General features: G+C 68.1%; 54 protein-coding genes and 1 pseudogene. 38 read left to right on the top strand and 17 right to left on the bottom strand.

The genetic code is table 11. The features are described 5' to 3' along the window. Positions 1-139: 139 nt before the first annotated feature. From OG300_RS36050 to OG300_RS36030, 5 genes are read left to right on the top strand one after another with little or no spacing between them, the layout of a single operon-like run. Positions 140-1,027 carry a TauD/TfdA dioxygenase family protein gene (locus OG300_RS36050; RefSeq protein ID WP_405488846.1) on the top strand — a complete coding sequence of 296 codons (888 nt, stop codon included), beginning with the start codon at positions 140-142 and terminating at the stop codon, positions 1,025-1,027. After that, a complete protein-coding gene (locus OG300_RS36045) occupies positions 1,024-1,575 on the top strand; it encodes an FcoT family thioesterase (RefSeq protein WP_405488844.1) in 552 nt (183 codons plus the stop codon). The genes OG300_RS36050 and OG300_RS36045 overlap by 4 nt, the downstream gene beginning before the upstream one ends. After that, positions 1,572-3,086, top strand: coding sequence for an AMP-binding protein (locus tag OG300_RS36040; RefSeq protein WP_405488842.1), 1,515 nt, complete (start codon positions 1,572-1,574; stop codon positions 3,084-3,086). The genes OG300_RS36045 and OG300_RS36040 overlap by 4 nt, the downstream gene beginning before the upstream one ends. 31 nt (positions 3,087-3,117) lie before the next feature. Continuing rightward, positions 3,118-3,336 carry a phosphopantetheine-binding protein gene (locus tag OG300_RS36035; RefSeq protein ID WP_405488840.1) on the top strand — a complete coding sequence of 73 codons (219 nt, stop codon included), beginning with the start codon at positions 3,118-3,120 and terminating at the stop codon, positions 3,334-3,336. After that, on the top strand, positions 3,315-7,529 hold the full coding sequence (locus OG300_RS36030) for an AMP-binding protein (RefSeq protein WP_405488838.1): 4,215 nt from the start codon (positions 3,315-3,317) through the stop codon (positions 7,527-7,529). Before OG300_RS36035 ends, OG300_RS36030 begins: the two co-directional genes overlap by 22 nt. On the opposite strand, the gene OG300_RS36025 is transcribed toward OG300_RS36030, so the two are convergent. Then, on the bottom strand, positions 7,473-7,727 hold the full coding sequence (locus OG300_RS36025; protein ID WP_405488836.1) for a zf-HC2 domain-containing protein: 255 nt from the start codon (positions 7,725-7,727) through the stop codon (positions 7,473-7,475). The genes OG300_RS36030 and OG300_RS36025 overlap by 57 nt on opposite strands. 162 nt (positions 7,728-7,889) lie before the next feature. Between OG300_RS36025 and OG300_RS36020 the strand changes: the two genes are divergently transcribed. Then, entirely contained in the window at positions 7,890-10,148 is a 2,259-nt protein-coding gene (locus tag OG300_RS36020; RefSeq protein WP_405488834.1) for a heavy metal translocating P-type ATPase, read from the top strand. Between the two features lie 5 nt (positions 10,149-10,153). Here the strand turns inward: OG300_RS36020 and OG300_RS36015 are convergent, their stop codons facing one another. From OG300_RS36015 to OG300_RS36005, 3 genes are all read right to left on the bottom strand, one after another. After that, positions 10,154-12,121, bottom strand: a complete 1,968-nt coding sequence (locus tag OG300_RS36015) for a cytochrome c oxidase assembly protein (RefSeq protein ID WP_405488832.1) — start codon at positions 12,119-12,121, stop codon at positions 10,154-10,156. 161 nt (positions 12,122-12,282) lie between these two features. Continuing rightward, positions 12,283-13,716, bottom strand: coding sequence for an ATP-binding protein (locus OG300_RS36010; RefSeq protein WP_405488830.1), 1,434 nt, complete (start codon positions 13,714-13,716; stop codon positions 12,283-12,285). Between the two features lie 101 nt (positions 13,717-13,817). Then, positions 13,818-14,423 (bottom strand): DNA-binding response regulator, encoded by a 606-nt coding sequence (locus OG300_RS36005; protein WP_405488828.1) that lies wholly within the window; start codon positions 14,421-14,423, stop codon positions 13,818-13,820. A gap of 77 nt (positions 14,424-14,500) precedes the next feature. On the opposite strand from OG300_RS36005, the gene OG300_RS36000 reads away from it, so the two are divergent. From OG300_RS36000 to OG300_RS35990, 3 genes are read left to right on the top strand one after another with little or no spacing between them, the layout of a single operon-like run. Continuing rightward, positions 14,501-16,324: a sensor histidine kinase gene (locus OG300_RS36000; protein WP_405488826.1), complete on the top strand. Its 1,824-nt coding sequence runs from the start codon at positions 14,501-14,503 to the stop codon at positions 16,322-16,324. 38 nt (positions 16,325-16,362) lie between these two features. Continuing rightward, complete coding sequence (locus OG300_RS35995; RefSeq protein ID WP_405488824.1) at positions 16,363-16,653, top strand: hypothetical protein; 291 nt, start codon at positions 16,363-16,365, stop codon at positions 16,651-16,653. An 8-nt stretch (positions 16,654-16,661) separates the two neighbouring features. After that, on the top strand, positions 16,662-17,390 hold the full coding sequence (locus tag OG300_RS35990) for a sigma-70 family RNA polymerase sigma factor (RefSeq protein WP_405488822.1): 729 nt from the start codon (positions 16,662-16,664) through the stop codon (positions 17,388-17,390). On the opposite strand, the gene OG300_RS35985 is transcribed toward OG300_RS35990, so the two are convergent. Beyond that, positions 17,336-17,860 carry a hypothetical protein gene (locus OG300_RS35985; RefSeq protein WP_405488820.1) on the bottom strand — a complete coding sequence of 175 codons (525 nt, stop codon included), beginning with the start codon at positions 17,858-17,860 and terminating at the stop codon, positions 17,336-17,338. The two genes, OG300_RS35990 and OG300_RS35985, sit on opposite strands and share 55 nt — an antisense overlap. 91 nt (positions 17,861-17,951) lie before the next feature. On the opposite strand from OG300_RS35985, the gene OG300_RS35980 reads away from it, so the two are divergent. Continuing rightward, a complete protein-coding gene (locus OG300_RS35980; protein ID WP_405488819.1) occupies positions 17,952-18,572 on the top strand; it encodes a TetR/AcrR family transcriptional regulator in 621 nt (206 codons plus the stop codon). Positions 18,573-18,598: 26 nt separating this feature from the next. On the opposite strand, the gene OG300_RS35975 is transcribed toward OG300_RS35980, so the two are convergent. After that, complete coding sequence (locus tag OG300_RS35975; RefSeq protein WP_405488817.1) at positions 18,599-19,351, bottom strand: SDR family oxidoreductase; 753 nt, start codon at positions 19,349-19,351, stop codon at positions 18,599-18,601. Positions 19,352-19,521: 170 nt separating this feature from the next. Between OG300_RS35975 and OG300_RS35970 the strand changes: the two genes are divergently transcribed. The 5 genes and pseudogenes from OG300_RS35970 (at position 19,522) to OG300_RS35950 (ending at position 23,378) form a co-directional block, all read left to right on the top strand. Further along, positions 19,522-20,439, top strand: a complete 918-nt coding sequence (locus OG300_RS35970) for a dienelactone hydrolase family protein (protein ID WP_405488815.1) — start codon at positions 19,522-19,524, stop codon at positions 20,437-20,439. Positions 20,440-20,471: 32 nt separating this feature from the next. Then, complete coding sequence (locus OG300_RS35965; RefSeq protein WP_405488812.1) at positions 20,472-21,356, top strand: LysR substrate-binding domain-containing protein; 885 nt, start codon at positions 20,472-20,474, stop codon at positions 21,354-21,356. 161 nt (positions 21,357-21,517) lie between these two features. Further along, a pseudogene (dmpI, locus tag OG300_RS35960) lies at positions 21,518-21,706 on the top strand (4-oxalocrotonate tautomerase DmpI); the annotation flags it as partial. Between the two features lie 83 nt (positions 21,707-21,789). After that, positions 21,790-22,596 (top strand): alpha/beta fold hydrolase, encoded by an 807-nt coding sequence (locus OG300_RS35955; RefSeq protein WP_405488810.1) that lies wholly within the window; start codon positions 21,790-21,792, stop codon positions 22,594-22,596. A 125-nt stretch (positions 22,597-22,721) separates the two neighbouring features. Continuing rightward, positions 22,722-23,378, top strand: coding sequence for a hypothetical protein (locus OG300_RS35950; RefSeq protein WP_405488808.1), 657 nt, complete (start codon positions 22,722-22,724; stop codon positions 23,376-23,378). A 144-nt stretch (positions 23,379-23,522) separates the two neighbouring features. Here the strand turns inward: OG300_RS35950 and OG300_RS35945 are convergent, their stop codons facing one another. Continuing rightward, positions 23,523-24,119 (bottom strand): helix-turn-helix domain-containing protein, encoded by a 597-nt coding sequence (locus OG300_RS35945; protein WP_405488806.1) that lies wholly within the window; start codon positions 24,117-24,119, stop codon positions 23,523-23,525. A gap of 157 nt (positions 24,120-24,276) precedes the next feature. Between OG300_RS35945 and OG300_RS35940 the strand changes: the two genes are divergently transcribed. The 3 genes from OG300_RS35940 (at position 24,277) to OG300_RS35930 (ending at position 26,658) form a co-directional block, all read left to right on the top strand. Continuing rightward, positions 24,277-25,380, top strand: coding sequence for an aryl-sulfate sulfotransferase (locus OG300_RS35940; RefSeq protein ID WP_405488804.1), 1,104 nt, complete (start codon positions 24,277-24,279; stop codon positions 25,378-25,380). A gap of 41 nt (positions 25,381-25,421) precedes the next feature. Further along, complete coding sequence (locus OG300_RS35935; RefSeq protein WP_405488802.1) at positions 25,422-25,598, top strand: hypothetical protein; 177 nt, start codon at positions 25,422-25,424, stop codon at positions 25,596-25,598. A gap of 76 nt (positions 25,599-25,674) precedes the next feature. Then, a complete protein-coding gene (locus OG300_RS35930) occupies positions 25,675-26,658 on the top strand; it encodes a cation diffusion facilitator family transporter (protein ID WP_405488800.1) in 984 nt (327 codons plus the stop codon). A gap of 28 nt (positions 26,659-26,686) precedes the next feature. Here the strand turns inward: OG300_RS35930 and OG300_RS35925 are convergent, their stop codons facing one another. Beyond that, positions 26,687-27,538: a helix-turn-helix transcriptional regulator gene (locus tag OG300_RS35925; protein ID WP_405488798.1), complete on the bottom strand. Its 852-nt coding sequence runs from the start codon at positions 27,536-27,538 to the stop codon at positions 26,687-26,689. An 850-nt stretch (positions 27,539-28,388) separates the two neighbouring features. Here OG300_RS35925 and OG300_RS35920 point away from each other — a divergent pair. From OG300_RS35920 to OG300_RS35895, 6 genes are all read left to right on the top strand, one after another. Further along, entirely contained in the window at positions 28,389-28,940 is a 552-nt protein-coding gene (locus OG300_RS35920) for a hypothetical protein (RefSeq protein ID WP_405488796.1), read from the top strand. Then, positions 28,941-29,264, top strand: coding sequence for a hypothetical protein (locus OG300_RS35915; protein WP_405488794.1), 324 nt, complete (start codon positions 28,941-28,943; stop codon positions 29,262-29,264). 62 nt (positions 29,265-29,326) lie between these two features. Further along, on the top strand, positions 29,327-30,187 hold the full coding sequence (locus OG300_RS35910) for a hypothetical protein (RefSeq protein ID WP_405488793.1): 861 nt from the start codon (positions 29,327-29,329) through the stop codon (positions 30,185-30,187). Positions 30,188-30,225: 38 nt separating this feature from the next. Then, a complete protein-coding gene (locus OG300_RS35905) occupies positions 30,226-30,732 on the top strand; it encodes a hypothetical protein (protein WP_405488791.1) in 507 nt (168 codons plus the stop codon). Between the two features lie 304 nt (positions 30,733-31,036). Beyond that, positions 31,037-31,420, top strand: coding sequence for a hypothetical protein (locus OG300_RS35900; protein ID WP_405488789.1), 384 nt, complete (start codon positions 31,037-31,039; stop codon positions 31,418-31,420). Between the two features lie 12 nt (positions 31,421-31,432). Next, positions 31,433-32,194 (top strand): SDR family oxidoreductase, encoded by a 762-nt coding sequence (locus OG300_RS35895; protein WP_405488787.1) that lies wholly within the window; start codon positions 31,433-31,435, stop codon positions 32,192-32,194. A 68-nt stretch (positions 32,195-32,262) separates the two neighbouring features. Here the strand turns inward: OG300_RS35895 and OG300_RS35890 are convergent, their stop codons facing one another. Together OG300_RS35890 and ctaD are read right to left on the bottom strand one after the other, a co-directional pair. Next, positions 32,263-33,768 carry an AMP-binding protein gene (locus tag OG300_RS35890; protein WP_405488785.1) on the bottom strand — a complete coding sequence of 502 codons (1,506 nt, stop codon included), beginning with the start codon at positions 33,766-33,768 and terminating at the stop codon, positions 32,263-32,265. Between the two features lie 233 nt (positions 33,769-34,001). Next, on the bottom strand, positions 34,002-35,741 hold the full coding sequence (gene ctaD / locus OG300_RS35885) for a cytochrome c oxidase subunit I (protein ID WP_405488783.1): 1,740 nt from the start codon (positions 35,739-35,741) through the stop codon (positions 34,002-34,004). A gap of 200 nt (positions 35,742-35,941) precedes the next feature. Here ctaD and OG300_RS35880 point away from each other — a divergent pair, with 200 nt between their 5' ends. The 3 genes from OG300_RS35880 to crcB all read left to right on the top strand — a co-directional run bounded on the left by OG300_RS35880 (position 35,942) and on the right by crcB (position 37,404). Then, entirely contained in the window at positions 35,942-36,346 is a 405-nt protein-coding gene (locus tag OG300_RS35880; RefSeq protein WP_405488781.1) for a hypothetical protein, read from the top strand. Positions 36,347-36,544: 198 nt separating this feature from the next. Further along, complete coding sequence (locus OG300_RS35875; protein ID WP_405488779.1) at positions 36,545-37,045, top strand: fluoride efflux transporter FluC; 501 nt, start codon at positions 36,545-36,547, stop codon at positions 37,043-37,045. Next, positions 37,042-37,404, top strand: a complete 363-nt coding sequence (crcB, locus tag OG300_RS35870) for a fluoride efflux transporter CrcB (protein WP_405488777.1) — start codon at positions 37,042-37,044, stop codon at positions 37,402-37,404. The genes OG300_RS35875 and crcB overlap by 4 nt, the downstream gene beginning before the upstream one ends. A 64-nt stretch (positions 37,405-37,468) precedes the next feature. Here the strand turns inward: crcB and OG300_RS35865 are convergent, their stop codons facing one another. After that, a complete protein-coding gene (locus tag OG300_RS35865; protein ID WP_405488776.1) occupies positions 37,469-38,320 on the bottom strand; it encodes an LLM class flavin-dependent oxidoreductase in 852 nt (283 codons plus the stop codon). Between the two features lie 225 nt (positions 38,321-38,545). Here OG300_RS35865 and OG300_RS35860 point away from each other — a divergent pair, with 225 nt between their 5' ends. From OG300_RS35860 to OG300_RS35845, 4 genes are all read left to right on the top strand, one after another. Beyond that, entirely contained in the window at positions 38,546-39,253 is a 708-nt protein-coding gene (locus OG300_RS35860) for a hypothetical protein (RefSeq protein ID WP_405488774.1), read from the top strand. Positions 39,254-39,388: 135 nt separating this feature from the next. Continuing rightward, complete coding sequence (locus OG300_RS35855; protein WP_405488772.1) at positions 39,389-40,747, top strand: WS/DGAT/MGAT family O-acyltransferase; 1,359 nt, start codon at positions 39,389-39,391, stop codon at positions 40,745-40,747. A gap of 21 nt (positions 40,748-40,768) precedes the next feature. Then, complete coding sequence (locus tag OG300_RS35850) at positions 40,769-41,557, top strand: RluA family pseudouridine synthase (protein WP_405488770.1); 789 nt, start codon at positions 40,769-40,771, stop codon at positions 41,555-41,557. 134 nt (positions 41,558-41,691) lie between these two features. Beyond that, complete coding sequence (locus tag OG300_RS35845; RefSeq protein ID WP_405488768.1) at positions 41,692-42,471, top strand: metallophosphoesterase; 780 nt, start codon at positions 41,692-41,694, stop codon at positions 42,469-42,471. 3 nt (positions 42,472-42,474) lie between these two features. On the opposite strand, the gene OG300_RS35840 is transcribed toward OG300_RS35845, so the two are convergent. Then, positions 42,475-43,545, bottom strand: coding sequence for an AraC family transcriptional regulator (locus OG300_RS35840; RefSeq protein ID WP_405488766.1), 1,071 nt, complete (start codon positions 43,543-43,545; stop codon positions 42,475-42,477). A gap of 95 nt (positions 43,546-43,640) precedes the next feature. Between OG300_RS35840 and OG300_RS35835 the strand changes: the two genes are divergently transcribed. From OG300_RS35835 to OG300_RS35820, 4 genes are all read left to right on the top strand, one after another. After that, entirely contained in the window at positions 43,641-45,098 is a 1,458-nt protein-coding gene (locus OG300_RS35835; protein WP_405488764.1) for a flavin-containing monooxygenase, read from the top strand. 107 nt (positions 45,099-45,205) lie between these two features. Then, positions 45,206-47,323 (top strand): ATP-binding cassette domain-containing protein, encoded by a 2,118-nt coding sequence (locus OG300_RS35830; RefSeq protein ID WP_405488762.1) that lies wholly within the window; start codon positions 45,206-45,208, stop codon positions 47,321-47,323. Beyond that, the gene (locus OG300_RS35825; RefSeq protein WP_405488760.1) at positions 47,320-48,084 is read left to right on the top strand and encodes an energy-coupling factor transporter transmembrane component T family protein; all 765 of its coding nucleotides are present in this window, start codon (positions 47,320-47,322) and stop codon (positions 48,082-48,084) included. The genes OG300_RS35830 and OG300_RS35825 overlap by 4 nt, the downstream gene beginning before the upstream one ends. 142 nt (positions 48,085-48,226) lie before the next feature. Next, positions 48,227-48,883, top strand: a complete 657-nt coding sequence (locus OG300_RS35820) for an ammonium transporter (RefSeq protein ID WP_405488758.1) — start codon at positions 48,227-48,229, stop codon at positions 48,881-48,883. A gap of 45 nt (positions 48,884-48,928) precedes the next feature. Here OG300_RS35820 and OG300_RS35815 read toward each other — a convergent pair whose 3' ends face one another. Then, positions 48,929-50,227 (bottom strand): lipase family protein, encoded by a 1,299-nt coding sequence (locus OG300_RS35815; RefSeq protein WP_405498816.1) that lies wholly within the window; start codon positions 50,225-50,227, stop codon positions 48,929-48,931. A 278-nt stretch (positions 50,228-50,505) separates the two neighbouring features. Between OG300_RS35815 and OG300_RS35810 the strand changes: the two genes are divergently transcribed. The 3 genes from OG300_RS35810 (at position 50,506) to OG300_RS35800 (ending at position 52,197) form a co-directional block, all read left to right on the top strand. After that, a complete protein-coding gene (locus tag OG300_RS35810) occupies positions 50,506-51,183 on the top strand; it encodes a YitT family protein (RefSeq protein ID WP_405488756.1) in 678 nt (225 codons plus the stop codon). A 71-nt stretch (positions 51,184-51,254) separates the two neighbouring features. Continuing rightward, a complete protein-coding gene (locus tag OG300_RS35805; RefSeq protein WP_405488754.1) occupies positions 51,255-51,671 on the top strand; it encodes a DUF4260 family protein in 417 nt (138 codons plus the stop codon). Further along, on the top strand, positions 51,664-52,197 hold the full coding sequence (locus tag OG300_RS35800) for a TetR/AcrR family transcriptional regulator (RefSeq protein WP_405488752.1): 534 nt from the start codon (positions 51,664-51,666) through the stop codon (positions 52,195-52,197). Before OG300_RS35805 ends, OG300_RS35800 begins: the two co-directional genes overlap by 8 nt. Positions 52,198-52,223: 26 nt before the next feature. Here OG300_RS35800 and OG300_RS35795 read toward each other — a convergent pair whose 3' ends face one another. The 4 genes from OG300_RS35795 to OG300_RS35780 all read right to left on the bottom strand — a co-directional run bounded on the left by OG300_RS35795 (position 52,224) and on the right by OG300_RS35780 (position 56,834). After that, positions 52,224-54,500 carry an ATP-dependent DNA ligase gene (locus tag OG300_RS35795; RefSeq protein WP_405488750.1) on the bottom strand — a complete coding sequence of 759 codons (2,277 nt, stop codon included), beginning with the start codon at positions 54,498-54,500 and terminating at the stop codon, positions 52,224-52,226. Between the two features lie 88 nt (positions 54,501-54,588). Further along, positions 54,589-54,897 (bottom strand): antitoxin, encoded by a 309-nt coding sequence (locus tag OG300_RS35790; RefSeq protein WP_405498815.1) that lies wholly within the window; start codon positions 54,895-54,897, stop codon positions 54,589-54,591. A 48-nt stretch (positions 54,898-54,945) separates the two neighbouring features. Beyond that, positions 54,946-56,097 carry an MBL fold metallo-hydrolase gene (locus OG300_RS35785; RefSeq protein WP_405488748.1) on the bottom strand — a complete coding sequence of 384 codons (1,152 nt, stop codon included), beginning with the start codon at positions 56,095-56,097 and terminating at the stop codon, positions 54,946-54,948. A gap of 11 nt (positions 56,098-56,108) precedes the next feature. Further along, a complete protein-coding gene (locus OG300_RS35780) occupies positions 56,109-56,834 on the bottom strand; it encodes an enoyl-CoA hydratase (RefSeq protein WP_405498814.1) in 726 nt (241 codons plus the stop codon). Between the last annotated feature and the right edge of the window lie 81 nt (positions 56,835-56,915).

Below are 56,915 nucleotides of genomic sequence, written 5' to 3'. Positions count from 1 at the left end.
GGAACCGATCGCGGTCCGGCCGCGACTACCTGGAGGACATCGGCAGCTCGGAGCGAGCGAACGGGACGTCAGCTCGAGGAACGCGGCGATCCGGCCGGGGCGCAAAACCGCCGGATCGCACCCACAGCAGAGGAACAGCATGCAGATCGCCACCCGGACCGCGACCCGCCACGGGGTGGAGGTGAACGGATTCGACCCGGCCGCCGCCACCGCCGCCGACCTGGCGGCCCTGCGCGAACACCTCTACCGGGACAAGATCGTGGTGCTCAAACAGCAGACGCTGACACCGGATCGGTTCATCGAACTCGGCCGGGCCTTCGGCACCCCGGTGGCCTACTACGAGCCCATGTACCACCACCCCGACCACGAACTGATCTTCGTGTCCTCCAACCTGCGGCACGACACCGGGCCGATCGGCGTGCCGAAGACCGGCGCGTTCTGGCACTCCGACTACCAGTTCATGCCGGAACCGTTCGCGGTCACGCTGTTCTATCCACAGCGGCTGCCCACCGTCAGCCGGGGCACCTACTTCATCGACATGTCCGTGGCCTACCGGCGGCTGAGCCCGGGGTTGCGCGCGGCGATCGAGGGCACCCGCTGCCGCCACAGCGCGCGGCGCTACGTGAAGATCCGGCCGTCGGACGTGTACCGGCCGCTGGGCGAGGTCATCGCCGAAGTGGAGCGGAAGACGCCCGCGCAGACCTGGCCGACCGTCCTCACCCATCCCGTCACGGGTGAACGGATCCTCTACGTCACCGAGGCGTTCACCTATGAGATCGAGGATGCCGACGGAAACCCGCTGCCGCGTCGGCTGATCGACGACCTGCTCGCCGAGTCCGGGCAGCTGGACACGACTTTCGAGCATCCCAATATCTTCCTGCGGGGTTACGAGCCCGGCGATCTGGTGCTGTGGGACAACCGGACGCTCATCCATCGCGCGCTGCACAATCCCGGTGGCGAACCCACCGAATCCTTCCGGGTCACCGTCACCGACGAGTACCCGCTGAGCGCCGGGGTGATCGCGTGAGCTCCCTCGCCCTGCCGGAATCCAGTGTGGTGCTGTCCGATACGCGACTGCTGGCCCGCACCATGACCCCCTACGCGGGCAAGGACACCGTATATCTGAAGCAGGCCAGCGTATTTCGGCGCGGCACCGAGGTCGTCGGCGTCGGACGGTTCGAGATCGCGGAATCCTGCTACATCGAGGAGACCGGACATTTCAATGCCGTCGAATTCAATATCTCCTACAACCAGCTGATCTACTACACGCTGGCGGCCGCCGTGCGCGACCGGCTGATTCCGGAGCTGGCGAACTGGTCGATGGACGACTATTGGGAGCGTCAGCTGCCCGCGGTGCTCATCAGCGAGATGCGCAGCCGCTACCGGCGACCCATCAACTCCCGGGCGTACCGGGCCGAACTCACCATCACCGATGTCGAGTTCCGGCATCGGTCCCGGCCGCTGATCGCCTTGCAGACCCGGGTGGACTTCACCGACGACGGCGTGGGCAGCGCCGTCGGCGAGGTCGAGATCGTGCTGGTCGATCCGCCGACGGCCGCCGAGAGGGCACGATGAACGCGAATCTTGCTGCGGCGCTGGACCACAACGCAGCGCACCACGGCGACCGCGCCGCCCTGATCGTCGGCGCCGAGCGGATCAGCTACCGCGAACTGGCCGAGCGGGCCGACGCGGTCGCCGCCGCCCTGCATGCGAGTGGCATCGGGCCCGGAGATCGGGTGGTCCATCTCGGCAAGGACGGCGCGGCGGTCTATGAGCTGCTCTTCGGCTGCGCCCGGGTGGGCGCGGTGCTGGTGCCGGTCAACTGGCGACTGGCGGGCGACGAGATCGAGTACATCGTCGCGCACTGCCGGGCGCGACTGATCGTCACCGATGCGCCCGAGCGGGTGGGTGCCGACGGGCTCGTCCTCGGCATCCCGGAGTTCGAGCAGTGGCGCGACAGCCATGCGGGACAGGCGATTCCGGAGTTCACGGCTGGGGCCGACACCCCCGTGACGCAGATCTACACCAGCGGCACCACCGGGCAGCCGAAGGGGGTGGTGCTGGCGCACCGGACCTTCTTCGCGGTGCGTGAGCTACTCGATTCGGCCGAACTGGACTGGATCGACTGGCAGCCCGGCGATGTCAGCCTGATCGCGTTGCCGTCTTTTCACATCGGTGGAATGTGGTGGGCCACACAGGGTCTCAACAGCGGTGTCACCAATGTCGTGCTGCCGCACTTCACCGGCTCGGCCGCCGTCACAGCCGTACGCGACCATCGGGTCACCGTCACCTGCTTCGTGCCCGCCATGATCCTGCTGACCCTGTCCGAACCCGGCGTCGGCGCAGCGGATTTCGCGTCACTGCGCAAGGTCGTCTACGGCGGGTCGCCCATCGGGCCGGACCTGCTCGGGCGCGCCCTCACCACGATGGACTGCGAGTTCGCGCAGATCTACGGGCTCACCGAAACCGGGAACACCGCCGTGTGCCTGCCCCCGGATCAGCACCGGCCCGGCACCGCCCGGTTGCAGGCGGCCGGGCGCCCGTATCCCGGTGTCCGCCTGGAGATTCGACGGCCGGACGGCTCTCCGGCCGCGCCGGGTGAGTCGGGCGAGGTGTATCTCGCGAGTCCGGCGGGCATGCTCGAGTACTTCGGTGACCCGCAGGCCACCGCCGCGACGGTCGTCGACGGCTGGGTGCGCACCGGCGACGCGGGCTACCTCGACGAGGACGGCTACCTGGTCATTCGGGATCGGGTGAAGGACCTCATCATCGTGGCGGGTGAGAACGTGTACCCGGCCGAGGTGGAGAAGGTCGTCAACGGGCATCCCGCCGTGCATGATTCGGCAGTGGTCGGTGCTCCCGACGAACGCTGGGGTGAACGGGTGCACGCCTTCGTGGTCGTCGTGCCGGGGGCCGAGCTCACGGCGCGGGAGCTGGTGCGCTTCCTGGCCGGACGGCTGGCCGGATACAAGGTGCCGTCGAAATACGACTTCGTGACCACGATTCCACGCAATCCCAGCGGCAAGATCCTCAGGCGCGAGCTGCGCGAACAGTTCTGGGTGGGCCGTGAGCGCCGAGTCAACTGAATCGCTTGTCGCGCACGGAGAGGAGTCCCGGGTGGGTCTCGACCGCGATCGGGTGATCGCCGATATCGCCGAGGTGCTGTTCGCGGAGCCGACGGAGCTGACCGACGAGACCGAGCTGATCGACCTCGGCCTGGACTCGCTGCGACTGGCCACCCTCGTGCAGCGCTGGCGCGAAAGCGGTTGCGCCGTGCGGTTCGCCGAACTGGCCGAGCAGCCGACCCTCGGCGCGTGGCTGGCACACCTGACATGACCGAACTTCCGCTGACCGCCGCGCAGCGGGGCATTCTCGACGCCCAGCTGCTGTGGCCCGGCAATCCCGCCTTCGTGCTCGGCGAGTATCTGCAACTGCGTGGAGTCGACGCCGAGCGCTGGGCGGCGGCGGTTCGACTGATGGTCGCGGACACCGAGGCGCAGCGGATTCGGCTGATCGGCAGCGGTGCCGAGGTCCGGCAGCGGGTCGAAGAGCCGGGGACGGTGCCGGTCGAGACGGTCGATCTGACCGGCGCCGCCGATGCGCTGGCAGCGGCGCATGCGTTGATGCGCGCTGACCACGACACTCCGGTCGACCCCTTCGACGGACCCACGACACAGCATCTCGTGGTGAAACTCGCACCGGGGCAGGTGTTCTGGTATCACCGCGCCCATCATGTGGCGCTGGACGGGTACGGCTTCGCGCTGTGCGCACGACGTGTCGCCGAGCACTATCTACGGCTCGACGCGATGGCGTTCGAATGTGACGCCTTGCCCGACAAGTGGGTTCGGAACGGCAGCGCGATTCGAACACTGTCCGACGTCGTCGCCGAGGACACCGCGTATCGCGGCAGTGCGCGGCGGGACACCGATCGGCAGTTCTGGCATGCACTGCTCACGGACGGCACCGCACCGGTGCTGACCGATCGGCCCCGGATGCCCGCCGTCCACCGGCTGCGCACCCGTCGCTCGCTCACTCAGTGGCAGCCGGGAGCCGGAAAACGCTACGGGGCAGCGGAACTGATCCTGGCATCTGTGGCCGGGTATCTGTCCCGGCGCACCGGCGTGGAGGACGTGGTGCTGGGGGTTCCCATGATGAACCGGATGGGATCCGTCGCCGCGACCGTCCCCGCCATGGTGCTCAATGCGATTGCGCTGCCGGTCCGGGTCGCACCCGATCGGACTCTCGACGAACTGGCGGGGGATATCGGTGCGACACTGCGTTCGACCCGTTCGCATGCCCGCTACCGGCACGAGGATCTGCGCCGGGAGCTGGGCCGGATCGGCGGGCACCGCAGGCTTTTCGGGCCGGTGGTCAACATCATGCCGTTCGACTACGACCTCGGTCTGCCGGGCGTCGAGGTGCGGGCGCACAATCTCACCGCCGGTCCCGTCGAGGATCTCGCCGTCAACGTCTACCTGCGCTCCGGAGCGGCGGAGCTGTGCCTGGACGCCAATCCGGGGTCCTACAGCGCGGACGAATTGAAGAGGCACGCCGACGCGCTGGTGACGCTGATCGACCGGGCCGCAACAGCACCGGAGTCGACTGCCGGGCAGATCGGTCGGCGGGTCGAACCGGTACAGGCACCGACACTCGGGTCCGCGCCGAACCCGCTGCGGCTCATGGAGGCTCATGCGCACGCCGACTCCAGTGCCCCCGCCCTTGTGGATGCGGAGACCGGAGTGACGCTCGATCGTGGCGAACTGCTGCGCCGAGCGCTGGATCGGGCTCGCCAACTGCGCGAATCAGGTGTCCGCGCCGGGGATCTGGTCGCGCTGGCGCCGGGAGCCCGGGCGGCGGACGTGATCACGATCCTCGGCATTCAGCTCGCCGGGGCCGGACATGTCGCACTCGATGCCGATCTCCCGGCGGCCGATCGCCGGGAGCTTCTCAGCGCGCTCGCGCCGTCCGTCGTTGTCCACGGTGATGGCGCGACCGACTTCACGAACGAGATCAGCGCCGCCACTCCCACCCTGCGGTTCGCGGGGAATCCGGTACTGCCACAGAGCAATCACGACTTCGTATCCGGGGAACGCACGAGGGTGGCCTACGTCGTATTCACCTCCGGGTCGAGCGGGCGACCCAAAGGTGTCGTGGTCGAGCACGGTGCGCTGTGCGCGTTCGTCGACGACGCCGTGCACCAGTACGGCTGGGACAGCTCCGACCGGGTGCTGCAATTCGGGCCGCTGCACGCCGACACCAGTATCGAAGAGATCTTCGTCGCGCTGGCCGCCGGGGCGAGTGTGGTGACGCTGGCCGCCGGACAGCGGCGTTCGATCGCCGAAATCGTCACGGCTGCAAGCGAGTACGCCGTCACGGTCCTGGATCTGCCTACCGCGCTGTGGCACGAACTCGCCATCGCCGTGTGTGCGGGGAGCGTGGTGCTGCCGGAGACGCTGCGGCAGATCGTCATCGGCGGCGAGGAGGTGTCGGCCGAGCTGGTGGCGCGCTGGCAGCGACATAGTCCGGTGACGCTGGTCAACAGCTATGGTCCCAGCGAGGCGACGGTCGTCTGCGCTGCCGGGCGGATCGGCTCGGAAACAGCTCCGGGACAACTGGTTCCACTGGGTGCTCTTTTTCCGAGCGTTGGTGCGGCATTGCTGATCGACGAGGTCGATCCCGACGAGGGACTCGAACCGGATGGCGGGCGGGTCGGACAACTGTGCCTCTACGGTCCGACGCTCGCACGCGGCTACCTCCCTGATCCACACGGCCCCAAGGGATTTCGGCCCGTTCCGCTGGCAGGTACCGTGGTCAACGCGTTCCACACCGGGGATCGGGTGCGGGTGCGGACCGACGGCCAGCTCGAATTCCTCGGCCGCATCGACGATCTGATCAAACTCGGCGGGCGGCGGGTCCACACCGGGACCATCGAGGACGCTCTGCGTCAGGTCCCCGGGATCAGTGATGCGTTGGTGGCGCGGTCCGGACCACTATCACTGGCGGCTTGGGTCCACCTCGGCACGGATGCAGCATCGGACTGGGAGATGGCCGCACGCGCACATCTCGCGCGCGCCCTGCCCCGCGAATGGATTCCGGCGCGTTTCACCACCGTCGACGAGCTGCCGCGTAATCGGAACTTCAAGGTGGACAGGAACTTCACGGAGGGTGGGAACCTCACGGCGGCCGACACGCCCGGCTCCCCGTCCACCGACGCACCCGGATCCCCCGCGGATCGGGTGCTCGCCGTGTTGCGGGAGGTGCTCGGCGATCCCGGTCTAGCCGCAGACGCCGACTTCTTCGGGAGTGGCGGCACCAGCATGCAGACCATCGCCGTGGCCAATCGGCTCTCCTCTGCCCTCGGGACAGCCGTTCCGGTCGAGGCGGTGTTCGAGCATCCGAGCGCACTCGCCCTCACCGCACATCTCACCGGACAGCGGGATCCGGAATCGGCTGCGGCACCGCTGATCTCGGATGCGACCACACTGCTCGCCGGCCTCACCGCGACCGCCCGGACCTGCGAGTCCACCGACCCACCACGCGTGCTGCTCACCGGCGGCACCGGATTCTTCGGCGCGTATCTGCTCGACGCACTGCTACGCGACACCGACGCCGAGATCCTCGTCCCGGTGCGAGCCGACGGCGACGCCGCGGCCGTCGACAGACTGCTGCGCGCGGTGGCCGCCACCGACGCGGAAGCCGCCGTGACCCACGCGCTCGAGACCGGGCGATTGATCGCCATCCGCGGAGATTGCACCGCAACCGGATTGGGTGTCGCGCCGGAGCGGCTCACCGGACTCGCGCACATCGTGCACAGTGCCGCCGTGATCAGCCCGCTGCGGACCTACGCCGGGTTGCGCACGGCCAATGTCGTCGCCACGGCCGAAGTCGCCCGCCTGGCGGCCGCGCGCGGTGCGGGCGTCACCTTCGTCTCGACGATCACCGCTTCCGGACCGGGTGGCGTGCTGGGAGATCCGGCGCGCATCCCGACCGGGTACGCGCAGAGCAAATGCGTCGCGGAACACGTGATCGCCGAGGCTGCCGGGCGCACCGGAATTTCGGCCACCATCGCCCGGCTCGGGCGGATCCTGCCCTCCCCGGGGGATCGGCGCACCGAACGCCGGGATTTCCTGCTGTCGGTCGATGCGGCCGTGCGTGCCCTCGGGAGCATCCCGGCCGTCACGCTGCGCGAACCAATGACCCGTGCCGAGGATGCCGCGACAGTGGTCGCCGCCGCGGTGGCCGAACCGCAGGCGGGCACCCGGGTTCTCGACCTGATCGGCACGGCGCAGGTGGATGTGCGCGACGTACTGGAGGCCGCCCATGACCTACCGATGCTGCCGCTGTCGGAATGGCGGGAGAATCTTTGCAGCACAACCGATCTCGATGCCGGGCTGCGGCAGGCCGTCACCGTCTGGTGCGATATCCAGCTCGCGGGCTTCGACCGGGACTGGCGCTCGGACCATGCGGTGGCGCTACCCGGCCTGTCCCCTGCCGACGTAGCCGGACTGCTGGGTCTCGGCGGCGGCTGACCGCAGGATGTCGGCGGTCAGGTCGGGCGCGGTGATCGCCGACAGGTCGACGCGAAGGGACAGCTCGCAGGCGCGGTCGAACCAGGCCGAGCAGTCCGCACAGGATTCGAGGTGCTCGTCGACCCGGGCCGCGGGAACCGGTCCGGCCTCACCGTCGATCCGTGCGGAGAGGGCCTCGCGCGCGACAGAGCAATACACGCGCACGATTGTCACATCCGCCCGCGCCCCGCAGGTGACGGGGCTCGCATCGGCTGTCCGGAACCATTCCCGCCCGCCATCCGACCAATTCACGGAGGCCCCGTCCGCCGACAGACGGACGACGGCATCGCGCGGAGCTCACCGCCGGACGGACGGATCACCATGACCACCGAAGTCAGCATCGAAACCACGGACGCACCCAGCCGGATCGCGCTCACCGTCACCGGAATGAGCTGCGCCGCCTGCGCCGCCCGCGTCGAGCGGACGCTCAACAAGCTGGCGGACGTGACGGCCTCGGTGAACTACGCGACCGGGGTGGCGACCATCGACGCGGGCGCGACCGTCACACCCGAGAGCCTGTGCGAGAAGGTGATCGCCGCCGGATACGGCGCGACACCCATCACCGACCGGGCCGAGGCCGCCGCCACCGCCGGGCCGGATCGGACCGAGATCATCGATCTGCGCCGCCGGCTCACCGTGGCGCTGCTGGCGTTCTTCCCGCTCGCCGACCTGTCGATCATGTTCGCGACCATCCCGGCCGCGCGGATACCGGGCTGGCAGTTGATCCTCACCGCGCTGGCGCTGCCGGTGGTGTGCTGGTCGGCGGCGCCCCTGCACCGCAAGGCCCTCGCCAATGCGCGACACCGCACGGCGAGCATGGACACCCTCGTCTCGGTGGGCATCGTCAGTGCCACGCTGTGGTCGCTGCACACCATGTTCCTGCGGCCGCCGCGCGCCGACGCACCGCGCGGAGTGTGGGACGCCATCTGGTCCAGCGACTCCATCTACCTCGAGGTTGCGGCCGGGGTCACCTGCTTCGTGCTCGCCGGACGGTATTTCGAGGCCCGCGCCAAACGCAGTGCGGGAGGCGCATTGCGCGCCCTGGCCGCGCTCGCCGCGCGCGAGGTCACCGTGCTGACCGCCGCCGACCGCGAAATGCGGATCCCGGTAAGGGAACTCGTGACCGGGCAGCGTTTCGTGGTGCGGCCCGGTGAGACCATCGCGGCCGACGGGGTGGTGGTGTCCGGCGCTTCCAGCATCGACACCGGCGCCATGACCGGCGAATCGCTGCCGGTGGAGGTGGGGGCGGGCATGAGCGTCCTCGGCGGGACCACGGCGCTGACCGGACGGCTGGTGGTGCGCGCCGACGCGGTCGGGCCGGACACCGCGCTGTCCGGCATGATCCGGCTCGTCGAGCAGGCGCAGGAGGGCAAGGCGCGGATGCAGCGCGTCGCAGACCGGGTGTCGGCGGTGTTCGTGCCCATCGTGTTCCTCATCGCGGCAAGCACTTTCGCGGCCTGGTGGGGTAGCGGCGGCGGGCTGGATCGCGCGGGGGCGGCCGCGCTGGCGGTGCTGGTGATCGCCTGCCCGTGCGCCCTCGGACTGGCCATTCCGACCGCGCTCATGGTGGCGTCGGGGCGCGGGGCGCAACTCGGCATCTTCATCAAGGGGCATCAGGCGCTGGAGGCGACCCGGGACGTCGACACCGTGGTGCTCGACAAGACCGGCACGCTGACCACCGGTGAGATGCGGGTGGTCGCGGTGACGGTGGACGAGGGCTGCGACGAGGACGCGGCGGTGCGGCTGGCGGGTGCGGTCGAGGTCGCTTCCGAACACGCGGTCGCCGCGGCGGTGGCCGCCTGCGCTTCCCGCGTCGGAGAGCTGCCCGGCGTCGAATCCTTCGAAGCGCTACCGGGATTGGGTGCGCGGGGCGTGGTCGAGGGACATACCGTGCTGGTCGGGCAGCTGCGCATGCTCACCGAACATCAGGTGGCGGTGAGTGATTCGCTCGCCGCCACCGTCGACGCACAGCAGCGGGCGGGGCGCACCGCGGTGCTCGCGGCGGTGGACGGTCGCGCGGTCGCGGTGTTCGCGGTGTCGGACACGGTGAAGGACAGTGCGGCGGCCGCCATCGACCGGCTGCATCGGCTCGGGCTTCGGACGCTGCTGCTGACCGGGGACAACACCGAGGTCGCGCGGGCGGTGGCGGCGAGCGTCGGGATCGCGGAGTTCGCGGCGGAGCTGCTGCCGCAGGACAAGGTGGCACGCATTGCGGCACTGCGGGATTCGGGGCGTCGGGTGGTGATGGTGGGTGACGGCATCAACGACGCGGCGGCCCTGGCCACCGCCGATCTCGGCATGGCCATCGGGGCCGGGACCGACGTGGCCATCGCGGCCGCCGACGTCATCCTGGTGCGTGACGACCTCGGCGCGGTCGCCGACGGCATCGAGCTCGCGCATGCCACGCTGCGGACCATCCGGGGAAACCTGGTGTGGGCGTTCGGATACAACGTGGTGGCGATTCCGGTGGCGGCGCTGGGCTGGTTGAATCCGCTGATCGCCGGGGCCGCCATGGCGTTCTCGTCGTTCTTCGTGGTGTCCAACAGCCTGCGGCTGCGGCGGGTTCGCTTCCGCGACTGAGTGATTCAGCGGCGGGTCGCGGCCAGCTGGCGCAGCATCTCGTTGTAGGCGTCGAGGTCGGAGTCGCCGTACTCGTCCTCCTTGCGGTCGGTGCGCACCGCGGTGCGCTGCTCCTGCCCGGCCCACTGGGTCAGCAGCGCGCCCACCACCAGCAGGATCGGGACTTCGCCGGAGACCCAGGCGATGCCGCCGCCCATGTGCTGATCGCCCAGCAGGTCCACCGGCCACGGCAACTCCAGTTGCGCGTAGAAGCGGTCGCCGATCACGGTGGACATCGACATCACCGCGACACCGAAGAATGCGTGAAAAGGCATGATCGCGAACAGGACTCCCAGGCGGCCCAGATGCGGGAGCCTGCGCGGGCCCGGGTCGATGCCGATGATGCCCCAGTAGTAGAGGTAGCCGATGATCAGGAAGTGCACGTTCATCAGCACGTGACCCCAGTGGTAGCGGATCAGGTTCTCGAACAGCGTCGTGAAATACAGGCCGTAGAGCGATACGACGAACAGCGTCAGCGCGGTGGCCGGATGCGCGAGGATCGCGGCGGGGCGCGAATGCAGCAGTGCCAGTACCCATTCCCGCGGCCCCGGCAGGGCGTCCTTGCCCGCGGCGGGCACGGCGCGCAGCAGCAGGGTCATGGGTGCGCCCAGCACCAGCAGCACCGGGACACCCATGTTCAGGACCATGTGGGTGACCATGTGCACGCTGAACATGGTGTAGCCGTAAGCGCCGATGCCCGATGAGGTGGTGATCAGCAGGACGACGCAGCCGCTCACCCAGGACAGTGTGCGCCACCGCGACCAGCCGTCACCGCGTCGCCGCAGCCGATACGCGCCGAGCAGGTAGGCCGCCGCGGCCAACACGGCCGCGCTACCGAGCACGATGTCGAAGCGCCAGAACGTGATCAGCCGCGACACCGTCAGCGGGCCCGGCAGATCGAAGCCGATGTACACCTCCTGCGCGGTGAACCGCTGCCCGTCGAACGCGGGGGCGGGCTGCACCGCCATCGCGACCATGACCGCGCACGAGATCGCCGAGAGTGCCGCGACACCGCGCAGCAGTGGGCCGACCCGCTCCAGACGGCCCGCTCGGCGCGCGATCACGCACCGCCACAACAGCATTGCGATCCCGGCTCCGGCGGCGGCCACCACCAGCGCGAGCCGACCGTAGCTGGTGGACGCCAGCGCGTGTGGCGGCAACAGCAGTGCGCCCAGCACGAGTCCGGTCGCACCGGCCACCCCCAGGCACAGCACACCGATGGTCACCGCCCGCCCGACGAGCGCGGACGCCCGCGGATCGTCCGCCCGCCACCGCGCCGCGAGACCGGCGAACAATCCCGGCAGCACCGACACCGCGACCTGAAAGAAGATCATCGCCCCGGTCGCGTAGTCATGCCCCGGCCCCTCCCCCACATTCCCGGTCAGCGCGGGCGGCAACACCGCCACCGCCGCCACCACCATGAGCAACACCGCGCCGATCCACGACAGCACCAGCCGCGCCCCCACCGCGACCGCCCCCGCCAGCACCGCGACCACCACCCACCCCTTCGGCTTCTCCGCCGCCTCCACCAGCGCGACCACCGCACCGGACCGCAACGCCCCCAACACCGGAAACCCCGCGACATCAGCCGCACTCACCGGAATCAGCACCAGCGCACTCAGCGCCCACACCCCCGCCGCCCGCTGCACGATCCGCAACCCGGCATACCCCTCGACCCCCACCCGTCCACCCCGTTCGAACGCCGCACAGCACACGCTGAACACCAACGCCCCCAACGCCACCGCTCCCGACACCGCCGCCACCACCCGCAACAGCACGAAAACCAGCACCCCACCCACCCCCGGATACCCGATTCCCGCTGCCCGATAAGGCATCTCCCCGAACCCCACCACCACCCAGACAACCACGCCCACCCCCACGACCGCGGCAACCGGATAACCCCACCGCACACCCAGCGACCGCGTTCCACCCATTCAGTGCCACCATCCTCGAGCCGTGCGTCATCGCAGAAAACCCCTGGACGATCAGTCGCGTCCGATCGCCCCCGGGTTCCCGGCGCACACCGATGTGTCTCGAATCACCGGCACCTCCGCCGCCCCCCGGGGCGATGTCGGTCAGTACTCACAGGTGCTTTTCAAGGTTCGAGTCGGTAAATTGTCGGCTTTCCACGGCCGCCGTCCTGTGAGACGAAGCTGGCCGCGCGGAGAGCGCGCAGTGCTTTTCGGATGTTCGGGGCCGAAAGTGCCAGCGCCTCTTCGAGTTCGTGAACAGTGCGCGGGCCCGCTGTCAGCGCGTCGTAGATTCTCTGTTCCGTCGCATTGAGTTTCGGCGTTCGGGCAGGTTCCCGGGCAGCGTGATAGAGCACTGCGGTGAATCGGATGCCGGCGTCGACATAATGGGCCGGCGGCAAGGCGGCTTGTTCGAGTGACTCCGTAACGATGGGCAAGCCGGTCGCCAACGCCTCGATCACGCGGGCGCCGGTCTCGGGGGTCCGAACGTGCTGACAGATAGCGACCAGCCGGGCATTGCGCGCCGAGGTCACCGCGTCCCGCCCCAGGCGCTCGACCGTAATGCCGTAGAGACCACCCGGATTGGTGATGACCAGACGATCCTGGCGCAGCCGCACCTCGACGGCCATTCCCATTGACCAGTGATCCAAATCCCTATGGACCAGCGCGTTCCCGATCAATTCCCGAAACGCGACCAGTGGATAGTCGGTCCTGTCGTGCACCGTCCCATCGGCGGCAGTCACGATCGAAGTGCCGAAACTCCTTCGCGCCCAGGCCAATGCCTCATCGAGCATGCGGGGTATCGGACCCGTGATCGTCGTCTGATTGCGGGCACGGACCGCAGGCGAGTCCGTCCGCAGTGGCTCGGCGGCGGCCTGAATCACGAACCGCGGGAACCACTGCTGAGGATGAACACCCATCCCGAGTATCCCGGCCACCGTAGGCCGTCCAGCCCCGTCCAAAACGCCCGCACGCAGCAGCAATTCGGTATCGTCGGCGAACCTCCCGAGCCCGTGTGGATCTCGTTCTCGAACCGAGCGCAGAAACCCTTCCACCAGTTCGGTATCCAGATCATCGACAGTCGCGCCTGCCACCGGATCGCGATCGAAAAGCGGAGGACACCGCGAGGCGAGAAACGCCTGCTCCTCCAGTTCGGACATGGCGAAGTCGCCATCGTAGCTGCGCAGGTAGGCCGTGCCGGTCGCGGAGACTCGGCACGGCTTCGCGGAACGATCACACTCGTGCACCCTGACGATGACGACCGGTTCACCGTCGACTGTTCCGTCTTCGATCAGCATCTGAATCGGGGGCGTGAACGAACGCGCCTTCGTTCCCAGCCCTTGCTTCAGGCAGTGAATGTCACCCAGGGGGACGGGACGAAACCCGGTCCGCTCATCCAACCCGAGGATGACCATCCCGCCACCCGGTAGGTTCGCAAGAGCACTCAAAGTGCTGGTCAAGGACTGCGGCAACCCTCCGGCAGCCGACTTGACCTCGACATCGACGCGGTCACCTCCAGCAACCCGAAGCTCCGAGATCAGCGCACTCAGATCAGCCATCGAGACAATGTAACCGCAGATCGTTACATTTACGGGAAATTGGTTACATTTGCCGGTACGGGTCGCTATCGGGCGAAGTAGCGGGCGGTGAAGATGGCGATCTAGAGCCAGCCGGAGTCCTTGGCCAGGCGGAGGGCGTCGACTCGGTTGCGGGCCTGGAGTTTGGTTACCGCGGAGGCGAGGTAGTTGCGGACGGTGCCGTAGGAGAGGTGGAGGTGGGTGGCTATTTCCTTGGGGTTGCGGCCTTCCGCGAGGCAGCGGAGGACTTCGGCTTCGCGGTCGGTGAGGGGGTTGGCGGGGGTGCGGAGGGCGGCCATGGCGAGGGCGGGGGCCAGGACCTGGCCGCCGGCGGCGACGGTGCGGACGGCCTGGATCAGTTCGTGGCGGGGGGTGTCCTTGAGGACCAGGCCGCTGACGCCGATTTCCATGGCGCGCTTGAGGTGTCCGGGGGTGGCGTGGACGGTGAGGATCAGCACGGCGCAATCGGGACGGTGGCGGCGGAGGGCGTCGGCGGCGGTCAGGCCGTCCACGCCGGGGAGGTCGATGTCCAGGACGGCTACCTCGGCACGAGTGGAGATCGCTTCGGAGACAATGGATTCACCGTCGCCGAGGGCGGCCACCACCTCGATGTCGGACTCCAGTTCCAGGGACGCCACCAGGGTTTCGCGCAGCAGTCGCATATCCTCGGCAACCAGCACCCTGATCATGGAAACGCACTCCTCATCGCAGATCAGGCCCGCTCACCGGTTGCTCCGGAGGCGGGACCCGGGATGCAATCATCGGCGTGCCGCTACTCCCCAGATCGACCGGGTACCTGTTTCTCCTGCTGTTCACCGTGACCGTGGCCCTCGACGCGGCGGGCAGCGTCACCGCGCTGTGCGCGCTGCAGGCCGTGCTGCTGGTCCTGGCACAGCGGCGTTCCGCGAGCCGCCGCTGGGTGCTCCCGGTACAGCTGGCGCTCACCGTGACCGCGGCCGTCACGATCGACGGCAGCGGCAGACTCGGGTGCCTGCTCGCGGCCACCGCCCTGTGGTGCCTGCCGAATCGGGTGCGCTGGATCGGTTTCGGACTCGTCGCCGCCGGATCGTGCCTGATCGATCAGGGCCGACATGCCGCGGCGCTCGACTATCTCGCCGCCACGGTCGCCACTGCCGCCATCGGGCTCGTCATGTACAGCCTGCTGCGACTGCCCGCACTCCTGGACCGCCTCGACGCCACCCGCGAAGACCTCGCCCAGGCGACACTCGCCCGCGAACGCCTGCACACCGCCCGCACGGTGCGCGCCACCCTGGGCGACCAGTTGACCGGCGTCATGGCACTGCTGCGCGGCGCGCGCACCGAACTCGAGCGGCAACCGGCACGCGCCCGCGCCACGATGGACGAGGCCGCCCGCACCACCCGGCGCATGATCGACGTCGTCCGCGCCACCGCCGACCTGCACGCCGAACTCGAAGTGCTGCCGGAGGATTCCGAACCGATCAGCCGACTGGTGCCGCGACTGACCCTGATCGCGCTGGTCACCAGCCTGCTCGCCTGGACCGCGACCATGACCATCCAGGCCGACGACCACCGGATCGAGATCGCGCTCGGCGGCGCGGCCATGTCGGGTCTGCTACTGGCACAACTGAATCGGCCGCGTTACGCCACTCCCCTGCTGATCATCCAGGCCGCCGTCGCGCTGCTGCCGCTGCCGTGGCTGGGCGCGGACTGGTGCGTGTGGCTGATCCTGCTCGCCGCCGCGGTGCTGCTGCATCCGCACGGCCGGTGGGGGCCGATCGTGGTGGCGGGGCTGATCGCGCTGCGCGCGGTGTACTACTCGCCGTCCACACCGGTGGACGGCCGGATCGGCTGGGTGGTGCTGGCGCTGGAGGCGACCACCGTGCTGTTCGGGCTGTCGCGATTCCTGCAACTGTCGGAGCAGATCAACCGGTCCCGAATGGAGCTGGTGCGCATGACCGTTCAGGTGGAGCGGCTGCGGATGGCCCGCGATATCCACGACCTGCTCGGGCTCACCCTGTCGGTGCTCGCGCTCAAGAGCGACCTCATCACCGAACTCGTCACCCGCGATCCGGAACGCGCCGCCAGCGAACTCGCCGAGGCGCTGCGGATCGCGGAGACCGCCCGCACCGACGCCCGCGCCATGGTCGACGATCGCACGGAATCCACCCTGCCCCGGGAACTTCGGGACGCCGAGCGCGTGCTGACCGCCACCGGAGCTCACGTCGACCTGCACCAGGACGACGAGCTCGCCGAAGCGGCCGCGCGGGTGCTGGCACCGGTGGTCCGCGAGGCGGTCACCAATATCCTGCGGCACAGCACGGCCACCAGCATCGCGATCCACTGCGATCAGCGAGACGGACTGCTGCGGTTGAGCATTCGCAACGACGGCGTACACCGGGTCGCCGCATCGGACGATGGCGGGCGCGGGCTGCGGAATATGCGCACCCGGGTGGCCGAGGCCGGAGGCGAATTCTCCACCCGGCTCGTCAACGGTGAATTCCTGCTCACCGCAGCGGTTCCAGCGGGTGCAGAATGCACATCCCCGATCCTGGATAGTGCACACGCGACCGGTGCCGCGGACACTACTGGCGGTCCCGCCCCGATGTGAGGCTCGACGTTGTCCCCGAGACAGCGAAGGAGAAGGCCTTGCCAGTGCTGTGGATCCACGACTTCCGGGTCGTGACCGGCCGCATCGACGCCCTGCTCACCCGGCGTGCCGAACTCATCGAACGCCTGCGCCGCAGTGCGCCCGGCCTGACCGAGACCCGGCTCACCCGGCTGGAGAACGGCAGCTACACCGACACCTGGCGCTGGGCGTCGGCCGAGCAGATGCTGACCGCGCTACGCGACCTGCCCGGCTTCGGGCGCACCGCCCTGTTCCCCGGACTCACCCTCGACGACACCGCCGAGACCGGCGAAATCGTCGACGAGCGCTAGGGCCCGGCATGTACACCGAAACACTCTGCCCGGCAGCCGGATTCGAGCATCACCGCGCACGCCTGGAACGGATCGCCCACCGCATGCTGGGTTCGGCGGCCGACGCCGAGGACGCCGTGCAGGAGACCTGGTTGCGCGCCCGGCACACCGATCCCGGCCAGGTGCACAACCTCGGCGCGTGGCTCACCACCGTGCTCGCCCGCGTCTGCCTCGATATCCTGCGCGCCCGCCGCGCCCGCCCGGAACTGCTGTTCGACCATGAACCGCCCGAACACACCGCACCGTCGCGCCCGGGTCCGGAACACGAAGTGGCGCAGACGGATCAGATCGGGACGGCACTGCTGGTGATATGGCATCGACTGGGCCCGGCCGAACGGATCGCCTTCGTGCTGCACGATCTGTTCGCGGTGCCGTTCGACGAGATCGGGCGCAGACTGGACCGTTCACCGATCGCCGCGCGCCAGCTGGCATCCCGCGCCCGGCGTCGGGTGCGGGATTGCGAGACACCGGTGGTGAACCGACACCAGCAGCGGACGATGGCGGCGGCATTCGTATCAGCCTCGAGCACGGGGGATTTCGACCCGCTGATCGCGTTGCTCGCGGAACCGGACGCAGCGCGCGGCACTGCCCGCTCGCCCCGCAGGCCGATCGCGCTCGGCCACGCGCACCACCTGCCCGCCGATCAGCCCGCGGCCACTACCGACGCGGGGCGGCGCGAACGGCGGGCGGTGGCATAGGCCGCCGCGGTGACCGCGAGGGCCAGTAGTACAGGCGCGATGGCGAGGGCCGGATTGTCCGGGCGATCCGCCATCAGGAAGGCGGCGGTCAGAGCCTGAGCGGGGACGCCCCACTGGACGGCTGCCAGCACACCCGCCCCGTGGCCCTCGAAATGCGTTGCGGGCCTGCTCAACCGGCGGCGGGTCCAGCCGGAGCTGGCTCCGATGACGGCGGTGGACAGCACGCCCGCGCCGACCCAGGGGCCACCCTTGGCACCGTCGGCCAGCACCGAGAAGCCGGTGATCGCGGTGAGGAGGGTGAAGACGGGGACCGAGATCAGGGTCAGGCGCAGGGCGCGGGCCGCGCCCTCGGGAATGGCTTCCACTGGGCGCCAGCGGATTCGGCTCAGTTCGGTGCACTGCACGCCGACCAGGATGGTCAGGGCGAGCGCGATGGTGATGTGGACGGCCAGCAGCAGCGAGTTCGGCATCACGACAGCCTTTCTTGAGTTCTCACTCAGAATATAGCCGCTTATCTGAGTCGTGGCTCGAAAAAGTTTGCCGCTCGGGGATACTGGCTGCATGCCCAGCCCTTCTGCCCCGCGCCGCGGCCGCCCGCCGTCGGTCGACCAGGACCGGATCCTCACCGCCACCTACGAGCTGCTGCGGGAGAAGGGCGTCGCGCGCCTGAGCACCAGGGAGATCGCCGAGCGCGCGGGCGTCGCCGAGGGCAGCATCTTCTATCGGTACAAGGATCGGGCCGGGCTGCTCATCGCGGTCTACGCGGACGCACTGCGGCCGATGGCGGAATATGAGCGAAATCCGCCGGACTTAAACGACATTCGCGCCACCCTGGCCAACTTCACCGAGCTGCTGGAGAACTATCTCGAACGCGCGCTGACCGTGCTCTACAGCGCGCAGGCCGACACCGAGCTGCGGGCCGCCCTGCACGAGCACATCCGCGTCAACGACATCGGCCCGCACCACGGGCTGAAGATCATCGGCGGCTATCTGGCCGATCTGCAAGCACAGGGCCACATTCGGCCCGATATCGATCCCGCCGCGGCGGCCTCACTACTGCTGGACAACTGCCACACCCGCGTCGCGCTGCCCCGCCTGTTCGGGCGCGGGCGCGGTGTCGTGAGCCGCGACGCCATCCTCGACACCTTCCTGACCAGCATGGCCCCCACCGGGAACAATTGAACGCGGCGGGAGCCATGCCCGGCGTTTCAGAACATCGCGCCGTTCGCGCGGACCGTCTGACCGGACACCCAGCCCGCCTCCGCGCTGACCAGCCAGCCCACCACCGGGGCGATATCCGACGGCAGGCCCAGTCGGCCGTGCGGATTGTGCAGGGCCGCAGCCGCGATCGACTCGGGTGTCTCCGCACCCCGGAAGAAGTCGTCGTCGATCGGGCCCGGCGCGACCGCGTTCACCGTGATGCCGCGGGGGCCGAGTTCCTTCGCCGCCGCCAGCACCATGCGCTCCACCGCCGCCTTCGACCCCGAGTACAGGCCGTAGGTTCCGGTCATGATCGAGGTGAGGGTGGTGGACAGCACCACGTAGCGGCCGTCGTCGGAGATGTGCCGGGCGGTGGCGCGCAGCGTGTTGAACGCGGTCCGGGTATTGCGGGTGAACAGCTGATCGAAATCGTCGTCGGTGGTTTCGGCGATCGGCTTCTTGATCACGCGACCCGGCGTGTGCACCACGATGTCCAACCGGCCGTGGCGGGCGACGACATCGGCGAACAGGGCGTCCACGTCGGCGGCCGAGGTGGCGTCCGAGCGCACCGCCTCCACGGTCGCACCGGAGTCCTGCAATGCGGCCAGCGTCGCCTTCGCCGCCTGCTCGTCGCCCTGATAGGTGATCACCGTGAGCGCGCCCCGGGCCGCGATCTGCCCGGCGATCTCCGCACCCTGGTTACGGGTGCCGCCGATGATCAGCGCGACCTTGCCCTCGAGGTCGCGAGTTGTTGCAGTCATGATTCGAATCCCTTTTCTCGCTTAGGTTCCGGAGCCATTCCAGCCCTGCCGCGGCGTCGCGTCCAGCCCGGGAAGTCACAGTTCGGCTACGGGTGAACAGGTGGCGTCTCGAGCGTTTCCACAGCGTTTTCACCGGGATGAGATCGCCGCGCGGGGCTTAGGCTGTGCCCATGACGCCGCTGCAGCGCTATATCGCGGAGGAAATCGCGACCGACCACGCGGAAGGGCTGATGAGCCGCCGCGAGGCGCTGCGCCGACTGGGCATGCTCGGCATGGCGACACCGGCCGCGGTGACGCTGCTGGCCGCCTGTGCCGACAATACGAAGCAATCACCTTCTCCCACAATGACATCCGCGGCCTCGGGTACGACCGCGCCGACCTCGCCGCCGCCGGGCACCCCGGGTGCGGTGCAGCCCACCGCGATCACCCTGCCCGGTCCCGACGGCCGTGTCCTCCAGGCCGCCTGGGCCGAGGCGTCCCAGCCCAAGGGCGGGGTGCTGGTGATCCACGAGAACAAGGGGCTCACCGACCACATCCGTTCGGTGACAGGGCGTTTCGCGGGTGCGGGCTATTCGGCCCTCGCGGTGGACCTACTCTCCGAGGAAGGCGGCACCGCCACCTTCACCGACGATGCCGCCGCCACCGCCGCTCTCGGCAAGATCTCCAACGACCGGTTCGTCGCGGACCTCCAGGCGGGCGTGGCCGAACTCCAGCGGCGGGTGCCCGGAAAGAAGCTCGGCTCCACCGGATTCTGCTTCGGCGGCGGCCTGGTGTGGCTGCTGCTCACCCACGGCACCCCGGAATTGGTCGCGGCCACGCCTTTCTACGGTCCATTCCCCGACGGCGGCGACCTGAGCGGGGCCAAGGCAGCCGTGCTGGCCGTCTACGGTGCGCTCGACACCCGGGTCGACGCCTCCCGGCCCGCCGCCGAGGCCGCGCTCGACAAGGCCGGACTCCCGCACCAGAGCTTCGTCGCCGACAATGCCGACCACGCGTTCTTCAACGACACCGGGCCGCGCTACGCGCCCGTCGCGGCGGCGGAAGCCTGGCGGCGCGTGCTCGACTGGTACGGGCGCTACCTCACATAACTCGCGAAACCCCGCGATGGTTGGATGACGGGGTGGAGTTGCGGCAGCTGCGTTATTTCGTGACCGTGGCCGAGGAATTGCACTTCGGGCGCGCGGCCGAACGACTGCACATCGCCCAGCCCGCCGTCAGCCAGCAGGTGCAGCGCCTCGAACGCGATCTGAAGGTGCAACTGCTGGACCGGTCGCCGCGACGAGTTCGCTTGACCGAGGCCGGATTACGGTTCCTGCCCGCCGCCCGGGCGGTGCTGGCCGCCGCCGACCAGGCGCGCGCCTCGGTGGCGGAACTCGCCGGCGCCCGCGCCGCCGTCTTCCGGCTGGGCACCGTGACCGGACTGGGCGAACGACTCGACGCGGTACTCGACGCGTTCGCCGAGCAGGCCCCGCACGTGCAGGTCGAACTGGTCGCGCTGCCGGTGCGGGATCGGATGGCGCAGGTCGCCGACGGGCGCCTGGACGCCGCCTTCGTCCGCTCCCCCGAACCCGACGAGAGCCCGGACCTGGACTTCCTGCCCGCCTGGGACGATCCGCTGGTGGTGGCGCTGCCCGCGAAACATCCGCTGGCGCTGCGGGATTCGGTTCACCTCGAAGAGCTGGCCGGGGTGCCGCTGCGGCTGACCGAGCGGCGCAATCATCCGGCGCTGGTGGATCTGGTGCTGTCGTCGTGCGTGCGCGCCGGATTCGAGCCGATTCCCGCGCCCACCTCGACCACGTTGCAGGACACGCTGGCCGCCATCGGCGCGGGGTCCCCCATGTGGACGGTGGTCTACGAATCCAATGCTCGGCAGGTGCACAACTCGCGAGTCGCCTTCCGGCCCTTCGCGGATCCGGGGTTGACGCTGCCCATCGCGCTGGCGGTGCGCGCGGACGCCGCCTCCCCGAATCTGCGGCTGCTGGGCGCACTGCTCGCCGAGGCCTGATCTCCGCACGATAAGGAACGCTTATCGCTGCGCTAGCGGACTGCGCATTGGTCGCGACGCGTCGATCGGGTGAACTGTTCACAGGCCGCCGGAACAGCCGGAATCGGAATCGCAGGATTTCGAAATAGCCTGTACCACAACAGTTCTCGCCAAGGAGCAAGGTCATGCCGATCGTCACCGTGCAGCAGGGTCCCCGTACCGTCGAACTCAAGCGGGATCTGGTGCGCCGCATCACCGATGCCTTCGTCGACGCCTACCAGATCCCGGCCGAGGCCGTACAGGTCTGGATCCACGAAACCCCCACCGACAGCTGGGGCATCGGCGGCAAGCTCACCGCCGACGGCAAGTAGCCTTCGGCTCCGGGACCGGCTGCACGGCCGGTCCCACCGGGTACCGAAATCACCGAACCTTCACGCAGTCAAGGATTCTCGCCATGCCGTTCGCGCACACCACCCTGACCCACGGGCCCAGCGACGTCGAATACCTGGTGCGGGGCAGCGGGCCCGGCGTCGTGCTGGTGCACGGCACCTTCGCTGACGCCGAGGGCAATTGGGCCGATCTCATCGACGCGCTCGCCGACCGCTACACCGTCCTCGCGCCCAACTACGCCGGATCCGGGGCCACCACCGCCCCGACCGAGGTCAGCGTCACCGACCTCGCTCAGCAGGTGCTGGCCGCCGCCGATCACGCCGGGCTGGAGACCTTCCATCTCGCCGGGCACTCACTGGGCGCGGTCACCGCGGCGGCGCTGGCCGGGCTGCACCCCGAACGGGTGAATTCCCTGGTGCTGCACGCGCCCTGGGCCGTCACCCGGCCGCGCGGCGCGACCATGTTCTCGCTGTGGCTGGATCTGCTGCGCACCGATCGCCCCGCACTGGCGCGGCTGCTGCCGCTGACCGCGATGCGCCCGGAGACCATGGCGCAGTGGACTCCGGCGGAGATGGCCGCGACCGTGGCCGCGTTCGAGGGCATGATCGCCGAGCGGCATGCCGTGCAGGTGACGGCGGATCGGGATGCCGACATACGAGAGTTGTTGCCGCGCATCACCGCACCGACCCGGGTACTGGTGAGCGCGCACGATCAGATGATCCCGCCCGCCGGTCAGCGCGAGGTGGCGGCGGCCGTCCGCGGCGCGGAGACCGTCGAATTCGAGGCGGGACACGCGCTTCCACTCGAGGACGCGAACGGATTCTCGAAGGCGATCACCGAATTCTTCGATCAGATCGGCCACACCGCGTAGCCGGGCGTGACCGGCCGAAACGGCGAACCAACCCTTCGGTATCAACAGGTGTCGGACCCGTTCCAACCTGATATCGAGTACGAATGTGTGCAGGTGAGGCTCGGTTTTCGTGATAAACCGGCAGCATGACCGAGGTACACGGCACGCGGGCCGAGCCCACCCCTGCGGGGCGCTCGCTGGAATTCTGGGGCTACTGCATGTGGGGGCTGGCCGCGCTGGCCATCGCCGGACCCGAACTCGCCTCGGTCTTCCGGCTGGCCACCTGGCCGACCATCTCGAATACGGTGGGCCATCTCGAGACCCAGCATTCCTTCGTGCGGATCGTCACGGTCTCGGTGATCGTGCTGCTGGCCTACTACGCGGTCCCGCAACTGAGCATCTCCCCCGCACCGCAACCGCGTGAAGTCGCCGGGCGCACGCTCACCGCCAACGGCCGCGTCACCAAACCAGGTTCCCTGACCACTCTGATCGGACTGGGATATCTGCTCGCGGCGGTGGCGACCCTGGTGTTCGGCGTCGTGTTCGCGGCGGCAGACCGCGGCATGCGACCGGATTCGTATCTGGGCGCGTACGTGCTCTACGGCCTGATCGCCCTGATGTGGGTGATCGTGCCCAGTGCGCTGGCCATGTTCTTCACCCGGGATGTCCCCTTCCCCACCCTGTTTCGCACCATCGGCTACCTGGAACGGCGGGCGCACCCCCTCGCGGCGGTGCTGCTCGCCGCACTGGTGGTGCTGCTCATCCATCTCGCCTTCTACCCGTGGCCACGAGTGCAGAGCTGAGTCGAAAACAGCTGGCCGCGAGTTACTTTCGGCCGCGTAGGAGCAGGAAGGCCATGTAGGCGGCACCCGAGATGCCCACGACCACGACGACACCGATGGTTGTCAGGATTGCGTCCACCCTTGTGATTCTAGGCTTTTCGGCGCTCAGGGGTGGCGTGGTCGATGCGGGCGGCGGCGAATCGCCAGCGCGTCGGACACCGACAGCAGCAGTGTCGTGGTGTCGGGGGTGTGCGCCCACCAGCGATGCGGGACACCCGCGGTGCAGTAGAAGGTGTCGCCGGTGTCGAGCACGTGCTCGACATCCGCGGCGGCCACGGTGATGGTGCCGCGCACCACGTAGATCAATTCGTCGTTGGCATGGGTGAATTCGCGATCGCCGTGGGTCGCGCCACCGGTGAATTCCAGGGCGCGCAGGTCCCGGTCGCCGCGCGCCAGTGAGCGCACGGTGCCGCCCGCCGGATCGGCGTGGGCGGGGCGGATGTTCTCGTGCGCGCGGACCACCGGGGAATGCGGTGCGGTGTCGGCCTCGGCGAGCAGGTCGGTGGCGCTGGTGTCGAGTGCGTCCGCGATGCGTTGCAGCGAACGCAGACTGGTGTCGGTGCGGCCGTTCTCGAACTGGCTCAGGAACGACTGCGAGAGCGCCGTCAGTTCCGCGAGGCCGGAGAGAGTGAGTCCGGCCGCCAAGCGGCGGGCGTGCACCACCCGGCCCAGCCGTTGCCCGCCGCCGTGCTCGGATCCCACTCCCCGCGCCTCTCGTCGATCGATCACGGTCTCGCGCCGCCGGGTCATTCTCCATGCCGGTCGGGCAGGTCCCAGGGTTTGCCTCGAGGCAATCGGAACCCTTGTCGCACCGATCACTCTACTGAATATTCAGTGAGACTGAATTATTGGAGGATCGGTGGAGCAGAACACCCTCAAGCGGCGCGGCGTCGGACTCATCGGCGTCGATCCCGAGCTGGCATTTCCCGGATACACGCTGTACGCGCCGCTGGCCGGGAACGGCATCGTCGAGCTGGTCGACCTCAAAGGCGAATCGGCGCACCGCTGGCAGCTGCCGCACCGGCCGGGCCGTCACGCCCGGCTGCTGCCCGACGGCAGCCTCGCCTACAACGGCGCGACCCTCGCCGCCGGCGCGCTGTTCCCCATGTGGCGCAAGTACAGCGGTGGATCCATGGCCCGCTACGCGCCCGATGGCACCGTGATCGGCGAGCACCTCGACGAGCATCAGCACCACGACGCCCACCACTACGACGACGGGCGCGTGCTCTACGCCGCCGTCGAACCGCTGACCGGGGCGGCGGCGGCCCGCATTCGCGGCGGCGTCCCAGGCAGCGAGGCCGACGGGATCGTGTGGGCCGACGTCATTCGCGAGGTCGCGCCGGACGGCACGCCGCTGTGGGAGTGGAAGGCCGCCGAACACCTCGATCCGGCGGATCACGTTCTGCAGCCGCACTATTGGCGCGAGCACTGGCCGCTGATCAACAGCGTGCACCCGCTCGACGAGCACACCGTGGTGGCCAGTCTGCGCAGCGTGTCCGCGGTCATCCTGATCGACCGGCGCACCGGCGCGAGCACCACCCTCGCCGACCGCAATGTCCTGGCGCAGCAGCATCACGCCACGCCGGTCGGCGACGGCAGACTGCTGGTGTTCGACAACGGCACCTTCCGCACCGGGGAATCGGTCACCTACAGCCGGATCGTCGAATTCGAGCTGGCCACCGGCGACATCGTCTGGGAGTACCGGGATTCGCCGCGCGAGGCCTTCTTCACCCCGTACATGGGTGGCGCGCAACGACTTCCGAACGGCAACACGCTGATCACCGAGGCCGCGTTCGGGCGGCTGTTCGAGGTGACCCGCGATCGCCGGATCGTCTGGGAGTACGTGGTGCCGTCGTTCACCGAATACCCCGACGCGGACACCGCGCGGGTCTTCCCCGGCGTCTCGAACGCCCTGTTCCGGGCGTACCGGTACGGGGCCGACGAGATCCCCTGGCTGACGTAGGGGTACATGACGCGTTCGCTTCGGAGGCGTATGCAGGAGTGATGGGTCGCCATCCGCAGCGGACGCCCTTCTACGGGGCGCTGATGCTGATCGGAGTCATGGTCTCGGGACTGTGGGTCCGGGATTGGCCGTGGCTGTGGCTGCGGGTGGCGGGATTCGTGGCGCTGTTCCTGGTGGCGCTGGCCGGTTTTCTGATGACCTTCCGCGACTATTCATAGTGGTGATGGCGACAAAGGTTGCATACATAGCGATTCGTGCATATGGTTTGGCGTCGAAGCTATCGGAGGAGGGTGTATGAGCAGCGGGCATGATCACGGGCACGACCACGGGCATTCGCACGGGGCGACCGCGGACAGCGATAAGCGCTGGTTGGCGGGCGCGCTGGCGGTGATCGTGGCCTTCCTGGCCGGCGAGGTCGTCGTCGGCCTGCTCGCCAGTTCGCTGGCACTGCTCTCCGACGCCGCGCACATGCTCACCGACGCGGCCTCGATCGTGCTCGCGCTGTGGGCCATTCGACTGGCCGCCAAACCGGCGGAAGGCCGCATGACCTACGGCTGGAAGCGCGCCGAGATCCTGTCCGCCCAGGCCAACGGGCTCACCCTGCTGGGCTTGGCGGCCTGGCTGACCTACGAGGCCGTCCGCCGCCTCATCGACCCGCCCGACGTGAGCGGCAAGCTGGTGCTGATCACCGCACTCGTCGGTGTCGTGGTGAATGTGCTGGCCAGCTGGATGATCAGCCGCGCCAACCGGACCAGCCTCAATGTCGAAGGCGCGTACCAGCACATCCTCAACGACCTGTTCGCATTCATCGCCACCGCCGTGGCCGGTCTGATCATCATGCTCACCGGCTTCGCCCGCGCCGACGGCATCGCCACGCTGATCGTGGTGGTGCTCATGGTCAAGGCCGGGGTCGGTCTGGTCCGGGCCTCCGGGCGCATCTTCCTCGAGGCCGCGCCCGCCCACCTCGACCCGGTCGAGATCGGCCGCGAGATGGCCGCCGTCGGCGATGTCGTCGAGGTGCACGACCTGCACATCTGGGAGATCACCTCCGGCGTGCCGTCGCTGTCGGCGCACGTGCTGGTCGCGCCCGGCAAGGACTGCCAGGCCACCCGCGCCGACGTCGCCCACATGCTGGCCGACAAGTACCACATCGACCACGCGGTACTCCAGGTCGACTACACCGACCACGAGGACTGCACCGACACCGAGCACGAGCACGCCCCGCACTGCGAGGACTCGCACGGACCGGTGCATCGCAAATCGATTGCCGCCAACTGAGATTCGACGATCCGGGTCGGCGCGACGGTCAGTGACCGCCCGCGCCGACCCGATGCATGTCGACCAGGCGAGCCAGCGCCGCCGCGGCCTCGGAATCCGGGGCGGCGGTGTAGACCACCAGCAGCTGATCGGGATCGCCCGGCAGCGTGAGGGTTTCGTACCCGAGGTCCAGCCTGCCCACCTCCGGATGCTGAATCAGCTTGGTACCGAACGTCTTCTCCCGCACCGGATGCGCCGCCCACAGCGCGTCGAACGCGGCGCTACCCGCCGACAGTTCGGCCACCAGGCGCGCGAATTCCGGATCACCCGGATGGCGGGCGGCGTCCAGACGCAGGTACGAGACGGTCTCCTCGGCGGTGGCCTCCCACTCCGGATAGAACTCGCGCGCGGCCGGATCCAGGAACAGATAGCGCGCCTGGTTGCGCGCCGACGGATCCATTCGTGAGAACCGTGACACCAAGTCCCCCATGGCATTCCAAGCCAGCACGTCCATCCTGCGACCCAGCACGAAGGCCGGGGCGGTGAGGGCGTCCAACACCAGACGCGCACCGGGACGCAGCGCGTCGGTGTACACCCCGACTACCGTGGTGGGCCGCGCGTCGACCGTGCCTTTCGGGCGGGCCAGCGCATAGAGGTGCAGGCGCTCGGAATCACTGAGCCGAAGTGCCCGCGCGACCGCATCCAACACCGCATCCGAAACATGTTTGCCGCGACCCTGTTCCAGCCGGATGTAATAGTCGACGCTGACCCCCGCCAACTGCGCCACTTCCTCGCGGCGCAGGCCGGGCACCCGGCGGCGGCCGTATTCGCGCAGCCCGGCATCCCCGGGCTGGATGCGGGAGCGGCGCGAGCGCAGGAAGTCGCCCAGATCGGTGTCCATGCGTCCCACCCTACGAACCCAACCTGGTACTGCCGGACCCAGGAAAACCGGAACCCAGACCCTGAGGCCGACAGCATTGGCTTCACCCGAACGCCATGCTCAGACTGCCGACCCGACCGACCACACCAATTCCGCTGCAGCCCTGCGCCATTGGATACGGGAGGTCGGCAGTCCGACTGACCCGAGATGCGGCAATCCCCAAGCCAACTTGGGATCAACTCAACCGACCAGCGTGTTACGCTGACACGAATTCGGGGATGATGACATAGGGGCCAGGGGATGAGTCGCGGACGTACAGGCAGATTGCGGCCTGCCGACGCGGGGACGGACCAGATGCTCGAGACGCAGCAGCCACCGTTGCAGGCGCGCGCGCTCGTCGACATCGATGGGGGACTTCGCTCATGCAGACCGGGCACAGCCGCGTGAAATGGACGTGCAGCATCGCGACAGCGGAGGCGATGTTCAACACCACGCACACCACCACGACTGGAACCGTGAGCCACTAGCCCCTCCGCTGGCAACACTGAAGACCCACATTGCTGGACGAATTGCGTATCCGCGCACCACGGCACAGCTCGCCCTGAGTCATCGCGCGCAACAAGCCTCGACGGTCACTTGACCTGTCCACCTCGGCGGACCCCTGATAGCCTCTACAGCCGAGTTGATCTTTATCCAAGGGGGTGTCGCTCACCATATGGTGATTCGGTATACGAATTTCGGGGGTCGTGACGACGACTGGGACGACGATCCGTCGCCTCAGCCGACTCGACCGGCCATACAGGCGAGGCCTCCGACCCCGGCCCCTTCTTCGCAACCGCGCGGGGGCGCAGCGGGAACCGCATTGGTTTCCATGGAAGTCGACAGCGCATGGCTTCCAACCCGACTTGAGTTCAGTCAAAATTGGCAAAATCAAGTGTCCGCGAACAAGGTCGGCACTGAAATAATGAATGCATACACAGCTGCGATAAATCGAAGAAGCGAACGAATGTTTGCACTCACTGGCGGCAAAACACCCCCTCGACACGAGGGAATTATTTCAGCTCGGCAGCGATTGATGATGCTGATCGAAACAGATACATGGGAGCAATACACTCAGGTTCAGAATGCGACGCTCGGCCTTGGAAACTACCGCGCCTCGGGACCGACGGAAGTCAACGATGAGCCCGTGATGTATATCGCAGGAACGAGATTTATGATCCAGTCGGTTCAAGTCTGGACGGGCTGGGAGGGCTGCACCGATCCGGTGCGGCTTGAGAGCGAAGTTCTTGGATGCATCGACAAGATTCGTGGGCTACGGCCTCGACCAGCGGTACGGGGCGACTACTCTTCATATTCCGACGACGAGCTGTCCAGGTGGGATGATCAGCATCGCTCCAGGCTGATTGAAAGAAGAGAACTCTAAATGGGTAAAGCACCTTCAGACACCAAGATTACTGCATCTCTGGAAAAGCTGGCCACAGCAGCGAATCGCTGGGAAGATGCGAGCACCAATTTGACTACTGCCGCCATGAAAACTCTCGACCATGGGGCGAATGTTTCCGAATCGGAAGTTGGCTTGTTCACTGACTTCTATGACGCGTATAAGAAGGTTCCCGGAACCGCATATTTCAGACTCACCGAAGGTGCGGAGGTCTTCAAGATGATTGGCACTAACTTGAAGAACGGGCACGATCTGTATCAAAAGCAAGAAGAAGATAACCGATCTGCGTTCGACGCATTGTACTAGCGGGGGTAGACATGGGAACACTGGAGCAGACCAGAGCAAATCTAGGCGACTACATAGCACAAATGACCGCCGATGACCCAAAGCTCGACGGACTGACCGCCCAGGTCGATGCGGTCTATAAGATGGCCGACGACATGATCAGCTTTTTCGATGGCGGCAAAGAGCTGGGCACGTGGCCAATAACATTCAAGAACCCTCTTCATGCCTACCTCATCGGCGACGACGAAGACAGCGTGAAGGACCACATCAAGAAGGCCATCAGCGGCGATCAGTCGACCGGCCAACCTGGAATCCGCCCGTTCCTCGTCGGGGCCAAGTTGCCCCAGACTCTAATCGACATCGCTGGGACATGGAGGAGCGCAATCGGCACTCCGTTGGCTAACGCAGTGACTGACTACAACGACACCAACCTCAGTGGGCATTGGAGCGGTCCGGCCCATGATATCTACAACGCGCAACGCGTCGATAAGCAGAAGCCAGCGTTGGACGCAATGGTCAAGTACACGACAGATGCCGCCGGGTGCCTGGAATCGGTTGCAACTAGCGTCGAATCGCTGTATGCGAACCTTGCCAAGAATATTACTGATATGATCGCTGCCGTAGCCTATTCAGTATCGAAACAGCTGTCCCCCACTGCCGTTGTCAGTTTGATGTCAGCCTACGCGAACACTGTCATTGACCTTTGCAAGGCTATCGTGAAGGCGATCATCGACATCCTGGAGACTTCAACAAAGGTGTCTGTACAATCAGGCATCTTGAAGGCCCTGACCGACGTCCCTACCGGCATGCCCAATGGCCACTGGCCGGATGCACAGGGACAGGGTACAGATGCAGCCACGCGCAACGAGCTCGTGACTGCACTTGGTGGCATCACCATGGACGGCGGATCAGTGAGCTGGAAAATACCGACGGATAGGGCGTAGGAATGTCGAGAGCAAACCGTTTCCTACCGTTGATAGCCTTGCCTTTGCTGATGATGCCCGTAAGCTGCGGTAACCCTTTTCGCGACTCCCTGGCTACGGACCTGGATACCAAACCTTCTCAATACCAGCAGGGCAAGGTGTGCCGCCAGTTCGCGGACTTCCTAAATACTGATTTATCCGCCGGTGGGGCAGATTATCGAGGCACTGAAGCTCAGACTTTTTTCGACAAGCCAATCGAGTGGACGACGACATGCCTTCCGTCTACCACAGATGGAATTGCGGGGACGCTGCAAGTTATCAATCCCCGATCGAAAGGCACCGTCGAGCCAACGGATAAGAATTTCCAGGCCACACAGGGATTCGACGAGAAGGTCTGGCTGGCTGACGGGAACAAATTCCGCACCCAAGTTGGATCGTGGGTTGTGGAGATGAGGATCTCGACTGAAAATATTAAGACTCCATCTGGCACGCTATCGATGACCAACGAACAAACTCGACAAGCTGTCGACTTTGTGATCGGTGTGGCGCGAGAAGTGCAGGGCTAGTTCAGTTCGAGCTGCGATGTGGTATGGCGGTCTCGTGTAACTCTACGCTCTGCGCGTTGTGTGTCAGTCCTCAGAGCGGCTAACGAGATCGAGAGGCTGTCCCAATGAGGAGTGCGTAACGAAACTGCACCCCCGCCAGCTGCGCCACCTCCTCGCGCCGCGCTCCATTCTGATCCACCGCACCGGGATGGCAAGACCACTTTCGATATGACTTGCCATCTTTCTTGCCTGGCACGCGTCGCGATTTGCTCGTTGTGAACCAGCCGTGGCCGATGAGGACGAACTACCGCGGGAAGGGGCAACCATGCGATACAAGCCGACTTGTGTGGGCTACCTCCGGACCGACGTGTCAGGTGTGGCGTTGCTGTGGGACCAGGGCCAAATCCGCAAGCTCGCAACATGTCTGGGCTACGACTTCGCCGACATGGTGATCTATGACCCGAAGTTCGGGCGGCCTCCGCTGGCTCGGCTGAAGGCACAGGTGACCCGATTGGATGCCGAAGCGGTCATCGTTCCGAGTCCTGAGCACTTCGAAGGCGGGGAGATGCCCGGATCGCTGGTTCGGCAGATCGATGTGATCGCCGTGAACCCCGAAGCCGATCCTGGTACTGGCGGACCCAGGAAAAGCGGAACCCTCGCTGCTCCTTTCACGCTCTCGCAAGATGAGTTTCACAAGCGAGAACGATGAAGGAGCAAGACAGTGAGCTACGAAAACCTGGCCGGACGCACCGCTGTGATCGTCGGAGCCGCAAGCGGCATGGGCGAGGCTACCGCGCTGTTGCTGGCCCGCAGCGGTGCCCGGGTCGCCCTGCTGGCCCGCCGCGCGGACCGGTTGGAGACCCTGGCCGCCAAGATCGAGGCCGAGAGCGGGACCGCGCTGGCGGTGACCGTGGACGTCACCGATTCGGCGAGCGTCACTGCGGCCGCCGACGCCGTGCACGCGGCGTTCGGAGCCGTCGACCTGGTGGTGAACTCGGCGGGCGTGATGCTGCCCAACCCGATCACCGACGGGCGCGAGGACGAATGGACCCGCATGCTCGACACCAATGTGGGTGGGCGGCTGCGGATCATCCGGGCCTTCGTGCCCGATCTGCTGGCCGCCGCTGAGGCGGGGCGCACCGCCGATCTGGTCAATATCTCCTCGATCGGGGCGCACCTGCCGTTCCCGAACTACGCGGTGTACGGGGCGACGCAGGCCGCCATCACCCAGCTGTCGGCCACGCTGCGTGCCGAGCTCGCGCCGCGCAATGTCCGGATCACCAATATCGAACCGGGACTGACCGATACCGAGCTCGGCACCCACATCGACAACGCGGACCTGAGCGGACAGCTCGACGGCATGTTCACCGCCATGACGCCGCTGAGCCCGGACGACATCGCCGATCTGATCGGGTACACCACCAGCCGTCCGGCGCACGTCAACCTGCGTCAGATCATCGCACTGCCCACCAAGCAGGCGTGAGCGATGCCGGAAAGAACTGCGGCTCGACCGGATTCGGTCGAGCCGCAGGGCAATTCGTCGACAGATTCTCAGTGCCAGGTAACCGGGGTGGTCGCCGCACGAGGGGTGGGGACCTGGCCGATCGGCTGGGCGCCGAGGCGGCCGTGATGCTCGAGCTGGCCGTCGGGGCGCCAGCTGCCGAGTTCGGTGGTGCGGTACATGCGGGTGCCCACCCCGAACGGATCCGGGACGAAATGGGGTGCGGTCGCGCCCGGGCGATGATGGTAACCGCGCGCCAAACCCGCTCCGCCGATGTAGATCTCACCGACGACGCCGGGCGGCACCTGGTTCAGCTGCTCGTCGAGGATGTAGCAGCGCGAACCCACGACCGGGCCGCCGATCGGGACGGCCGAGTGGGGGGCCGCGGTGGCCAGGGCGAGGCTGACGGTGGAGCAGATGCTGGTCTCCGACCAGCCGTAGCCGCTCACGAACGACCTTCCGGCCGACCAGATTCCGGTCAGCTTGGCGGGGCAGGCCGCACCGGTGGTGGCCAGCAGCCGCAGGTGCGGGAGTGGTTCCGCGCCGGGGAGGGTGGCCAGGATGTGCGGGGTCAGCACCGCGTGCGTGACACGGGCGGCGACCATCAGCTCGTAGAGGTCCGCGCCCGCGTAGGGTCCGGGCGGGGCCAGTACCAGCGCCGCACCGGAGGCCAGGGCCAGCAGCAGTTCCCACACCGCGGTGTCCCGGCCCGGCGCGGCGGCGGCCAGCACCCGGGCGTCCGGGTCGGTATCGCAGCGCTGCGCCTGGGTGACGACCAGGTTCGCCAGCCCGGCGTGGGTAATCGTTGCGCCCCTGACGATTCCGGTCGACTCGTGCGGGTAGACCAGGTAGGCGGGATGCTGCAGGCGCAGCGGCCGCACCCGTTCGGCATCGGCGATGGCGGCGGGACCCACCCAGCCGCCGGGTTCGCTCTCCCCGCTGGTGCGGCGCGGTGGCTCGTTCGGGTTCGCGGCGAGCAGGGCCACGGCGCGGGCGTCGAGGACGTCGACGGGAATGCCGTCCCGGTCCAGGGGCCCGATCGGGTCGATCGACAGCCACTCCCCGGCGGCCATGACCGGCAGCGTGCTGCGCCGGTGCTCGGCCGTAATGCCCGCTACCGCACCGGAATCCAGCAGGATCGGCGCGATGCGCGCGGCGGGGGCGTCCGGGTCGACGGCGAGGAAGGCGGCTCCGGCGTACGCCACCGCGCACACCGCCACCACCCACTCCGGTGACCGCGGCAGCGCGACGGCGACCACGTCCTCGGGCCCGATGCCGGACCTGATAAGCTTGCGCGCCAACGCATTCGAGCGCCGCACCAGTTCCCGATAGGTGAGCGTGACCTCGTCGCAGACCACCGCGGCGGCCTCCGGATCGTAGGACGCGGCGCGCGCGAGCAATTGGGGCAGTGTCAGCGGCACAGCCTGACTGGTGTCGTTCCACCGCCGCAGCTGCCGCCGCCACTCATGGCCGGAATCCGCATGCGCGGTCTCGTAATCGGCCTGGCGGGCGTACTGCGTAACGGTGTCGCAAACATCCGGAGAATCGGAGAGCATTGTCCCTCCCGAAGTCGAGACCTGCGAATTTATCCGGAGCGCGGCGGTTTCGCGCTCCCGATGCGGACAGTACAGCACTAAGTCAGCAACTTATCCGCAATTTGTTTCGTGCCGCAGATGGACGTCCGATAAGTCGCCATGTGGACAAATGATCAGTGAGTCGCACCGGCCCGGAAACGAAAGCGGCGCGGCAACCGTTCGAAAACGGCTGCCGCGCCACACCTTCGGAAGTACTAGCTGGAGGGGGTCTTCTCGAGCTCGACCACCTCGTGATGCTGCGAGCCCCAGCCCACGTGCGCCTCCGCGCGCATCCGGTCCACCATGTGCGGGTAGTGCAACTCGAACGCCGGACGCTCCGAACGAATCGGCGGCAGCTCGTAGAAGTTGTGCCGCGGCGGCGGGCAGGAGGTCGCCCACTCCAGCGAGTTGCCGTAGCCCCACGGATCGTCCACCGTCACCACTTCGCCGTAGCGGTAGGACTTGAAGACGTTCCAGACGAACGGCAGCATCGACGCGCCCAGGATGAACGAACCGATGGTGGAAATGGTGTTGAGCGTGGTGAATCCGTCGCTCGGCAGGTAGTCGGCGTAGCGCCGCGGCATGCCCTCCGCGCCCAGCCAGTGCTGCACCAGGAACGTCATGTGGAAGCCGATGAAGGTCGCCCAGAAGTGCCACTTGCCCAGGCGCTCGTCGAGCATGCGACCGGTCATCTTCGGGAACCAGAAGTAGATGCCCGCGAAGGTCGCGAAGGCGATCGTGCCGAAGAGCACGTAATGGAAGTGCGCCACAACGAAATACGAGTCGGACACGTGGAAGTCCAGCGGCGGCGACGCCAGGATGACACCGGAGAGGCCACCGAACAGGAACGTCACGATGAACCCGACCGACCACAGCATCGGCGTCTCGAAGGTGAGCTGGCCGCGCCACATGGTGCCGATCCAGTTGAAGAACTTCACACCGGTCGGGACCGCGATCAGGAACGTCATGAACGAGAAGTACGGCAGCAGTACCGAACCCGTGGCGTACATGTGGTGCGCCCACACCGCGATCGAGAGCGCGGCGATCGAGGCCGTCGCGTAGACCAGGGTGGTGTAACCGAAGATCGGCTTGCGGCTGAAGACCGGGAAGATCTCCGACACGATGCCGAAGAACGGCAGCGCGATGATGTAGACCTCCGGATGGCCGAAGTACCAGAACAAGTGCTGGTACAGGATGGCCCCGCCATTGGCCGGATCGTAGATGTGCCCGCCCAGGTGGCGGTCGTAGGCCAGCCCGAACAGCGCGGCGGTCAGCAGCGGGAAGGCCAGCAGCACCAGGATCGAGGTGATGGCGATGTTCCAGGTGAAGATCGGCATCCGGAACATGGTCATACCCGGGCAGCGCAGGCAGACCACGGTGGTGAGCATGTTGACGCCACCGAGGATGGTGCCCAGACCGGAGACGGCCAGACCCAGAATCCACAGGTCACCGCCGACGCCCGGCGAGTGCACGATGTCCGACAGCGGCGTGTACGCGGTCCAGCCGAAGTCGGCCGCGCCGCCCGGGGTCAGGAATCCGGCGGTCGCCATCGACGCACCGAACAGGTACAGCCAGTAGCTGAAGGCGTTCAGCCGCGGGAACGCGACATCGGGCGCGCCGATCTGCAAGGGCAGCACGATGTTCGCGAAGCCGAACACGATCGCCGTCGCGTAGAACAGCAGCATGATCGTGCCGTGCATGGTGAACAGCTGGTTGAACTGCTCGGGCGAGAGGAACTGCATGCCCGGCCGGGCCAGCTCGGCGCGCATGAGCAGCGCCATGATGCCGCCGATGAGGAAGAACGTGATGGCGGTGGTCAGGTACATGATCCCGAGCACCTTGGGGTCGGTCGTGGTGACCGCCTTGTAGATGAACGAACCCTTGGGGCCCAGTCTCGCTGGGAACGGGCGCACCGCCTCGAGGTTCTGTTCAGGCTTTGGAGCGACTGCAGTCACCGCATCCTCCTCGGGAGGGGTTCCGTCCAGCTCTACCAATCGGGGCACATAGAACGGCGCACAGCGTACCGACAGCAAATCGATCTTCGCGGAAAACACTCCGGTCGGCATGAATCGCGATCGAATTGGAAGACTATTCAACCGCCGTTCACCGCGTGGGGTCACGAAAACATCAGGATTCGCGCTTCACTATCTGAGTCATGTCTCGATCGCTCCGCCGCCGCCTGCTCACCCTCGGGGTGCTCGGCACCCTCGGCACGGTGCTCGCCGCCGGGACCGCCAGCACGGCCAACGGCGAACCCCGCGCTGTCATCCAGGGCCGCACCGAGATCACCGCCAAGGTCACCGGCGAGAAACCCGGATATCGCTGCCTGATAGCGGGCAAGGACATCAGCGGCCCGTGGGGCACCGTCGCACCCGACGGCACCGTGACCCTCACCCTCGGCGGAGTCAAGGACCCGGGCAAGCATCTGCGCGTGCTCTGCGAGGACCCCAAACGCGGCGACCCCAGCCTGCACACCGTGCGCTCGGACCGGGTCGCCTACGACGGGATGCTGGCCCCGATCCGGCAGATCATGAACAACCGACTCTTCGGCTCGCACTGAGCCCGTCGCGAGGGTTCCCGCGGCAGCCGCTCGTGATGTCGAGCACCTTCGACCCGGAATCCGGCCGCAGCGGTTAGCCTTATCGGCTGAATGCGGCGGTGGGGCTCGCCGCTCCGGACCCGGTCCGGAACAACCGTGGTTTCACCACCAACAGTCCCTACGCATGACCCCTTGGCGGCTATGGCGTAGGAGACCCTTGTGCCCAACAGTGTGACTGCCGAATCCGGCGAGCCGATCGACCCCGATATCGATCTGCATCAACCCGAGCAAGAGCGAGAACTGCTGCGCTCGCCGGGCGCGATCCTGGCGGCGACCAGTTGCGGTGGCGCGCTCGGCGCGCTGGCCCGCTACGGACTCATCCAGGCGTGGCCGACTCCGGCCGGGCATTTCCCGTGGGCCGTCTTCACCATCAATGTGCTGGGCTGCTTCCTGATCGGGGTGCTCATGGTGTCGATCACCGAGATCCGGCCCGCACATCCGGTGGTGCGCCCGTTCCTCGGCGTCGGAATCCTCGGCGGGTTCACCACGTTCTCGACCTACACCAATGACATTCGCGCACTGCTGCATCCGGGTGCGGCGGTGACCGCGTTCGCGTATCTGTCGGGGACGCTGGTGTGCGCACTGCTGGCGACGCTGACCGCGATCCGACTCACCCGGTGGGTGTACCGGGCGACCTCACTCCGGAAGGCCGTGGCATGAGCGTGCTGCTGATCATTCTCGGTGCGGCCGTGGGCGCGCCGCTGCGCTACCTGGGCGACCGGGCCGTGCAGAACCGGCACGACAGCGTATTCCCCTGGGGCACACTGACGATCAATGTCTCGGGCTGCCTGATCCTGGGCGCGCTCACCGGCGCGGCGCTGTCCTCGCCGTGGATGACGTTGGCGGGCACCGGTTTCTGCGGTGCGCTCACCACCTACAGCACCTTCAGCTACGAGACCGTGCGGCTGGCCGAGCAGCGCGTCTACCTGTACGCGGCGTTCAATGTCATCGTCAGCGTGCTGGCGGGGCTCGGCGCGGTGCTGCTCGGCTACACGGCCACCCAGGCACTGTTCGGCTGAGTGCACCGCAGAATTCCACTGGACCACAGGGGAATCGAGCCGGCCGCCGTTTCGCCGCGGGAGGTCAGCGGGCCGCCCGGGCGGCGGCGACCGCACCACGGACAGCCGGAGCGACCTCGGCGGCGAAATGCAGTGCGGCCCGGTCGCCTTCCGGATCGACGGGCAGGATGAACTGACTGATGCCGTGGGCCAATGCCAGATCGGCGAGCTGGGATGGGGGCATGACCGGGTCGATGGCGTAGGCGCGGCGGATCAGGGCGGGGACGCGACCGGCGGCGCGGGCCCCGGCATCGATGGCCGCCATCAGCTCCGGGAGGCGATCCGGCGGGGCGTAGGGGGCGCTGCCGAACCAGCCGTCGGCCAGTTCGCCGGTGAGGCGCAGCGCGCGCGGACCGTAGACGCCGAACCAGATGCCGATCGGATGCACCGGGGGCGGACCGGGTTTGGCCCCGTGCAGCGAGTAGATCTCGCCGTCGAGCTCGGCGCGGCCCTCGCCCCACAGGGCGCGCAGCACGGTGACCGCCTCGCGCAGCCCGGTCAGGGCCTGACGCGGGGTGCGGCGGTCACCGCCCATGGCCTCGATGGCGTCCCAGAACGCGCCCGCGCCCAGCCCGAGTTCGAGGCGGCCGCCGCTGAGCAGATCGAGGCTGGCGGCGCTGCGGGCCAGCACGGCGGGCGGGCGCAGCGGGAGGTTCACCACCGCGGGCATCAGGGTCAGGGTGCGGGTGACGGCGGCGAGGTAGGACAGCAGGGTCCAGGTGTCGAGGAAGGCGGGCTGGTACGGGTGATCCTGGATCGCCAGGATGTCCAGACCGGATTCGTCGGCCTGGCGCACCAGGCGCAGCAGGGACCGGCCGCGCGCCGCCTCGGGCGGAACGAAGATCCCGAACCTCAGCTCATGCCCGTAATCCGCCATAGCGAATACGAAGCTACCGCGACGGCGGCGGGGCGGCGGCGAGCGCGTGTCGGCTCGGCGAGTCCGAGCGGCGGCTGGTGTTTCAGATCGTGATCAAGCGGCAACCGGAATCCATAACCCTTGCCGGGCAACGAATTACAATCGAAGCCGGGCCGCTCGGAGGATTCGGCCCGATTCGCGGCGGTCGGCCGCCCCGCGCGGCGACCGGGTGGAAGGACGTGCGCGATGCAGTCACACAGCACGCTCGACATGGCACACAAACACCTGCGGCGCGTGGACACCGATGCCCTGGGCCATGCCCGGAACCGCTTGGCGGAGACCGGAATAGCCCGGCTGAGCTTCCTGCTTCCGTACCGGGTCAGGCGCATGCTGGCCGCCGAGGCGCTCACCGTGCTCGACCACCACCGGCAGTGGGGTGAACGGCTGCCCGAGGCCCAGGACCTCCCGCGCCGCCCGGTCGACCTCGACGAGCCGGAGGTCACCGCGCACGCGCCCGCCATCCCCCAGCTCTACGACTGTGAATCCTTGCGCGACAACCTGTCCGTGATCGCCGCGGAACCCGTGCTGCCGTTCCCCGGCTGCCATCGCTTCACCGTCAGCCGCGCCCATCACGACGACTCGGCGGGCCAATGGCATTGGGAGCAGCACGCTTTCACCCTCGTGCTGATCGTGGAGTGCCCGCCACTGGAGGAGGGCGGATTCGTGCAGACGGTGGCGCACACCGACCGCGACTGGGACCATCACGACGTCTACCGGACCTTGACGCGCAACCCGATTCACTCCTGGGAACTGCACCCCGGCGATCTGTACCTGATGCGCACCGACACCACCCTGCACCGGGTGCACCCGTTCACGCACGGCCGCCGCACCGTGCTGGCCATGACCTTCGCCTCCCGGGCAAACCTGGAGCAGACACGCGACGCCATTGCCTGATGTTTACGCTCGACCGCACGGGCAATGGCGAATCCAGTAGAGTGATAACCTGATTCACTGTTCACGCAGCGGGGGGCAGCGTCGCCGAACCCGTCCACTCCGGGCAGCTCTGCCCAAGCGGTTTAGGCGACTCCGATGGACCTTCTCAACCCTCTCGACGCTATCTTCCTGGCCATCGAATCCCGCGAGCATCCGATGCACGTGGGCGGTCTGCAACTGTTCGAGCCCCCGGCGGACGCGGGACCCGAATTCACCCAGCAGCTCTTCGAGGCGATGGCCGCGAAGACCGATGTGCGCACCCGTTTCCGACGCCACCCCAGTCGCCGCTTCGGCGGCTTCTCCAGCGTCGCCTGGAACCATGCCGAAACCGTCGATCTCAATTACCACCTGCGCCGATCCGCCCTGCCCGCCCCCGGCGGCATGGGTGATCTGCTGGATCTCACCGAACGCCTGCACGGCATCCTGCTCGACCGCCACCGCCCGCTGTGGGAGGCCCGGCTGATCGAGGGCCTGTCCGACGGCCGTTTCGCGATCTACATGAAGATGCACCACGCGCTCATCGACGGCGTCTCGGCCATGCGGCTGCTGCAACGCACCCTCACCGACGACCCGCTCGACACCCACGTCAACGTCCCGTGGGTGACGCCGCCGGTGGTTCGCGACGACTCCCCGGAGCCGGTGAGCCCGCTGACCCAGGCGAGCCGGGCACTGCCGCGAATCCTGCGCGGCGCCGGGTCGATTGCCGCACCGTTGCGGGGCGCGCTCGACGGCCGCCTCACCCTGCCGATGACCGCCCCGCGCACCCCGTTCAACGTCTCCATCGGCGGCGCGCGCCGGGTCGAGGTGCGGTCGTGGCCGCTGGAACGCATCAACCATGTCCGCCGGGCCACCGGCGCGACCGTCAACGACGTGGTGCTGGCCATGAGCGCCGCCGCCCTGCGCGGCTACCTGCTCGACCACAACGCGCTGCCCGACGAACCGCTCATCGCCATGGTGCCGGTGAACGTGCGCAGCGCCGCGGAATCCGATGCGTCCGAAGGCAATATGGTCGCGGCCTGCCTGGCCAACCTCAACACCCACATCGCGGATCCGGTGGCGCGGCTGGAAGCCATCACCACCTCCATGCGCGATGCCAAACAGGTCTTCACGCAGCTGCCGAAGCTGGAGGCGATGCTGCTGTCGGCGGCTCTCATGACGCCGCTGGGCGTTTCGCTGATCCCGGGGTTCGAGGCGCTGCCGCGGATGCCGTTCAACCTCGTCATCTCGAACGTGCCGGGTCCGCGCAAGCCGGTGTACATGCAGGGCGCGCGGCTGGACGCCAACTATCCGCTGTCGATTCCGTTCGAGTCGCAGGCCATGAACATCACCCTCACCACCAACGGCGACCACCTCGATTTCGGACTGGTCGGCTGCCGCCGCACCATCCCCGATCTCGATCGCGTCGTCGACCACCTGGAGAACGGACTCGCGGAGCTGGAGCGGGCCACCCGCTGAGCGCTCACTACCCTGGAGCGGGTGGAGACAGCTTGGCCGCGACTGCGTGAACAGTGCCTGATCACCGAGGACGAGGCGATCCTCGCCCTGAACAAGCCCGCGGGCATCTCGGTGACCGGTGAACGCCACGACACCGACATGGTGGAAATGGCTGCCGCACAGGGCGAGACGCTCTATCCGGTGCACCGCATCGACAAGGTGACCTCGGGGCTGGTGCTGCTGGCCAAGCAGCTGCCCGCGCACGGGCAGCTGACCCGGCAGTTCAACAAGCGCACCGCGCGCAAGGCGTACCTGGCGGTCACCGAATCCACCGGGCTGCCCGAACGCGGCGTCATCGATCTGCCGTTGAGCGTCGGCCGCAAGAACCGGGTGCGGATCGCCGCGCCCCGAGAGCTGATCCGGCGCGAGGGCGACACCTGGCTGGTCGACCCGCGGGATGTGCTGGCGGGCAAGTCGTATCCGTCGGTCACCGAGTTCGTCACCGTCGCCGCCACCGCATCGCACACCGTGCTGGCGCTGCGGCCGATCACCGGGCGGCGGCATCAGATCCGCGTGCACCTGGCCTGGATCGGGCATGCCATCGCCGGTGATCCGCTCTTCGATCGCTCCGGCAGCGTGGCGCGCACCCATCTGCATTCGTGGCGACTCGGCCTGGACGCGGACTGGCGGCCCGGCGGCGTGCTCGAGCTGGAGGCCGAGCCCGGAGCCGACTTCTGGCAAATCGGCGGACTGCCCGCGGTGGGCGACCCCCGGCAACTATTGAGCCGCGCAGGCGAACTCATGACGCGGGCCACAGTCGAAGGTCATTGATATCGGTTCGCTATATAGCGTGGCGGGTCTCACGAAGGCGGTATCCGGGCAGGTCATTTAGCCTGAATGAGGTGCCGCGGTGCGGGCGGCAGCCTCGGGCGCAACGATGCGGCCTTTACAGAAAGCGAACGCCGATGGTTCTGCTGGCTCAGCTCAGTGACACCCATTTCGATCTGGGCGCACGCAATGTCCAACGCGCAGAACGGGTGATGGCCTTCCTGGCCGAGCTGCCGCAGCGCCCCGACGTCATCATCGTCACCGGCGATATCGCCGACCGCGGCGAAACCGGCGAATACCAGCAGGCGCGAGCCACCCTGGTCGCCGATGTCCCGGTGCTGATCCTCCCGGGCAATCACGACGACCGCGCCGCCATGCGCGAGGTGCTGTTCCCGGGCAGCACCGGCTACGACCCGATCAACCAGTCCTTTCGCGTGCCCGGACTCACCCTGGCCCTGCTGGACTCCAGCATTCCGGGCAAGCCGGACGGCTTCCTCGAGGAACAGACCTTCACCTTTCTGGCCGACCTGCTGGCCGCCACCCCCGCCGACGACGCGGTGCTGGTGGCCATGCACCATCCGCCGGTCGCGGTGCACTCGACCGTGGTGGATCCCATCCGGCTCGGCAATCCGGAGCGGCTGGCCGAGATCGTGGCGGGCGACGACCGCATCGCCGCCGTCCTCACCGGGCACGTGCATTCCGGGCTGATGACCCAGTTCGCGGGCAAACCGCTGATCGTCGCGCCGAGCGTGGCGTCGACCATCGGCGGCGAATGGGAAACGGCCGCACCGGGACACGTGCCGATCGACTTCGCGCCGGACCCGGCGCTGATCTTCCACTCGATCACCGACGGGCGACTGCTGTCGATGTTCCGGCCGCTGTCCGTGCGCGGCAGGCTCGGCTCGCCCGAGGAATAGCGTTCAGCGGCGCGCGGGCGGGGTGATCGCGCCGCGCCGGTAGGCCGACGGGGTGGTGCCGGTCCAGCGTTTGAAGGCGTGGATGAAGGTCGACGCCTCCGCGTAGCCGAGCCGGATCGCCACATCGCTCACCGAAAGCGGTGTGGCGGTGAGCATTTCCTCCGACAGCGCGCGGCGCACCTCGTCGAGCAGCTGGCGGTAGCTGGTGCCCGCCGCGTCCAGATGACGGCGCAGGGTGCGGGTGCTCATGTTCAGATCCCTTGCCACCGCGTCGATTCCGGGCGGCACCGCGTAACCGTCCAGGCCGCCGCGTGGCACCAGTAGTTCGCGCACCTCGGCGGCGATGCCGGTGCGGGCCCGCCGCCGCGACACCAGCTCCCGGCACTGGGCCAGGCACATGGCCCAGGTGTGCTCGTTGGCCTGCGGCAGCGGCTGCTCCAGCAGTGCCGGGTCGAGCGTGAACAGGTTGTGCTCCTGCTCGAAAGTCGGTCGCAGACCATAGATTTCGGTGTACAGGTCCAGATTCGACGGCGACGCGAAGTCGAATTCGGCGCGCAGCAGCTCGACATGGCGACCCAGCAGGTCCGAGAGCATCTGGTACATGGCGGTGACGTCGCGCTCCACCAGGAAGCGGCGCACGTCGGCGGGCACCCGCTCGTCGTGGATGCGGGCCACGAATTCGCCGGGCCGCCAGCGGGCCGCCGGAATGCAGAAGGTGAAGCTCAGCTCCAGGTAGCGCAGCGCGAAGGCGATGGCCTCGCCGAGGGTGGGGCTCGAGACGCAGGCGAAGCCGAAGATCCCGAAGGTGGTGATCCGGTAGCGCCGCCCGACCTCCAATCCGAGGTTGGGCCGGTCCCCCAACTCGCGCACCAGGTTCCGGATCACCGCGAGTTCGGTATGGGCGTCGATCTGCGCGTCCGGGTCGATGAGCTGCCGCTCCCCCAGTCCGCTGCCCTGCAGAATGCGCGCGGTCGGCACCCCGTGCTCCCGCGCGAAACCCGCCATCAGTGCCACGCTCGCCACCCCGCGCGGGAAGTCCCAGTCGCGGATTCCCGCCTCCTGCACCGTGCTCATCATCCGATTATGGCCGAAATTCTCGATTATCTCGCCCACCAAATCCGGTGACCGCTTCTACCCTGAAGAACAGTCTTCGATGTGAGGAGCACCACATGCCGTCGATCATCATCATCGGCGCGGGGTTCGGCGGCCTGGGTATGGCGATCGAATTGCAGCGCAACGGCTTCCGCGAGTTCACCATCCTGGAAAGGGCCGCCGACCTGGGCGGGGTGTGGCGGGAGAACACCTATCCGGGGGCCGCCTGCGATGTGCCGTCGCCGCTGTACTCGTACGCCAGTGAACCCAAACCGAAATGGCGGCAACGCTATTCGACCCGCGAAGACATCGTCGCCTACATCCACGGGGTCGCCGGAGCGCATCGGCTGACCGACTCCGTGGTGTTCGGCGCGGACGTCACCGACGCCGACTACGACCAGCACACCGGGCAGTGGCAGGTGCACACGTCCGATGGCGTGACCCGCACCGCCGACATCCTCATCTCCGCGGTCGGACAGCTCTCCCGCCCCGCCCTGCCGGACATCCCCGGCCTCGACCGCTTCGCCGGAGAGTCGTTCCACTCCGCGCGCTGGGACCACGACGTGAAACTCGAGGGCAGGCGGGTGGCCTGCATCGGCACCGGGGCCAGCGCCATCCAGTACATCCCGGAGATCCAGCCGGGGGCCGCGCGGCTGACCCTGTTCCAGCGCACCGCCGCCTGGGTGCTGCCCAAATTCGACACCGACTATCAGCCGATCCATCAGCGGATCCTCGCCCGGATCCCGGGAATGCCGGTGGCCGAACGGTTCTCGTGGTGGGCCATCGCCGAATTCGTGGCGCTCGGGCTGGTCGAATACCCCGGCATCGTGCGGATGGTGTCGCGGATGGCCGAGAAACACCTCGAGGAGCAGGTCACCGACCCGGAGCTGCGCGCCAAGCTCACCCCGGACTATCCGATCGGCTGCAAGCGCGGACTGTTCTCCAACGACTACTTCCCCGCGCTCACCCAGCCGAACGTGCGACTCGAGACCACGCCGATCAGCGAGATCGTGGCGGAGGGCGTGCGCACCGCGGACGGCGTCCTGCACGAGGCCGACGTCATCATCTACGGCACCGGCTTCAAGGGCACGGAATTCCTGTGGCCCATGCGGATTCGCGGCCGCGACGGCATCACCCTGTCGGAGGTGTGGGCGGACGGCGCGCACGCCTACCTGGGTCTGACCGTGCCCGGCTTCCCCAATCTGTTCATGGTCTACGGGCCCAACACCAACCTCGGGGTGGGCTCGATCATCTACATGATCGAATCGCAGACCCACTACATTCGCCGGGCCGTACAGCTGCTCGCCGAGCGACCGGGGCACGCGCTCGAGGTGAAAACCGAAGCGGAACAGGTCTACAACACCGCTTTACAGGAGCGACTGGCCCGGACGCCCTGGAATTTCTGCTCCAGCTGGTATCGGACGGCCTCGGGCCGCATCACCAACAATTGGCCGGGCACCACCCGCAGCTACCGCCGCCGCACCCGGACGATTCGCCCGGCCGACTACACCTTCGGACCGGCCGGCAGCCGGTAGGCAAACCCCGGCCCGGCCCGGCCCGAATGTGGCGGGCGTGACGGATCCCTGTGGAGATGTTGAGAGGACGCGGTGGGCACCCCCTCGGACACGGCAGACTGGTAGGCGTGACCGATTCGTACCGGATACGCGGAGCCCTGGCCGACACGGCCGGGGTGGCCCGCAAGTCCGCCCCGCCGCTGCCGCACGGGCCGCTGCGCCCCATCGAACTGGCGGCCGCCGCCGTGCTGGGCGGCGCGACCGTCGGGCTGGTGACGATCGGGTCGCTGGTGCCGTTCGCGGCGGCGCTGCAACTGGTGGCCGCGGTGCCGATGGGATTGCTGGCGCACCGCCATCGATTCCGGGCCCAGCTGGCCACCACCATCGCGGGCACGCTGGTGACCTTCGTCGCCGCGGGACTGATGCCGGCGGCGAATCTGGTCGGGGTGGCCGTGATCGGCGGCATCATCGGGACGGTCAAGCGGCGACGCGGCGGACTGCCCGCGGTGTTCGGACTCTCGACGCTGGCCGGGCTCGGCATGGCCACGCTGTCGGTCGGCGCGCTGCTGGTGTTCGGGCAGTCGCGGCACCTGCTGTTCGACAGCATCCGCAATACCGCCAAGGGCATTCAGAACCTGGCCGCCAAACAATCCGCACTGGAACCGCTCGGGCGCGCGGTCGCGAATTTCACCGAGACCGTGCTGCATTGGTGGTGGCTGTTCATCGGCGGCGGCATCGTCGCGGGCATGGCGGTCAGCGGGGTGGTGTCCTGGTTCGTGCTCGGATCGGTGCTCGACCGGCTGGCTTGGCTGCCCGGCCGCGACGACCTGCTCGACGCGCCCGCCGACGATCGGCCGGTGGCCCCGCTGCCGGTCACCTTGCGGCAGGCCAGCTTTCGCTATCCCGGGGCGCGCACCGACGCGCTGCTCGACATCGACCTGACCGTCGACGTCGGCGAGTTCGTGGCCATCGTCGGCCACAACGGATCCGGAAAGTCCACGCTCACCCGGCTGCTCGCGGGCCGCCCGCCCAGCAGCGGCACCGTCACCCGGCCCGGATCGGCGGGCCTGGGCCTGCTCGGCGGCACCGCCATGGTGTTGCAGCGGCCCGAGAGCCAGACCCTGGGCGTCCTGGTCGCCGACGACGTGGTGTGGGGGCTGCCGACCGCCGACGCCGCGGCCGTCGACATCGACGCACTGCTCGGCGAGGTCGGCCTGGCCGGAATGGGCGGGCGCGAAACCGCCACCCTGTCCGGCGGACAGCAGCAGCGGCTGGCCGTCGCCGCCGCGCTGGCCCGCAAACCCACGCTGCTGCTGGCCGACGAGGCCACCTCGATGATCGATCCACAGGGACGACGCGACCTGGTCGCACTGCTGGCGGCGCTGCCGCGACGGCATCCGATGGCGGTGGTGCTGGTGACCCACCACGAGGCCGACGCCGCGGCCGCCGACCGGGTGGTGCATCTGCGGGACGGCCGCTCGGTCGCGCACCTGCCCGCCTGGCCGCGCCCGGCGCGCGAACCCCGCCGCCGCCCCATCGGCGACCCCGTCCTCGAATTGCGCGGCGTCTCACACACTTACCACCCCGGCACCCCGTGGGACGCGCCCGCCCTGCACGACATCGACCTGACCGTACGACGCGGTGAAGCGCTGCTGGTGGTCGGCGGCAACGGATCCGGCAAGTCCACGCTGGCCTGGATCATGGCCGGACTCACCGTCCCCACCGCGGGCAGCTGCGTGCTGCGCGACTTCCGCGGCGGCAAGCCCGTGCACAAGCGAATCGGCAAGGTGCAGCTGGCTTTTCAGCATTCCCGGCTGCAACTGCAACGCCAGGACGTGGGCTCGGAGATCGAGGACTGGGGCGGGCGCGGCACCTACGCGGTCGCCAAGGCGCTCGACGCCGTCGGCCTGGATCGGGCGCTGGCCTCGCGATCGGTCGAGGAGCTCAGCGGCGGGCAGGCCAAACGGGTGGTGCTGGCCGCCATCGTGGCCAGCCACCCGCAGGTGGTGGTGCTGGACGAACCGCTGGCCGGACTCGATCCGGAGAGCCGCGCCGGAGTGGTGGAACTGCTTGCCCGGCTGCGGGATTCAGGGCTCACCCTGATCGTCATCTCACACGACGTGGCCGATATGGCGGCGGTCTGCGACCGCACCGTGCACCTGCGCGACGGACGCCTCGTCGACGACGAATCCGGCGCGACCGTCCGCGGTGACGCCGTCCGGCAGATCAGCGGAGGCATTCGATGAGCGGCATCATCCTGCGCGAGGTCCCGGGCGACAGCGTGGTGCATCGACTCTGGGCGGGCACCAAAATGATCGGCGTCTTCGCCGTCAGCATGGTGCTCATGTTCATCCCCGACTGGTGGATGCTCGGCGGCACCGCGGCCTTCCTGATCCTGGTGTGGCTGCTGGCGAAACTGCCCGTGGGCACGCTGCCGCGACTGCCGTGGTGGGTGTGGGCGGGCATCGCGCTCGGCGCGGCCATCAACGCCCCGGTGGGCCTGAGCGCGGTGACCCGGTACGCACAGGTGATCGTGTTCGGATTCCTGCTGCTGGGCTTCTCGTTCCTGGTTGCCTGGACTACGCCGATGGGCGCGGTGGCGCCCGCACTGGCCAAACTCGGTGCGCCGCTGCGGCGCATCCACTGGACCCGCGGCGGGGTCCGGCACTCGGTTCCGGTCGACGAATGGGCCGTCGTGGTGGCGCTGACGCTGCGCGGGCTGCCGCTGCTCATCGAGGAAATGCGGGTGCTGCGGGCCGCACGCAAGCTGCGGCCCAAAGACTCACTCGCGCAGCGGGCATCGGACAATCCGCTGGTCGACATCCTGACCGCGAGCATGGCGGTGTCCAGCCGACGGGCCGGGGAGCTCGGCGAGGCGATCACCACCCGCGGCGGCACCGGCGAATTGACCGCGCGGCCGGGCGCGCCGGGCCGCACGGACGCGGTCGCGCTGCTCGTGGTCGGACTGCTCTGCGCGGTGGCGATCGCGGTCGAAATACTGATCTGAGGCTCTCGAGCCGAAAAATAGCCGGATTGTCGGTGACGCGCGCTACGGTACTTCCTGTAGAACGCGTTGCTGCTTTGCGACATGGGCTCACTCCGGGGAGGGGAATCTTTTTCGTCGAGCCATGTGTTGCCTCGAAAACCTGATGAAGATTGGAACAGCCATGATGCTGCGCAAGATCACCGCGATCGCCGCACCGGTCGTGACCGCCGTCGCCATCGCCGGAGCCGGCGTCGCGCACGCCGACCCAGCCGTACCCGACATCGGGTACACCACGAGCCTGGCCGGCAACACCGTCGTCACCACCCTCACCAACGGCACCTTCGAATTGACCGACGGCACAGCCGAAATCAAGGACAGCTCGGGCGCTACCGTGCTGAGCCTGCCGCTGGCCTTCGAACAGGACGGCCTGAGCTACCCGATGCCGGGCGCGATCAGCGACAACGGCGCGACCCTGTCGCTGACCGCCGTCAAGGACGTGGCCGCGGCCACCCCGGTGCTGCACCCGGTGGCCTCCAACAACGAAAACCAGCGGGCCCTCAACAATTTCAGCAGCCAGTTCGGAATCGCCACCGCCGTAGGCAGTTTCATCGGCCTGACCATCGGGGCCGCCGTCGGCGCCATCGGATTCATCGGCGGTGCTTTCGGTTTGGCCACGGTGCCGATCGCGGCCGGTATCGGTGCGCTCATCGGCACCCTGGTGGTGGGCGGCCCGACACTGCTCATCGCGGGCATGGATCTGATCAACGCCCTCAACGCCGCGCCCGGCACCTCCCGGTGGGCGCAGCCCGGCGACCACTGATCGCAATCCCCTGCTGTGCGGGCCTTTTCGCCGCACGGCAGGGGGTCACCGAACGTTGCATCCGGCGGGGGCCGGGGTACCGGCGAAACGGTCCGCCAGGAAGTTCATCGCTCCGGTCGATTCCACGATCGCGGCCGGATTGTGGCCCGGGATACCGGAATGCACGGCGGTGAGGTTCGCGCCGAGCGCACAGTAGCGGTCGACCAGCGCGCTGAAGCCCGCCACGGGGACCACGTCGTCGGACGTGCTGTGGTACAGGTACAGCGGGACGTCGGGGGCCCAGCCGCCCAGTTCCTGATGCCCGGTGGCGGCCAGGAACGCCTGGCTCTCCAGCAGATTCGGCGTGTTCGAGTAGTCGTCGACATGTCCTTGCAGGTGACTCGCCACCAGATCGCCGCCGCATGCGGTGGCCTCCCGCGCCAGTAGCGCCCGGCCGTTGTCGTTGAGTTCGTCGCTCAGTCCCGACGCGGAATCGTCACGCGCCAAGGCGATCAGGATGAGGGCCGCCAGTCCGGCCTGATATCCGCCGTCCACACCGCGTGCGATGGCCGGGATATCGGCGGGGACACCGCCGGACGTCACCCCCGCGAACCACAGGTCCGGTGCGTAGCTCGCCCGCAGCTGCATCGCCCACAGGGTGGCGAAGGCACCGCCCGAGTAGCCGAAGGCACCCAGTGGACTGGCCGCCGTGATACCCAGGGGTGCAAAGGATCTGGCGGCACGCACGCCGTCCAGCACGGCCCGGCCGGAATTCACGCCGTCGAAGAAGCGGGACTGTGGACCCTCGTAGTCGGAGACCACCACCGCCCAGCCGCGCGCCAGCACCTCGGCCAGGAACGGCACGTCGAGCAGGGTGGTGGCGATCGAGAAGTCGCGGCCGCCGCGCAGCGCGAACGATGGGGCGCAACGGGTTCCGAGACTGTCCTCGGCGATCTGATACGACAGCAGCGGCCGGTCGCCCGCGCCGGTCCACGGCGTGATCGGGGACAGCACGGTGGCCATGTCGGCGTCGGCGGCATCGTCGGAACCGGTGGTGCGGTACTGCAATTGCCACCCGGCCACCGGAAGCGGCAGGCCCAGTACGGATATCGGACGCGAGTTGAGGACGTCACCGTCGGCGTGCTCACCCAGATCGATCGGGGCGGCGTAGAACGGATCGTCGTCGGGGAACGGGATGTCGGCCCGGGTCCCCGGCATGACCAGCGCTCCGGCCAGCAGCGTCACCGCACCGATCAACCAGGCGCGCAACCATATTCGGCGGTGCCGTGACCCGGACGGTCGCGTCCGCGAACCCTCCGCGAACTCGCCGGTGGTTGCCCCGAACCATGCGTCATCCCGCCGCATCACGCCTCCAGCGTCGTATCCACCGACGCTCCAGGCACCACGGGCTCGCTGTCCGCGCCGATCAGAAACTCAGGCGCATCGGAAAACTCAAGTTAACTCCGCGATCTCGCGCGGTCAACGGCGTCCCGCGCGTCGTAGCGACGACGTTGCGGGTGTCGCGACCGGTCTGCCTGTTGAGATCGACATAGCGGAGTCCGGGAAGAATATATCCAGATAGCGGTCCAGCTCTTGACAACTGGATCTGGCGATTGCAAGCCAGTTGCCCGCATGCTCGGTCAATGTTGTTGCGCCGCCTCATCGCCCTGGCCGTCGGACTCTGGTTGTACGGCACCTCCATGGCCGTGATGATTCGCGCGGCGCTCGGGCTCGATCCGTGGGATGTCTTCCATCAGGGCGTGACCGACCACCTGCCGCTGAGTTTCGGCACGGTGGTGGCGATCACGGGGGCATTGGTGCTGCTGGCGTGGATTCCATTGCGGCAGAGGCCAGGCGTGGGGACGGTCAGCAACGTGGTGGTGATCGGGGTGGCGGTGGACGCGGGACTGCGGCTGCTGCCGGAGCTGGACGGCCTGGCGCTGCGGATCGGCGCGATGGTGGCGGCGGTGGTGCTCAATGCCGTCGCGACCGTGCTCTACATCGGCGCGGGCATGGGGCCGGGGCCGCGCGATGGCCTGATGACTGGACTGGTCCGGCGCACCGGCAAACCGGTGTGGATGGTACGAACCGGGCTGGAGGCCACCGTGCTGTGCGTGGGCTGGATCCTCGGCGGCAGCCTCGGCGTCGGCACCCTGGTCTACGCGTTCGCCATCGGGCCGCTGATCCAGGTGATGATCCCGTACGTCGACCGGTTCCTGCCCGGCTTCCACCCCGCACCCGACCCGGCGACCGTCGAGGCCGGACGCGGCGGCACCATCGAGCCGATGGCCGCCCGACCTGGCACGCACCACCAGGGTTGACAGGCTAACGGCGTTAGCCTTAACATGGTGGCTAACAACGTTAGCCCCTGCTGAAAGCCCCGGAGGGTCCCATGACCACCATCGCCAACGCCACCACCGCCCACCGTCTGCCCGCCATCCTGCGCAAGCTCGGCTGGGCCGCGGTGACGATCTTCCTGGCCGCCTTCGCCATCCTCGAAGGCGTGAATCACGGCGGCTGGTCATGGGGCGCGCTGGCGGCCGGGCTCATCGCACCCGACCTGACCTTCTTCGCGGCGATCGGCGCGAAGGATCCGGTCCAGCAGGGGCAGCTGCCGCGACAGGCGGTGCCGTTCTACAACGCGGCGCACATCATCTGGATCCCCCTGGCGCTGGCGGTCGCCTACAGCTTCGGCCCGTTGCAGGCCCCGGCGCTGTTCACCTTCCTGGTGGCGTGGATGCTGCACATCGGCATCGACCGGGTGGCCGGATACGGGCTGCGCACCAAGGACGGATTCAACCGTGGCTGAGCTCAACTCGGCGCTCACCGAGCGGCAGCGGCAGATCGCCGCGGCCGCTCGCGCGCTGCTCGACGACCGTGGGCCCGAGGCGCTCACCATGCGCAATGTCGCCGAAGCGCTCGGCATCAAAGCGCCCTCGCTGTACAAGCACGTGCCGGACAAGACCGCCCTGGAAACCCTGGTCGTCGCGGACGCCTTCGCCGAACTGGCCGACGCCCTGGAAACGGCGGCGGCACAGGGACTTCCGGAGCTGGCGCGGGCTTACCGCGACTACGCCGTGACCCACCCGCACCTGTACCGGCTGATGAACTACCGGCCGCTGCGCCGGGATCTGCTGCCCGACGGTCTCGAAGCCGCGTCCGCGCGCCCCCTCGCGGCGGTCGTCGGCGGAGATCCGGATCTGGCCCGCGCCCTCTGGGCCTTCGCGCACGGCATGGTGAGTCTCGAGATCGACGGCCGATTTCCCGAGGACGCCGATCTGACCGCCGCCTGGCGGGCCGGACTCGCCGCCTTCGCCGAATCACCTTCGCACTGAACGACTTCCACCGACGGCCGCAGGATTCAGTCCGCGCCGGGGATCCAGGCCGGATGCCACAGGCGACCGGTCTCGGTCCAGTTCATGAAGCGGACCGTGCCGGTTAGCTTCGGGGTGACCCACACCGCGTCCTTGCGCTCCGCGGCGGTGAGGTCGTTGTCGAAGGGGACGGTGGCGCGTTCCAGGCGACGCAGGCGGATGGCCAGATCACTCATCTCCTGCTCGCCGAAACCGATGCCGACGCGGCCCAGGTAGTTCAGCTTGCCCTCGTGCGGGACGCCCACCAGCAGGGAGGCGAACGGACGCACCTGGGAGCGGCGGTAGCCGCCGATCACCACCGGCAGCGTGCGCCAGTTGCGGGTCTTGATCCAGGACTGGCCGCGGCGGCCGGGTAGGTAGACCGAGTCGCGGCGCTTGGCGATCACGCCCTCCATGCCGTGGTCCTGGCTGTAGCGCAGCGCTTCCGCTCCCGAGCCGGTCAGGCGCGGCGGGACGATGAGCGAAGATGATTGCGCGGCAAGGGCTTCCAATACTCGGCGGCGGTCCTCGTAGCGTTTGCGCACCAGCGATGTGCCGTCGAGGTACAGCAGATCGAAGGCCACGAACACCGCGCGGCCCGAATCCGCCCGCAGCAGACCGAGATTCGCGCTGCCGTGGTCGTCGAACACGACCGCCTCGCCGTCGAGTACCGCGCTGTGCCCGGCCAATTCGGTGCCCAGTATCGACAATCCGGGGTACTTGCCGGTGACCACGTGCCCGGCCCGGCTGCGCAGGGTGAGGATGCCGTCGTCGAGCTCCGCGATCAAACGGAAGCCGTCCCATTTGGTCTCGAAGGCCCAGTGTTCGGCGTCCAGGGTGGTCACGTCACCGGCGGTGGCGAGCATCGGGGCGAGTCCGTGCGGCAGCGGCACGGGCGGGCGGGCGGCCGAAACCGGATGTGCCCCATTGCCACTCGGCGCGTCCGCTACTTCCCCGGGTGGAGACTGGTCCTTCATCAGATGCATCAGCCACTGATTGCCGTTGGTCCGGATCAGCGCGTACCGACCCGTCAGCCGCTCCCCGCGCAGCCACACGATGACCTCGTCGTCGCGCCACTTCTCGGTTTCGTAGCTGCCGGTATCCCAGAGGGTGACCGCGCCACCGCCGTACTCGCCGCGCGGAATCGTGCCGTGGAAGGACAGGTATTCCAGCGGATGATCCTCGGTGTGCACGGCCAGCCGGTTCTCGTGGGTATCCGTCGGCGGACCCTTGGGCACCGCCCAGGACACCAGCACACCGTCGCGTTCGAGGCGGAAGTCCCAGTGCAGGCGGCGGGCGTGATGCTCCTGCACCACGAAACGGTCATCGGTGCTCGCCGACGGCCGTTGCGGCGGAACAGGTTCCGGAGTGCGGGCCGGATCACGCATGGAGCGGTAGGTGTCGAGACGATCCGGTGCGGGCGCGGCGTCCAGTCCGGCGAGCAGGTCGCCGTCGCGCTGCCAGCGCTCCAGGACTTCACCGAAGTGCAGGTGCCGCAGCTGTTCCGGCTGTTCGAACTCCTCCCACGCACGCGGCGCGGCCACCCACGGTTCGGCGCGGCCGCGCAGTGAGTACGGCGCGATGGTGGTCTTGGCCGGATTGTTCTGACTCCAGTCCAGGAACACCTTGCCGCCGCGCGCCGACTTGGCCATGGTCGCGGTGACGAGTTCGGGACGCAGCTGGGCCAGGTTGGTGGCCACCTGCTTGGCCACCGCGGACGCGCCGTTGGGTCCCAGCGCCCGATCCAGCGGGACGTAGACGTGAATTCCCTTGGAGCCGCTGGTGACCGGGAACGCCGTCAATCCCACCTCGCGCACCACGTCGCGCAGGATGAGCGCCACCTCCGCGCACTGCGCCAGCCCGGCCCCGGGACCCGGATCCAGATCGAAGACCAGGCGGGTGACATCCCCGACCTCGGGGCCGTCGAAACACCATTGCGGGACATGCAGTTCCAGCGCGGCCTGCTGACCCAGCCACGCCATCCCGGCGACCGTATCGATGAGCGGGTACACCACCGGCCGATCGGAATGCCGAACGGTCCTGCGCTCCAGCCACTTCGGCGCGTGCTCGGGCAGGTTCTTCTCGAAGAACGACTGCTCGTCCACCCCGTTCGGCCAGCGCTTGCGGGTGACCGGGCGCAGCGCGATATGCGGCAGCAGCGCGGGGGCGACGGCGGTGAAATAGTCGATGACCTCACCCTTGGTGGTGCCCGTTGCCGGGTACAGCACCTTGTCGAGGTTGGTCAGCCCAACCTCGATGCCCCCGAAATCCCGGCGGGACCTCATGGCAGCAGTCTAGATAACCCAACGGGCCGTGCGGGTCAGCGGCGCGGACGCCACCGACCCGGACGGCCCGTGAAGACAACCGGCACGACTAGGCCGGAGGCTGTTCCCCTTCCGGGGCGGGTTCCGCAGCCGGGGCCGGCTCCGGGGCGGGTTCGGCCGCCGCCTCGGCGGGTGCGGGCTCGGCGGCCGGAGCCGCTTCGGTCGGCGCTGCCGCCGCGCCGTCGGCCGGAATCGCGTTCTTGACGGCTTCCGCGCCCTTGTCGATCTGGGAGGAGAACTTGCCCCCGGTCTTCTCGTCGATCACACTGCCGGCCTTGTCGACGGCCTGCTCGATCTTGTCGGCGTTCTGGGCCGCCACTTCCTTGCCCTTGCCGACCAAGCCCTTGAGCGTGTCCATGAAACTCACAGCAAGTGCTCCTTGTCTCTCGGTCAATCGGTCAATCGGTCACTGGCGAACATCTTCCCACCAGGAATCCCGTGGTGGGAGGCCAATCGGGTCGATCCGCTGCCCCGGCTTCGGCACGGCGACCTCGGTTCCCGCCTGGCGCGCCGCCTCGACCATTCGCGTGACCGGCTCGGACCAGCCGTGGAAGGCCAGATTGAAGGTGGCCCAGTGGATCGGCACCAACACGCCGTATCCCGGATCGCCCACGCACAGATCGGCGTGCGCGCGCACCGCCTCCTCCGGATTCATGTGCACATCCGGCCAGTGCCGGTCGTAGGCGCCGATCGGCAGCAGGGTCAGATCGAACGGGCCCAGCCGGGCGCCCGCCTCCGCGAAAGCCTTGGTGTAACCGGTGTCTCCGCCGAAATAGACGCGGCGGGTGGGACCCGCGATCGACCACGACGCCCACAGCGTGGTGTTGCGCACCAGACCGCGGCCCGAGAAATGCCTGGCCTCCGAACAGGTGATCACCAGATCGGTGCCGTCATCGTGCGCGCGCTCCAGCTCCGAGAGCGAAACCGATGCGGCCCAATCCAATTCGACGATCCGCGCCTCCGGCACATTCCAGTGCCGCAGATGCGCGCCGATGCCGATCGGCACGATGAACACCGCCTGCTGGGTCTCCACCAGCGCGGTCACCGTGTCCTGATCCAGATGGTCGTAGTGATCGTGCGAGATCAGGATGGCGTCCAGCGGCGGCAGCTCCGAGATCGCCGACGGCACCGGATGCAACCGGGCCGGACCGACCAGCTGCGACGGCGAAACCCGCTCGCTCCACACCGGATCCGTGAGCACCCGGTAGCCGTCCACCTCCACCAGGCAGGTGGCGTGCCCGTACCAGGTGACCGCCAGATCCCCGGCCTGCGCCGGCAACTCCGGCGTCACCAGCGGGATGGCGCCCGGCGGGCGGCCGTGATTGCGCTGCGTCGCCAGCTGATAGAGCACCTCGGCCATCGACCCGGTGATCTGACTGCTCGGCTCGGTGTTGTGGAACTGCTTGTTGCGGTAGGTCCTCGCCCCGCGCGCGGTCGGCGCGATCGCGGCGATCGACGCCCCCATGGCGGAGGGAATCCCCCACGCCGCCCGGACCAACCAGGAAATTCCGAAAGCACCCGCTGCCATACCTACCAGTTTCCGCGAAGTCGCGGCCATGCGCTTCTCCTTCATCGGCCAGAGAACTTCGCGACCCGCTTCTCCTGCCGGGCCACGCGAGCTTCCTGGGCATCGGCGCTGCTCCACGCGGCGGCCAGCGCGGCGCGCTGAGCCTCGGTGTCCGCGCCGCGGGTGTCGTCGTCGTTGAAGACCAGCTTCATGTGCCGCAGCGACAGCGGGGCGAGCTCGGCGATCCGATGAGCCCAGGCCTGCGCGTCCTGCAGCGTGCCGATCTTATTGGCGAATCCGAACGCGTAGGCGTCCTCGGCCGAAATACGTTCCGCGCCCAGCAGGATGGTGCGCGCGGGACCGGATCCGATCAGCGACGATAGTCGGCGCACCGTCCAACGATCAACGGAGATACCGAGTTTCGCGGCCGGAACGGCGAGGAACGAACCCGCCTCCATCACCCGCAGGTCCGAGGCCAGGGTGATCTGCACCCCGGCGCCCAGCGCACCGCCGTTGATCGCGGAGATCACCGGCACCGGCACCGTTTCGATGGTGTGCAGCATGGCGAGCAGCTGGTCGAGGAACTCGTCGGAGTGCACCCCGTCCAGGTCCGCGCCCGCGCTGAACAGCGGCGTCGCCCCGGTCAGCACGATCACCCGGGCCGACGCCGCGGCCTCCTCGACCGCCGCGCGCAGCAGTCCGATCAGCTCGAGATTGAGTGCGTTCCGGCGTTCCGGACGCTGCAGTTCGATGGTGACGACCTCACCATCGTGGCTGACTCCCAGCATCTGTCCCTTCCCCACTGTCCACGCACCTGCGCTGTCTACCCATTGAACGGTTCTCACTCTAAGTGGGCGTACCGTCGGGTC

The sequence above is a fragment of the Nocardia sp. NBC_00511 genome (genome assembly GCF_045161165.1).
In the GTDB taxonomy this organism is placed as follows: domain Bacteria; phylum Actinomycetota; class Actinomycetes; order Mycobacteriales; family Mycobacteriaceae; genus Nocardia.
Note: the sequence above shows the minus strand (reverse complement) of the source record. Positions and strands in the feature narration are given on the sequence as shown.

Bases quoted from the DNA above. Each gene is read 5' to 3' on its own strand.
- OG300_RS36050 (WP_405488846.1), top strand. From the start codon at position 140: ATGCAGATCGCCACCCGGACCGCGACCCGCCACGGGGTGGAGGTGAAC.
- OG300_RS36040 (WP_405488842.1), top strand. From the start codon at position 1,572: ATGAACGCGAATCTTGCTGCGGCGCTGGACCACAACGCAGCGCACCAC.
- OG300_RS36020 (WP_405488834.1), top strand. From the start codon at position 7,890: ATGACCACCGAAGTCAGCATCGAAACCACGGACGCACCCAGCCGGATC.
- OG300_RS36015 (WP_405488832.1), bottom strand. From the start codon at position 12,121: ATGGGTGGAACGCGGTCGCTGGGTGTGCGGTGGGGTTATCCGGTTGCC.
- OG300_RS36010 (WP_405488830.1), bottom strand. From the start codon at position 13,716: ATGGCTGATCTGAGTGCGCTGATCTCGGAGCTTCGGGTTGCTGGAGGT.
- OG300_RS36005 (WP_405488828.1), bottom strand. From the start codon at position 14,423: ATGATCAGGGTGCTGGTTGCCGAGGATATGCGACTGCTGCGCGAAACC.
- OG300_RS35990 (WP_405488822.1), top strand. From the start codon at position 16,662: ATGTACACCGAAACACTCTGCCCGGCAGCCGGATTCGAGCATCACCGC.
- OG300_RS35985 (WP_405488820.1), bottom strand. From the start codon at position 17,860: ATGCCGAACTCGCTGCTGCTGGCCGTCCACATCACCATCGCGCTCGCC.
- OG300_RS35980 (WP_405488819.1), top strand. From the start codon at position 17,952: ATGCCCAGCCCTTCTGCCCCGCGCCGCGGCCGCCCGCCGTCGGTCGAC.
- OG300_RS35975 (WP_405488817.1), bottom strand. From the start codon at position 19,351: ATGACTGCAACAACTCGCGACCTCGAGGGCAAGGTCGCGCTGATCATC.
- OG300_RS35970 (WP_405488815.1), top strand. From the start codon at position 19,522: ATGACGCCGCTGCAGCGCTATATCGCGGAGGAAATCGCGACCGACCAC.
- OG300_RS35955 (WP_405488810.1), top strand. From the start codon at position 21,790: ATGCCGTTCGCGCACACCACCCTGACCCACGGGCCCAGCGACGTCGAA.
- OG300_RS35950 (WP_405488808.1), top strand. From the start codon at position 22,722: ATGACCGAGGTACACGGCACGCGGGCCGAGCCCACCCCTGCGGGGCGC.
- OG300_RS35935 (WP_405488802.1), top strand. From the start codon at position 25,422: ATGGGTCGCCATCCGCAGCGGACGCCCTTCTACGGGGCGCTGATGCTG.
- OG300_RS35930 (WP_405488800.1), top strand. From the start codon at position 25,675: ATGAGCAGCGGGCATGATCACGGGCACGACCACGGGCATTCGCACGGG.
- OG300_RS35925 (WP_405488798.1), bottom strand. From the start codon at position 27,538: ATGGACACCGATCTGGGCGACTTCCTGCGCTCGCGCCGCTCCCGCATC.
- OG300_RS35920 (WP_405488796.1), top strand. From the start codon at position 28,389: ATGGAAGTCGACAGCGCATGGCTTCCAACCCGACTTGAGTTCAGTCAA.
- OG300_RS35915 (WP_405488794.1), top strand. From the start codon at position 28,941: ATGGGTAAAGCACCTTCAGACACCAAGATTACTGCATCTCTGGAAAAG.
- OG300_RS35910 (WP_405488793.1), top strand. From the start codon at position 29,327: ATGACCGCCGATGACCCAAAGCTCGACGGACTGACCGCCCAGGTCGAT.
- OG300_RS35900 (WP_405488789.1), top strand. From the start codon at position 31,037: ATGCGATACAAGCCGACTTGTGTGGGCTACCTCCGGACCGACGTGTCA.
- OG300_RS35890 (WP_405488785.1), bottom strand. From the start codon at position 33,768: ATGCTCTCCGATTCTCCGGATGTTTGCGACACCGTTACGCAGTACGCC.
- OG300_RS35880 (WP_405488781.1), top strand. From the start codon at position 35,942: ATGTCTCGATCGCTCCGCCGCCGCCTGCTCACCCTCGGGGTGCTCGGC.
- crcB (WP_405488777.1), top strand. From the start codon at position 37,042: ATGAGCGTGCTGCTGATCATTCTCGGTGCGGCCGTGGGCGCGCCGCTG.
- OG300_RS35865 (WP_405488776.1), bottom strand. From the start codon at position 38,320: ATGGCGGATTACGGGCATGAGCTGAGGTTCGGGATCTTCGTTCCGCCC.
- OG300_RS35860 (WP_405488774.1), top strand. From the start codon at position 38,546: ATGCAGTCACACAGCACGCTCGACATGGCACACAAACACCTGCGGCGC.
- OG300_RS35855 (WP_405488772.1), top strand. From the start codon at position 39,389: ATGGACCTTCTCAACCCTCTCGACGCTATCTTCCTGGCCATCGAATCC.
- OG300_RS35845 (WP_405488768.1), top strand. From the start codon at position 41,692: ATGGTTCTGCTGGCTCAGCTCAGTGACACCCATTTCGATCTGGGCGCA.
- OG300_RS35840 (WP_405488766.1), bottom strand. From the start codon at position 43,545: ATGAGCACGGTGCAGGAGGCGGGAATCCGCGACTGGGACTTCCCGCGC.
- OG300_RS35835 (WP_405488764.1), top strand. From the start codon at position 43,641: ATGCCGTCGATCATCATCATCGGCGCGGGGTTCGGCGGCCTGGGTATG.
- OG300_RS35825 (WP_405488760.1), top strand. From the start codon at position 47,320: ATGAGCGGCATCATCCTGCGCGAGGTCCCGGGCGACAGCGTGGTGCAT.
- OG300_RS35820 (WP_405488758.1), top strand. From the start codon at position 48,227: ATGAAGATTGGAACAGCCATGATGCTGCGCAAGATCACCGCGATCGCC.
- OG300_RS35815 (WP_405498816.1), bottom strand. From the start codon at position 50,227: ATGCGGCGGGATGACGCATGGTTCGGGGCAACCACCGGCGAGTTCGCG.
- OG300_RS35810 (WP_405488756.1), top strand. From the start codon at position 50,506: ATGTTGTTGCGCCGCCTCATCGCCCTGGCCGTCGGACTCTGGTTGTAC.
- OG300_RS35805 (WP_405488754.1), top strand. From the start codon at position 51,255: ATGACCACCATCGCCAACGCCACCACCGCCCACCGTCTGCCCGCCATC.
- OG300_RS35795 (WP_405488750.1), bottom strand. From the start codon at position 54,500: ATGAGGTCCCGCCGGGATTTCGGGGGCATCGAGGTTGGGCTGACCAAC.
- OG300_RS35790 (WP_405498815.1), bottom strand. From the start codon at position 54,897: ATGGACACGCTCAAGGGCTTGGTCGGCAAGGGCAAGGAAGTGGCGGCC.
- OG300_RS35785 (WP_405488748.1), bottom strand. From the start codon at position 56,097: ATGGCCGCGACTTCGCGGAAACTGGTAGGTATGGCAGCGGGTGCTTTC.
- OG300_RS35780 (WP_405498814.1), bottom strand. From the start codon at position 56,834: ATGCTGGGAGTCAGCCACGATGGTGAGGTCGTCACCATCGAACTGCAG.